Annotated in this window: 39 protein-coding genes (1 of these 39 running past the window's edge); 12 read left to right on the forward strand and 27 right to left on the reverse strand. The window is 46.8% G+C overall.

The features are described 5' to 3' along the window. Positions 1-136 precede the first annotated feature (136 nt). Both ACYQ2M_RS17540 and ACYQ2M_RS17545 read left to right on the forward strand, forming a co-directional pair. Positions 137-763 carry a lytic transglycosylase domain-containing protein gene (locus tag ACYQ2M_RS17540; protein ID WP_459917671.1) on the forward strand — a complete coding sequence of 209 codons (627 nt, stop codon included), beginning with the start codon at positions 137-139 and terminating at the stop codon, positions 761-763. Positions 764-842: 79 nt separating this feature from the next. After that, positions 843-2,174 carry a hypothetical protein gene (locus ACYQ2M_RS17545; RefSeq protein ID WP_459917672.1) on the forward strand — a complete coding sequence of 444 codons (1,332 nt, stop codon included), beginning with the start codon at positions 843-845 and terminating at the stop codon, positions 2,172-2,174. Between the two features lie 224 nt (positions 2,175-2,398). Here ACYQ2M_RS17545 and ACYQ2M_RS17550 read toward each other — a convergent pair whose 3' ends face one another. From ACYQ2M_RS17550 to ACYQ2M_RS17600, 11 genes are all read right to left on the reverse strand, one after another. Beyond that, a complete protein-coding gene (locus ACYQ2M_RS17550) occupies positions 2,399-3,667 on the reverse strand; it encodes an ABC transporter permease (protein WP_459917673.1) in 1,269 nt (422 codons plus the stop codon). Continuing rightward, entirely contained in the window at positions 3,654-4,394 is a 741-nt protein-coding gene (locus ACYQ2M_RS17555) for an ABC transporter ATP-binding protein (RefSeq protein ID WP_459917674.1), read from the reverse strand. The genes ACYQ2M_RS17550 and ACYQ2M_RS17555 overlap by 14 nt, the downstream gene beginning before the upstream one ends. A 4-nt stretch (positions 4,395-4,398) precedes the next feature. Continuing rightward, positions 4,399-6,012 (reverse strand): efflux RND transporter periplasmic adaptor subunit, encoded by a 1,614-nt coding sequence (locus ACYQ2M_RS17560; RefSeq protein WP_459917675.1) that lies wholly within the window; start codon positions 6,010-6,012, stop codon positions 4,399-4,401. Next, positions 5,999-7,777 (reverse strand): TolC family protein, encoded by a 1,779-nt coding sequence (locus ACYQ2M_RS17565; protein ID WP_459917676.1) that lies wholly within the window; start codon positions 7,775-7,777, stop codon positions 5,999-6,001. The genes ACYQ2M_RS17560 and ACYQ2M_RS17565 overlap by 14 nt, the downstream gene beginning before the upstream one ends. A gap of 403 nt (positions 7,778-8,180) precedes the next feature. Then, complete coding sequence (locus ACYQ2M_RS17570) at positions 8,181-9,200, reverse strand: DUF1848 domain-containing protein (RefSeq protein WP_459917677.1); 1,020 nt, start codon at positions 9,198-9,200, stop codon at positions 8,181-8,183. A gap of 166 nt (positions 9,201-9,366) precedes the next feature. Continuing rightward, positions 9,367-10,263 carry a phosphorothioated DNA-binding restriction endonuclease gene (locus tag ACYQ2M_RS17575; protein ID WP_459917678.1) on the reverse strand — a complete coding sequence of 299 codons (897 nt, stop codon included), beginning with the start codon at positions 10,261-10,263 and terminating at the stop codon, positions 9,367-9,369. A 42-nt stretch (positions 10,264-10,305) separates the two neighbouring features. Beyond that, the gene (locus ACYQ2M_RS17580) at positions 10,306-11,547 is read right to left on the reverse strand and encodes a type II toxin-antitoxin system HipA family toxin (protein ID WP_459917679.1); all 1,242 of its coding nucleotides are present in this window, start codon (positions 11,545-11,547) and stop codon (positions 10,306-10,308) included. Beyond that, the gene (locus ACYQ2M_RS17585) at positions 11,540-11,788 is read right to left on the reverse strand and encodes a helix-turn-helix domain-containing protein (protein WP_459917680.1); all 249 of its coding nucleotides are present in this window, start codon (positions 11,786-11,788) and stop codon (positions 11,540-11,542) included. Before ACYQ2M_RS17585 ends, ACYQ2M_RS17580 begins: the two co-directional genes overlap by 8 nt. A 433-nt stretch (positions 11,789-12,221) precedes the next feature. Continuing rightward, positions 12,222-12,503, reverse strand: a complete 282-nt coding sequence (locus ACYQ2M_RS17590) for a hypothetical protein (RefSeq protein WP_459917681.1) — start codon at positions 12,501-12,503, stop codon at positions 12,222-12,224. A 238-nt stretch (positions 12,504-12,741) separates the two neighbouring features. Then, the gene (locus ACYQ2M_RS17595) at positions 12,742-13,653 is read right to left on the reverse strand and encodes an alpha/beta fold hydrolase (RefSeq protein ID WP_459917682.1); all 912 of its coding nucleotides are present in this window, start codon (positions 13,651-13,653) and stop codon (positions 12,742-12,744) included. 325 nt (positions 13,654-13,978) lie between these two features. Beyond that, positions 13,979-14,188 (reverse strand): hypothetical protein, encoded by a 210-nt coding sequence (locus ACYQ2M_RS17600; protein WP_459917683.1) that lies wholly within the window; start codon positions 14,186-14,188, stop codon positions 13,979-13,981. Between the two features lie 181 nt (positions 14,189-14,369). On the opposite strand from ACYQ2M_RS17600, the gene ACYQ2M_RS17605 reads away from it, so the two are divergent. Both ACYQ2M_RS17605 and ACYQ2M_RS17610 read left to right on the forward strand, forming a co-directional pair. Then, positions 14,370-14,570 carry a hypothetical protein gene (locus ACYQ2M_RS17605; protein WP_459917684.1) on the forward strand — a complete coding sequence of 67 codons (201 nt, stop codon included), beginning with the start codon at positions 14,370-14,372 and terminating at the stop codon, positions 14,568-14,570. A gap of 515 nt (positions 14,571-15,085) precedes the next feature. Next, positions 15,086-17,404 carry a DUF4214 domain-containing protein gene (locus ACYQ2M_RS17610; RefSeq protein ID WP_459917685.1) on the forward strand — a complete coding sequence of 773 codons (2,319 nt, stop codon included), beginning with the start codon at positions 15,086-15,088 and terminating at the stop codon, positions 17,402-17,404. A gap of 117 nt (positions 17,405-17,521) precedes the next feature. Here ACYQ2M_RS17610 and ACYQ2M_RS17615 read toward each other — a convergent pair whose 3' ends face one another. The 8 genes from ACYQ2M_RS17615 to ACYQ2M_RS17650 all read right to left on the reverse strand — a co-directional run bounded on the left by ACYQ2M_RS17615 (position 17,522) and on the right by ACYQ2M_RS17650 (position 33,327). Further along, entirely contained in the window at positions 17,522-18,667 is a 1,146-nt protein-coding gene (locus ACYQ2M_RS17615) for a S41 family peptidase (RefSeq protein WP_459917686.1), read from the reverse strand. A gap of 105 nt (positions 18,668-18,772) precedes the next feature. Further along, entirely contained in the window at positions 18,773-19,267 is a 495-nt protein-coding gene (locus tag ACYQ2M_RS17620) for a hypothetical protein (RefSeq protein WP_459917687.1), read from the reverse strand. Between the two features lie 42 nt (positions 19,268-19,309). Next, positions 19,310-19,981 (reverse strand): YMGG-like glycine zipper-containing protein, encoded by a 672-nt coding sequence (locus ACYQ2M_RS17625; RefSeq protein WP_459917688.1) that lies wholly within the window; start codon positions 19,979-19,981, stop codon positions 19,310-19,312. Positions 19,982-20,219: 238 nt separating this feature from the next. Beyond that, entirely contained in the window at positions 20,220-21,878 is a 1,659-nt protein-coding gene (locus ACYQ2M_RS17630) for a formylglycine-generating enzyme family protein (RefSeq protein ID WP_459917689.1), read from the reverse strand. 55 nt (positions 21,879-21,933) lie between these two features. Then, a complete protein-coding gene (locus tag ACYQ2M_RS17635; protein ID WP_459917690.1) occupies positions 21,934-23,841 on the reverse strand; it encodes an ABC transporter permease in 1,908 nt (635 codons plus the stop codon). Between the two features lie 22 nt (positions 23,842-23,863). Then, positions 23,864-24,553 (reverse strand): ABC transporter ATP-binding protein, encoded by a 690-nt coding sequence (locus ACYQ2M_RS17640; protein WP_459917691.1) that lies wholly within the window; start codon positions 24,551-24,553, stop codon positions 23,864-23,866. A 351-nt stretch (positions 24,554-24,904) separates the two neighbouring features. Next, positions 24,905-27,205: a VWA domain-containing protein gene (locus ACYQ2M_RS17645; RefSeq protein ID WP_459917692.1), complete on the reverse strand. Its 2,301-nt coding sequence runs from the start codon at positions 27,203-27,205 to the stop codon at positions 24,905-24,907. A gap of 197 nt (positions 27,206-27,402) precedes the next feature. Continuing rightward, a complete protein-coding gene (locus ACYQ2M_RS17650; protein ID WP_459917693.1) occupies positions 27,403-33,327 on the reverse strand; it encodes a hypothetical protein in 5,925 nt (1,974 codons plus the stop codon). A 2,278-nt stretch (positions 33,328-35,605) separates the two neighbouring features. On the opposite strand from ACYQ2M_RS17650, the gene ACYQ2M_RS17655 reads away from it, so the two are divergent. From ACYQ2M_RS17655 to ACYQ2M_RS17670, 4 genes are all read left to right on the forward strand, one after another. Then, positions 35,606-37,426, forward strand: coding sequence for a DUF6242 domain-containing protein (locus ACYQ2M_RS17655; protein WP_459917694.1), 1,821 nt, complete (start codon positions 35,606-35,608; stop codon positions 37,424-37,426). A 53-nt stretch (positions 37,427-37,479) separates the two neighbouring features. Next, a complete protein-coding gene (locus tag ACYQ2M_RS17660; RefSeq protein ID WP_459917695.1) occupies positions 37,480-38,778 on the forward strand; it encodes a hypothetical protein in 1,299 nt (432 codons plus the stop codon). Positions 38,779-38,972: 194 nt separating this feature from the next. After that, positions 38,973-39,278 (forward strand): hypothetical protein, encoded by a 306-nt coding sequence (locus ACYQ2M_RS17665; protein ID WP_459917696.1) that lies wholly within the window; start codon positions 38,973-38,975, stop codon positions 39,276-39,278. Further along, positions 39,278-41,758 (forward strand): hypothetical protein, encoded by a 2,481-nt coding sequence (locus tag ACYQ2M_RS17670; RefSeq protein WP_459917697.1) that lies wholly within the window; start codon positions 39,278-39,280, stop codon positions 41,756-41,758. Before ACYQ2M_RS17665 ends, ACYQ2M_RS17670 begins: the two co-directional genes overlap by 1 nt. 34 nt (positions 41,759-41,792) lie before the next feature. Here the strand turns inward: ACYQ2M_RS17670 and ACYQ2M_RS17675 are convergent, their stop codons facing one another. From ACYQ2M_RS17675 to ACYQ2M_RS17710, 8 genes are all read right to left on the reverse strand, one after another. Beyond that, positions 41,793-43,886: a TonB-dependent receptor gene (locus ACYQ2M_RS17675; protein ID WP_459917698.1), complete on the reverse strand. Its 2,094-nt coding sequence runs from the start codon at positions 43,884-43,886 to the stop codon at positions 41,793-41,795. Between the two features lie 30 nt (positions 43,887-43,916). Then, complete coding sequence (locus ACYQ2M_RS17680; RefSeq protein ID WP_459917699.1) at positions 43,917-44,561, reverse strand: ATP-binding cassette domain-containing protein; 645 nt, start codon at positions 44,559-44,561, stop codon at positions 43,917-43,919. 37 nt (positions 44,562-44,598) lie between these two features. Continuing rightward, positions 44,599-45,360: an ABC transporter permease gene (locus ACYQ2M_RS17685; RefSeq protein WP_459917700.1), complete on the reverse strand. Its 762-nt coding sequence runs from the start codon at positions 45,358-45,360 to the stop codon at positions 44,599-44,601. Further along, on the reverse strand, positions 45,335-46,360 hold the full coding sequence (locus ACYQ2M_RS17690) for an ABC transporter substrate-binding protein (protein WP_459917701.1): 1,026 nt from the start codon (positions 46,358-46,360) through the stop codon (positions 45,335-45,337). The genes ACYQ2M_RS17685 and ACYQ2M_RS17690 overlap by 26 nt, the downstream gene beginning before the upstream one ends. A 24-nt stretch (positions 46,361-46,384) precedes the next feature. Then, a complete protein-coding gene (locus tag ACYQ2M_RS17695) occupies positions 46,385-48,184 on the reverse strand; it encodes an NADH-dependent [FeFe] hydrogenase, group A6 (RefSeq protein WP_459917702.1) in 1,800 nt (599 codons plus the stop codon). A gap of 12 nt (positions 48,185-48,196) precedes the next feature. After that, positions 48,197-50,182, reverse strand: a complete 1,986-nt coding sequence (locus tag ACYQ2M_RS17700; protein ID WP_459917703.1) for an FAD-dependent oxidoreductase — start codon at positions 50,180-50,182, stop codon at positions 48,197-48,199. Positions 50,183-50,315: 133 nt separating this feature from the next. Further along, on the reverse strand, positions 50,316-50,798 hold the full coding sequence (locus tag ACYQ2M_RS17705; protein ID WP_459917704.1) for a universal stress protein: 483 nt from the start codon (positions 50,796-50,798) through the stop codon (positions 50,316-50,318). Positions 50,799-51,071: 273 nt separating this feature from the next. Further along, positions 51,072-51,569 (reverse strand): DUF1638 domain-containing protein, encoded by a 498-nt coding sequence (locus ACYQ2M_RS17710; RefSeq protein ID WP_459917705.1) that lies wholly within the window; start codon positions 51,567-51,569, stop codon positions 51,072-51,074. A 510-nt stretch (positions 51,570-52,079) separates the two neighbouring features. Here ACYQ2M_RS17710 and ACYQ2M_RS17715 point away from each other — a divergent pair. The 4 genes from ACYQ2M_RS17715 to ACYQ2M_RS17730 all read left to right on the forward strand — a co-directional run. Beyond that, a complete protein-coding gene (locus ACYQ2M_RS17715; RefSeq protein WP_459917706.1) occupies positions 52,080-52,382 on the forward strand; it encodes an AF1514 family protein in 303 nt (100 codons plus the stop codon). Positions 52,383-52,630: 248 nt separating this feature from the next. Beyond that, positions 52,631-56,914, forward strand: coding sequence for a hypothetical protein (locus ACYQ2M_RS17720; RefSeq protein WP_459917707.1), 4,284 nt, complete (start codon positions 52,631-52,633; stop codon positions 56,912-56,914). Positions 56,915-57,085: 171 nt separating this feature from the next. Continuing rightward, on the forward strand, positions 57,086-57,670 hold the full coding sequence (locus ACYQ2M_RS17725) for a TetR/AcrR family transcriptional regulator (protein WP_459917708.1): 585 nt from the start codon (positions 57,086-57,088) through the stop codon (positions 57,668-57,670). Continuing rightward, positions 57,667-57,671, forward strand: partial view of an acetate--CoA ligase family protein gene (locus ACYQ2M_RS17730; protein ID WP_459917709.1) — the beginning only. The gene runs 2,182 nt beyond the window's last position; only the first 5 of its 2,187 coding nucleotides appear in the window; the start codon lies at positions 57,667-57,669; the stop codon falls past the right edge of the window. Before ACYQ2M_RS17725 ends, ACYQ2M_RS17730 begins: the two co-directional genes overlap by 4 nt.

Consider the following 57,671-nt stretch of genomic DNA (forward strand, 5'->3'; position numbering starts at 1 on the left):
TAAGACAACTTTAACACAAGGAGATTTACGCGACCATGGAAAAAGAAAAGGAAATTACAAGCCAGGATCGACATGAATTGCTGGCACTAAAAGTCAACCTTGACTACCGTCTTTAACATGTTGTATATTTTAATTTATGAGACCGATATTCACATTCATAATCCTTATACTTTTTGTTTTTCCTGGAACCACTCAGGCTGCCCAGGATCTAGATTCATTCATCAAAAAATATCAACATGTAAAGATAGCCCCTTCAATATATGAGCAACTTTCCCGTCATGAAAAACTGATAGAACACTTCAGCTCACTACACTATTTTAAACCTGGGTATCGCGTTGATTCAGATTTCATTAGGGCACTTATAGTTGCTGAGTCCTCCGCCAACACAAAAGCAAAATCAACAAAAGATGCCCGGGGCTTGACACAAATCATATATTCGACCGGACTTCAGGCTGCCAGAGAATTGGCCGAAACCAGATATCCCTTTCATTATGTCTCCCAGGAAGAATTAACAAACCTTAAACCACACGATCTATATAAACCGGCAATAAACCTGCTGTTGGCATGCTACCTGATCGCAAAATACAATTTTCAGTTCAACGGACGGCTGGATCTCGTCGTTGCCGCTTGGAATGCGGGTGAAAAAACAATTAAAAATAACTCTCCGCCACCTTATAAAGAAACTCTGAACTTAATCGGGAAAGTAAATGGTTACTTTCTTTATCTGTTAAAAAAGAAAAATAGAATTTCTTTCCAAGAATAAACTCGTCATTCATAAATTCACACCATGGTTTGTTTGATTTTGAGAGAAACCATTTTAATGTTCGGGAAGGAGGATTGAGATGCGAATTAAGTTCGTTGTGTTTTTCCTGATATCATGGATTGTTTCCTTTTTTCCGGAAATTGTTATGAGTAAATCAATCCAGGAAGGTGGGGTCACGATTGATGTCAGCAGAGTTCTCACCGGGAGCACAACCGGCACTCACTATTACGGGTATTCATCGGGATCCATCTCTTTGCCCCACAACCGGGGGGGAATGCTCACCTTCTCTTTGTGGAATGACATGCAAATCAACGGTACGGCTCATACCAATTTTTTCAATACGACCTTGGGGGGCAGGGTCATAAAAATTTCCAGCTATTCCACCAAAAATCAGTTATTGGAAGAGTACAAGGAATTCAAAGGCCAATGGGGTCCAGCTGGAATCAACCGTATAACTTTGGGTATTCCACCGGGGATATCTTCCTTCAGATTTCACAACAGGGGCAGTGCCACCGGCATCGAACTGTCTCATCTAAGGTTTACCGGAGGTTATACCTTTCTTACCAAGGGCTACAAAAATGAACCGATCCGGGCACCGGGGAACCCCATTATTCAAGTCGGACGCATACTCAAGGGAAGTAAAACCGGAGAGCTGTTTTACGGATATCAGAGCGGTACTATTTTTCTTCCCCACGGTTACGGTGGATACCTGACATTCAGAGTATACAACGACCAGCAGATGGGGTGCAGTTCTTTTTTGAATAAAATCAATATAACTGCCGGTCATCTCAAAGAGACCTTTACCCAGTATACCTCCTCACTGGATTTGGTGGAAGATTACCAGGAATTTAAAAACCAATGGGGTCCGGCTGGTGGTTCCCGTGTCATCATCCAAGTGCCTGAAGAGGTAACTCAGGTTAATTTTAACAATTCTGGATCACAATCTGGCATTGAAATAGCCCAGCTGACTTTTACCAAGGGTGTCCCCCTGGTGTTTTCATTTGAAGAGCGGGTAAACCGGCGAGGTGCCGTCTGCAAAATTTTCGGCCGTACCCTGCATGATTCCGTTTCAGGTCAGGAATTCAGCGGTTATGCATCTGGCCGGGTACTCCTGCCCAACAATAAAGGAGGCGTTCTCTTGTTTAATTTCTGGAATGATCAGAACGTTGGAACCCCCCAAACCCGCAATCAATTAAATATTACGGCTGGACCCGTGAAAATAACGGTGAAACAAACCACCACCAAGGAGCAGAGGAATGGATTTTATAAAGAATTCCTGAACCAGTGGGGACCTGCCGGGGGCAAAACAGTCAATGTGAAGATACCCGCAGGAGTCACCCGTGTTGAGTTTAATCATACCGGCTCCCAGACTGGATTTGAACTTAGCAATTTCATCTTTCGAAGCAATTAATAGTTGAAGACTCCGCATCTTTTATGACCTTATTGTTGCAACAAACGGGGGCAGGCTTTTGTTATTGCTCGTTAATTGCTAAAGTATTTGATTTCATTGCTTGTTTAACAGGGTGTTTGTTCAAAAAATAAATTCTGGGAGTGTGTTTTCGCCCGGGAAAATCAATTCACTTAGCATCAACAGGACATGGATTTAAAATGTGCGGCGATTGTTATTCCATTTATTTACTCATGGCGAAGGGCAATGATCGGATCAACCCGGGCAGCCCGGGCAGCCGGATACAGTCCAAATATGATGCCGATGCCGATACTCACAGTTAAGGGCAAAAGCAGGCCTGTGGGGGTTATGACGGTGGGCATTTTTGCAAACAGGGTGATCAGCCAGGGAATGGTTATCCCCAGCGCAATGCCGATGAAACCGCCAATGGTTGAAAGCACCACCGCCTCAATGAGAAACTGAATGATAATCTGACTGCGCCGGGCACCAATTGCCCGGCGTATACCGATCTCCCGGATACGCTCGGTTACCGATGCCAGCATGATGTTCATAATCCCGATTCCCCCCACCAGCAGGCTTATCCCGGCAATGGAGCCCAAAACAATGTTAAAGGTCCGTTTGGTGGCCTCGGCCTGTTTGAGCAGGGCCAGGGGTACATTGATCTGATAATCTTTTTTCTTGTGAAACAGGGTCATCATCCGTTCAATGGCATCCGCCGTGGGTTCCACGTTGGCGGTGTCATTCACCTGCACCACAATCTGGTGAAGTTCAACTTTTTCTCTGAGCCGTGATCCGGATGAAATCTTCATGGTTATATCACCGAAATAGCTTCTGGCCGTGGTGATGGGCACATAGGCGTCAATCTCCTTGTCCGGGATCTGCATGGCCCCGCCCTGGCTGGTTTCACTTTTAATGATACCGACCACCTCAAAGCTGTCTCCCCCGATCCGGATGGTTTGACCGATGGTATTGCTTCCAGCAAGTAGCTTTCTGGCACCGAATTCTGTGAGCACTACAACGGCTGATTGCTTATCCATGTCCGCCTGGTTCAAAATCCGGCCGCCAAGCAGTTCTCTTGGGACCACCTCAAACCATTGCTGACTGGTGCCCACCACCCGAAGTTCCAAAGAATTCTGTCCAAGCCTTGATTCCTTGCGAACCAGTTTTACCGGCACATTTTTTTTAACGGTTGAAAAGCTTTCCCCTATTCTTTGATGATCCTGATAGGTCAGGCCATAAATACTGAGAAAAGATCGTGTGGTACTGGTGGATTCTTCTTCCAAAGATTTGACCGAAGAGATGATGATGTTGTTGCTGCCCAGTTTTTTGATCTGTTCCAGGGCATCCATGCTGGCCCCTTCGCCCACTGCCAGCATGGCCACGACACTGCCCACTCCGAAAACCACGCCCAGCATGGTCAGAAAAGACCGCAATTTATGAAGCATCAGGGTCTGGATACCTGAAGCCAGTTCCCTGAAAAGTTTAATCTGTCGCATGATTTTTACCTTCAAATTGTTTCCCTTCAATCTGTTCGATAAGCCCGTCTTTCATGTAAATCCGGTTTTGTGCATATTCAGCAATGTGGGATTCGTGGGTAACCATGATAATGGTTTTGCCGGCGTTGTGAAAAGATGTCAGCAGTTCCATGATCTGCCGGCTGGTTTTGCTGTCCAGGTTACCAGTGGGCTCGTCTGCCAGAATCAGGTCCGGATTTGTGGCCAGTGCCCTGGCAATGGCAACCCGCTGCATCTGTCCGCCGGAAAGTTCTGTAGGACGATGATTCAGGCGATCCTCAAGGCTAACCATGGCCGCCAGTTCATGGGCATGGGCTGCACTTTTGGCCGCATCCCAGCCCAGGTAGTAAAGCGGCAACTCAATGTTTTGCTGAACGGTCAACTGGGGAATCAGGTTAAAACTTTGGAATATAAAACCCAGATGGTTTAACCGGATATCGCTTAAAGCATCATCCCCATGAGCGCTGATATCCTTTCCATTAAACAGGTACCTGCCATGGGTGAGTCGATCAAGGCATCCAATAATATTCATCATTGTGCTTTTGCCTGAACCGCTGAATCCCATGATGGCCCAGAAGCTTCCCCGGGAAAAGGAGATATTGACCCCCCCCAGGGCTGAAACTTTCTGACTGCCCATGGTATAAATTTTATGGGCGTTTTCAAGCTTGACGACAATGTCCTGTCCCGTATGTGGTAAAATGGTTTCCATGGGATTATTCAGCCGCCTTTTGTCTGGTCCTTCGGCTTTTCATGTTTTTTAGCGCTTCAGGTGACATGTCGGATAATTTTTTCTTTGAGCCAACTTCAGGGAGCCCACCATCCTTGTCAGATGCATCTTTTTCCGGCACCTGGTAATCCACTCCGGCGGTTTTAAGCGGTGGTGTCAGCAATACCTTGTCACCAGGGTCAAGTCCCTTGAGCACATGGATCATCCGGTTGTTGTCCATACCGGTTTCGATACGCCTGGGCTCAAACGCCGATCCATTATAAACAAATACCGTGGGATTTTTGTTCACCCGCAGCACCGCCTGGACAGGCACAAACAGGGCAGAATCATGGCTTTCTACCACAATTTTTGCCTGGCAGCTCATGCCGGTGCGGATGGCGCTGTCATTTCCGTCCAGAAATATCTGGGTGGTATAGACCTTCAGGTCCGGATTCATCCAGAAACTCTGGGCATCCGGCAGGGGGGAAATATGGGCAACCTTGCCTGTAAATTGTTTGCCGGGCAGCGCATCCACGGTGACAACCACGGGCATACCCACTTTTACCTTTTTAAGATTGGATTCATGAATAGCGATGGCGGCATTGCTTGAATTGGCTGTGGGCAGATAGATCAGTTCCTGGCGTTCCCTTATATCCTGGCCCTCCTGAAGCGGTTCGACATTGTGCCGGAAAGCGCCGCCCTGGGCACTGGTGGCATAGATGACAAGCCCGTCAGCGGGGGAGAGAATTTTTGTTTTCCCAAGCTGCTCTTCTATCTTGCTTAATTTGTCTCTTTGCCGCTGATCCTCTGCCTTTCTGGCCTTGAGTTCTGCCTCGGCCTGAACCACATCTGCCCTGGCTTTGCGGCGGGTCCGCTCTATGGCCATCTGTGCCTGACTCACATCGCTCCGGCGCTGGGCAAGGTTTCGCTTGTAGGTATAATTGACCAGAAGATCCCGGTTGTTTTTAGCCAGCTCCAGATCCAAGGCTTTTTTCTTTTCCGACAACTGATCTGCCTGAAGCTCGATCAAAGAGATGTATTTTTCATCATTCAGGGTCTGGGACCATTTCAGGGTATCCCTTGCCCGGGTCAGCTCCTCTTCTGCCAGGGTGATCTCTGCCTGGGCCTTTTGAAGTTCATTGGGATACTCGCCGTCTATATATTTTTTCAGATCCTGTTTGGCAAATTCCAGGGTCAGGGCGGCAAGGTCAATGTCGCTTTTCGTCTGATTTTCCACCACGGCAAGATTTTCAGTGGCATTGACATAGGCAGCTTCAGCATTCTGTACCTTGATCTCCTGGTCGATTTTTGCATCCACAAGGGAGCTGGCATCCAGTTCCACCAGAAGATCTCCCTTTTTAACCTGGGTTCCTTCTGCAATCAGATAAAGGATCGAGGTCTTTCCTTCCACCTCATTTTTAATAATGATCTGTTCCCTGGCATTGATGGTTCCTGACTCAACAATATCCACTGTAAGGGGACCGGGTGTGACAATAAAGGTGGCAGATTTGGTTATATCAATCTGTGAATCAGTGGATCTGCTCCCCCAAAAAAACAGGGCCATGCCAAGGCCGACAACAACAGTAACAGATGTCCAGATACCTATTTTATTCTTCAACATTGGTGTTTGCCTCCGGTGAATACTCCTGCCACAACCCCGCATCGGTCACAACGAGAAGTCCCATGTCACGCTGGATTTCCAGCTCTGCTATTCTATAATTTACCCGGGCCGATGTCAGACGGTTCTGGGCTTCGAGCAGGTCATCGCGTGCTTCTAAAAGATCCCGGGTCTGGGCTCTTCCTGCATCCATAAACAAGGTAATGCTTTTAACACGTTTTAACGCAAGCAGCACAGACTTGGCCTGGATGACCAGTGTCTCCCGGGCTTCCAGCAGCTCTCTGAGCCGACTGCGAATTTCTAATTTGATGGTGTCTTCAAGCCTTTGCGCATTGCGTACCGTCTGTTCAAGCAGGATAAAACTGTTGCGGTAAGTCACAGCCTCGGCGGTCCTGTCAAATCCAAGATCCAGGGTCAGCAGCGCTGAAAACACGCCTTTGTCAGTTCGCAGCCGGGCGTTTTCAAGATCAGCTGTGGTGATGGTCCGCCGTTCTCCAATGGCTGCAGATCCCAGGAAAGTAAGTTCTGCCCCCAGCGCATCTGCCGCCACCACCACCGCCCGTTGTGCATCAAATACCTTGCCCGTAATAACCTGCAGGTCACGCCGTTTTTTTAAGGCCATCTCAACAGCCTTTCGTTCAGGCAGCTCCAGGGGGCCTGCCCCCCTCTCCGGCTCCACTGCAATACGGTTGAGTTCCTCCGGGTCAAGATCGATGTCCGTATCCGGCGGCAGGCCCAACAGAACTTTAAATGTATCCATCTGCTTTTTGTATTGCTCCTGGGCCGACACCCATCCCTGGCGGGCAACCAGTTCGGTCTGAACTGACTGGTCCACCTCAATCTCTTTTAACCGGCCCGCTTCAGCCAGACGTCTGCTTCTTCGGGACGAAATCATTCTGCTTTGGTAATCTTCCCAGGCATTTTTTACCACATCTTTTTGTTTTAAAATGTTCAGGTAGTCCCTGGCAATGGACACGGCAAATTTCTTCTTGAACCGTTCAAACTCAAGGATGGCATACACCAGGTTTTGTTCGGCCTGTTGCATGGGCTCCGTTACAATGTGTCTGCCTGATCCTCTGAGCAGGGGAATAGAGATGCTGGCATCCGCCTTAATCCCAAAAGAGGAGTTTGTACCTGAGGCAAGCAGGGTTGCCAGATCCACAGCCAGGGCTGAGGAGAGATTGATTCCGTTTTCAAATTGTCGGGTTCCGGTGATCGTTCCACTGCTCTGGACCCCCTCCCGGGCAGGTGCCTGGGAATTGTCCGAACTTACCATGCTCTGTATCTGACCGATAAGGCTGGTGCGAAAGGCATCCTGCTCAAGGTATAAAGCCAGGGCAGACTGAAATACGGCCTCTTTTTGGGTCATAAAATCAAAATTGTTCCGGGCACCGATTTGAAGGGCTTTTACAATAGAAATGGGAATCGGGGTATTCAAGTCATAGGAAACCTGTTCCTGGGAAGCAGACGAAGCCGGATAACCCGCTTCAGGCCAATGTGCCACAGGCAGCAGTTTATCCGAACCCAAAGAGGCGGGGCCGGCAACCGGTAAAGAGGACTGTTCAAGTATCTGACGACGCAGGATATTACTGGGCTTTTCAAGGCTGAAATCCGTTTTTTTGCCCAGAACCTGCACCTGTTTTACATTGATAATGCGTTGGGCCTCTTGGTCCACATGGGTTCTGAAAGTCCCTGGGGTCTGACAGCCAGTTAAAATTACGGCTGCACTCCATATCAATCCTGCAACTATGCAAATATTTTTTTTCATAACATCCCGTGTAGAGGTTGTTGGACGAGACCGCTGCGCGGTGGAAAAACCCAAAATAGTGTATATTCCTTATAAACTAAAATCACTGGCCTTTCATAACCAAAAATAATGGCAAAAGCTACAGTTTATTGTGTTTTTTAAAAAACGGGATACTCTCCAACCAAACCACGACATTAACCAAAATTCCAATGGGGCTTGGTTACAAGATCGGCTACGCCTCACATTTGGAGAGTTAATGCACTTTAAAAAATAGATCTGTCTCTTTTTTTCTTTAAAACACGATGATTTACAATAGGCATGGGATGATTGCATGGAATTTAAAAAAACGGTTACTGTAAATAATAAATTATGAAAAAAAATCAAACCAGCGAGAAGCAGACAATGCCTACAATATCTAGGAAGTTCAGGGAACCAGCGATGAATTTTCAACTCGGATTCTCAATCGATTGGCTTCAACCAATGCAGGAGAACTGTTGGCATAACAGTAAACACATCCATGGGCGCATGTGTTGTAACTCCCAATATCTTTACTGTAAATGCAACCGCATTCCCTTCTCTGCCCTTTATCCTTAAGATTTTTTGTTTTAAACGTTTTTTCATCAACGAACAAATCACCTTGTCGTTCATATCCGAGGAAATCTTCAAACATCACCCTCCTGCCCGGTGCATCAGTGATACGCAGTATCAGTTCATTATCAATACACCGGTTATGCTCAATTCCAAACCTGTCAAGATCAATACCCTCACCGCAGGTGGCAAGTTTCAACCCCCAGGGCTTATTTATCTCACTGATCTTCCGGGCCATATCCGTCATGGAAGCTGCATCAAAATCACGGTACCTGATTCCTTTTTTATTCAGAGTATTCGTTACTTTTTTATAATTTTTGATATCTGCAAAACTGAACACCAGTTTTTCTGTAAATGGATTAAGGAGCTTCCCAAGCCCATCTATTTTTGAAATAAGTAGATCCAGCTCTGTCTGGTCTGTTAGAAGCAGGGGATCGAATCGCCAGATGACGCACTCCTTTCCAAGGATGTCAGAAAGGGCCATAAAGGTTTCAATGCGCTGCTTCAGCTCTGGAACGCCGGGTTCAAACCCTTCTGCTTCATAGTCGTTAAGGGTAAATTGAAAATAACACGCAATACCACGTTCTTTCAGGTGTTTTAAAAAAGGGATTATGGGTTTCGGGTTCTTGGTCCAGAAAACAATGGCGCAGACATTGGCAAAGGAAACATACTGAGATTTTAGCCGATTAAAGGGGTTGATCCACTGCACATAGCCCTTTTCAAGTTTATCAAAAAACCATTCGCTGTAGTAGGCAGGGATATCCGTTGCCCTGCTGGCGGATATAATCCAGGGGGCAATCGCCGTTTTCGATCCTTGGGGGGTGTCAATCCGTGTTGTGGGCCATTTAATGCTCATCAATACTCATTGCTTTTTTTCTTTGGGCCTCGGTTAATACTGCCTGAGGAAATTGCCATCTAAGCAATATTGCATCGGTTTATTTTACGTTCATGGTAAGGATAATATTTTCCCTTGCTTCAAATTTTTCCAACCATTTTTATCCTGGACAGCAGTACCGCAATTATTAAATTGCATTATGTCGGCCATAACCTTGGAAAACTTCACGAATGTGCCAAGCAACATGTTGAGGGCCTGGATAATAGGAAGGTCGTTGGGGTTTCAATAATTCCTTACCATGATAGGCCATAAGCCACTCATCAAACCCTTTTGTACCATTGGCTCTATCAGAAACATTGATTCTCATTTCATCTGTTAGTGTAAAAGCACCGCGGTCGAAAAGTTTGTGATGTAATGCACATAATGCCATACCATTTTCTTCACTGTCAGGCCCACCTGCTTGATGCCATCTAATATGTGCTGCTTCAAGTGCTACTAAAGAATTGCCAACCCGCACATTAAACCCACAAACTGCACATTTATACTCATAGGCGTTTAAAACTTTATCCCTGAAATATGGGTCACGTTTTCTTTTGATATTTTTTTCAAATTCAAGGTCGAGGCCAACTGCTTGTAAAATGTCTTCGTGTATTGAAGTCGGAAAATTTTTTTCTAGAATTGATTCAGCTATCTCAGGGACTACACTCTGGTTCGACATAAGGAAATCATATATTTCTTTTGTAAAGCCACCATGAACATTATATTTAATAAGTTCGCTTTTCTTAGCATCCGTATTACCTTCTTGAAAAGTCATTTTTTTTATGTTCGTCAATTCCCAAAACCCATCATTCTGTAGTCTCCAAAAAGGGTATTCCGGGCGGTAACTTTTCCGAGTCGGCCCAAATTCGCTCAGCATCTGCGTTAATTTTTGATCAACATCAGAGAAACTGATAAATCTCTTATTGTTTTGAATGCATTGGGACAAAGCGTATAAAATTAATAGCGGTTTATGAGGTGCTCTTTGGCCCCCTTTTTTCCACATTGTAATTTTATCGAAGATAGATTTTATTGTAATGATATCCATTATTTTCGGAACCCACCAGTTTTTCCGGGATTTCGTTTAAAATTAAGAATCCCGCAGTTCATGCATGATTGTTTTTGCATGATTGTTTATGACACTGTTAATTTTATCTACGATGGAAACGGTGTTATAAAGACTTTTAAATTCTGCAGTGGTCTCTTTTGAAGCCACAAGAATTTTTTCGGCCATTTGCATTGCCACCTTAATGACAAGATCAGGTTTAAATCCTGATTCATGGGCAAAAGTTTTGAAATGTTCCTGTTTCAGGTGAAGAAAATTTCTTTTCTTTCCGGCTATCTTTCCTGGCATTCTTTTCCCAAAATCATGATAGATGTGTGTTGACAATAAATCATAAAAGGGGGCCAGTCTGGTTCCCTTTAGATCATGGATAAGAGAGATATTTTTTGCATGCCCGTCTGCATTTCCGATTAAACCGTTAAAAAAAAATAATTTAAGCATTTTTTTTGAATCAGTAATGGGGTCTGAACATTCCTTTCTTATCAACTCAAAGCAATCCTGTAATGTCAGCGCATATTTTTGTTGGGAATTCACACCCAATGCCTGACAGAAGTCTTCCTGGACCAGACGGACAAGACTGTCGGCCATGATCATTCTGTCATAGCGACGGATCAAATACAAAGATAATGTGCCTATGCGATGAATTTTAACTTCAGGAACCTCCAGTCCCATTTTTCTGGCCAGCATCATGCAGTAAGCCTCATTGGTGATAGTTCCTTGAAGACCTTCAATGGGGGTTTTAATTATATGTGTAGAGGGTGCGCCATTTAAAGGTAATAAGATTTGTTGACCTTTAAGATAAACCGGCAATTTTTCCTGTGCTCCAGCCAGGGACATTCTTCTCTCTTCGATAACCAAAAAAGGATTGGCTTTTAATTCATTTAATTTCTTAAGTAAATGTGCTTCTGTCAGTGTTTCATATATATAATTTCCATTTTCAGGGGGTGCCATACCTTCCGGATGTAATGAGACTGCCCCGGCACAATCTCCTCCAATTGCTTTTAACATCCCAAAATAATCATTTTCTGCGATGCCAAGCTTTCTGGATAATGTGGACAAAATTGTTCCTTCAGGTAGAAGATTTGTGAAGTATGTGTATGGCGCGTCCTTTAAAAATGGATCTTCTCTTAATGGTAGAGAAACAGAAAGACGCTGGGCATAGGGAGCATTGAGCCATGCCTTGCAATAGCGAAAGCAAAATCGCCCCTTATCATCCAACCACAACTCACCGGCTTTGGATTGATTTACGAAGACTTGTAAATTATTCATTATCTAAATTTTCCTCAATATGCCGAATCAATTGGTATTTGCTTTTAGGGATAATCATAATTTTATATCCCACCCCTTCTAATACCTGAAGTGCTTTTTCCATCTGAACTGTGGATTTTCCATTCTCAAGGTCAGATAAAAAACGAATACCCACATTCAGGTATCCTGCAGCTTCCGCCTGGGTAAATTTTTGTCTTTTTCTTGCTTTTCTTACAAGCATTCCGATTGTTTTTGTGTCCATGGGATAGCCTTTTATGGAATTTTTGTGTTGACCCTGAAAATTTACAAATATTACTTGGATGGATATGCAAAGCATCGGGCATGCAGATATTTATAATTTGGATGTTCCCGTTCGGGAATATATTAGATATTTTGGACTATATCAAGATAATTATTCCCGATGGGGAATATTTACGGACAGGACCGGCATCAAGTAACCTGTTAATGACCCTTGTCTGCCTCTCATTAAATCGAGTCTGGGCAAAGGCCTTCCAGAATTTCGCTTTGATCATCATTTTTTTCAGTAAATCAGTAAAATAATTGAATGGGTATCTGAGTCGTTTAATTGATTAATCGCCTCAAATATTGAGTTGATTGTGGGTGATAATCGACTCAAAGTCAAAAGAAAAGGATTGGTGAAATCTTAACCTTATTCTCATAGACCCCGCCTCAATTCAAAGAAATTCATCTTCATTGATATCATCTTCACCGAAATTCTTTTCACCGGTCGAATATGGATCATGATCTATCTGAAAATCATCAATATTCTCACTTTTTTTATCTTTTTCAATTTCATCTAAAATGAAGTAAGTGAAAATATCTGAATCTTGATGAAGATCCCCATCATTTTTGTTTTTTTGGCGATAATTTCGCTTGCCGCCCATCATGCCTTCGTAGGTAGCCAGAAAGGCTTTTAAGAGATAGGGCTTCATCTCCACGGGTCGCTTCTGCTTCATTTACTTTTCATCCACAAAGGCGGCCGGACAGTTTTTTCTATATGATTCAGCTCCATCTTTGAACAATTCATACGAATCAGACCCAACCTCAACTGAGTATTCTTGCCTAAATGCATTTTTTCCGCCATATCAATCAGGTGCAAAAATGGTTGAACGTCACAGAGCTCGTAATACCGCCCATGTACATTTTTATATCCTGACGGCTGGAGTAGCGCTGCCAGTCCTAGCAGCGCACGTCTTATTCTTTTTTTGTCATGTTTTCAACGGCCTTGCCCATATGACACACCATTGCATCTAAAATCTCAGTCCAATATGCCTGCAAATTGGGCATGGCATGGCCCATTCCCTTGATTATTTTCAATTCAGCATCTGGGATTGCATCAACCGTGGCTTTTCCGCCTGGCAATGGAACCACCGGGTCATCATCTCCATGGATGACAAGAGTCGGGATGGATAATTTTTCCAGGTCTGCCCCTCTGTCTTTTTGGGTTAAAATAGCAAGGGTCTGCCTTGCCGTACCCTCCGGACAGAAAGAACGATCATGGGATTGGCCTGCCAAGGTTCGATGAAAATCTTCGTCAAAGGGAACCCCTGATCCGGAAATCAATTTAAAATAGCTTACCATCTGTTCAATGTAGGCATCACGATTTGACGGTACGGGTGACAGCATGAATTCCGAGACTTTTTGTGTCGGTTGATATTCTTTCCTGTTACCGGGATTGCTGTATATGGAGGTGAGGCTCAAAATGCGATCTGGATAGTTTATTGCAAATGTCTGTGCAATAAATCCGCCCATGGACATCCCACAGATATGGGCTTTTTGAATATCCAGAAAATCAAGAAGTCCTGCCGCATCATCTGCCATATCTTCAATACTGTAGGGGACAGAAGCTTTTTTTTTCATAAGACAAGCCCCGATGTTCTCCATGGTCTTTTTCAAAGTAAATTCCTTGAATTTTGTTGATAAACCGGCGTCCCTGTTGTCATATCTGATGACATGATATCCTTGATTTGAAAGTTTTATGCAAAATTCTTTTTGCCAATGAATCAATTGACCAGACAAGCCCATGATTAACAATACCGATGGGAAAGATTTGTCTCCAAACGTCTCATATTCTACCTGGATACCATTCGTGGTTGCTTTTGGCATTATATAACTCCTTTTAGTGTTTCATCATCCATAACCTACAAAGGACTTTATACAGTCCTGGGCCTCCTTGAAAATGGTGGCTGATCTGATCTTTCTATTAAAAACAGTTTGAAAAGGCAACAAGATTTGATAAGACGCTCCGTCTTTCCGTACAGAATGTAAATAGATTCTTATGATCCAAGGCTTGAACCATCAGAGATCAATGAATTTTTGTGCAAAAAAACGTAAACATTCATCTTAATTACAACTGCCATCAAAAAGAAAAGGCCTTTTGATTGTATCAATCAAAAGGCCTTTAAAGTTATGATTTAAACACAGGAAGCAATTATTTTGAGGACATATCAATTTCGCACTTTTCATTTAAATGAAGTTTAAAAACATAAATGGATAAACCAATAACGGGAACAGCTAAGACAAACCCTATAATTGGTACCAAGGTGATTCCAATTATAATAAGCACCACACCAGCCAGCATAAGCAATGATGAAAACATTAACTTGGATATCTTCTGGGGGACACACTCATTTAGTTTCATAATGTTCTCCTTTTTTTTTATAATAAAACCCCGATCAATTGGAAATTTTTGCATGCTTTGTCGTGGGCAGACCGAGGTCAGAACAAGATCCGCCCGTGGCGGTTATAAGAATTAAAAGAGATGATTTTTTTCATTGAAAAGCATTTATTTATAATTTTTAAGCTAAGGATAGCATTATAAAATGCAAGGGCAAACAGCAAATTTCCCCATTTTTTTTAAATATGGCAAGGGCTTGCGCACTGGAATAACGGATTTATTCAATATGATTTCAAATTATTATGAACAATCACAAAAAAGACCCCAAACCCGAGATGAGCCTTATCCTTTTAAAATGTTTTTTGATGTATCTTTGATCTCATTCTTTACCCCGGATCAAAATTAAAAAACAAGCCTTGATATAGATGACCAAATTTCTTTTTAAGCATTTTTTTTTTAGGCGCCCAATGTGTAAATTAATTTGTATTGATAGTCATCAAAAAAAACATTTGCAAATTACTACTCATAATGCTATGGCAAATTACATATATAATATTTTTCGTAACTTCATATATTTTTCGATAAATTCTCAACAATCCGGACTAACTAAAGTTTCATTTCAATGATATGTAAAGGAATCACTGAATATTCTTGCTTTTATATGGATAACTTACATTGGGCTTGGTCGTAACGTGGGCCACCCATAATAATTGATGGGCCAATGGGATCAGGCTATGTGGTATTAGCAACTGATTTTTTAACAGCCAATATGTTTTTAGTCTACTGACTGTATAAACATAAGTGTCAAAGCAAGTCTGACCCCATTCCAGAGTGGTCCATATTGTGAATAAATCCCTTACATTAATGGTAAAATGAAATATTTTGCCAAAACAAAATTATTATTTTTTAGGGGGGGGGAAGATGAAAAAAATTTATTTTGCTTTATCAATAAGTTTTATGCTTTTAGTTCTATCCAATCCAAATGCACAAGCTTCATCTAAAATTATTATTGATGACTATACAGCCACATCATCAGTAACTCAAGAGTGGTATTATTCAAGGATTGGCACTGATCGTGGAACAATGGGCGATGGCGATTTTTTAGTTGAATTGGGGGGTGGTAATGCTACGATAACAGTCAATTCAGGTTGGGCGGGTATTTGGACAAGTCTTGTGCACAAGATGACAGAACCTGAAACATTAGACCTGAATTACCCCTTGGGACAATACATTAAAAAAGAATTTCAACCACAAATTAACGAAATTGAAATTCAAATCACAGATGCTTACGGCAAAATAAAACTTGAATGCAAAGATGAAAACAATTTGACTCTTTTTTCTGAGACATTTGATCTGGATTGGGGAAAAAGAACACTTAGGGTTACCATACCTGCGACAACCTCTATAAAATCAATTAATTTAATTGTTGATGGCAAGGGATATGCTATTGTCAATAAGCTTTGTTTTTTATATGAATTGCCAGAAGGTCTTAATACTGCCACCGCTACATTCCTATACACATATGGTCATTTAACACAATGCTATGATAACAAAACAGGCTTGTTAAGAGACAGAGCCAGATGGCCGATAAATGATTATGCTGCAATTCAAGCCACGGGTGCATTTGCTCTGGTCACAGCTGTTGCTTATGACTTAGGGTTTATTGAGGAAAACTCTGCGAGATCTATTATTGAAAGCATTAAAGACAATATACTTACACTGCCCACCCATAACGGTCTGCTGCCTCATTTTTTGATCAATGGAGATATCGCTGAAACAACTGAATATTCAACCATTGATAGCGTTATAAGCTTAATTTCAACGATAATGGCATGCCAGTCCCTGAATATTTCAACTGCATCTCTGGAAGAGATGATTAATGCGTTTGATTGGAATGAATTGACAGAAAGAGATACTCGCTCTATTTCCCATGGCTATGCAAAAAATGAATTAATAAAAATAGCGCCTTGGGATCTTATTGAAAATAGATGGGATGTTTTTGGATCTGAAACATTTATCATGGCCCTGGCATATGCTGCCTCCACTGGCAATGTCTGCAAGGTAGAAAAAGAAAGTTGTATACCTACATGGGATGGCTCTGGTTTCAACGATGAAATGGCCAATCTTTTTTTTAAAATGGATAAAACAGATGCTTGGGGTAATAATTGGAATATCTATCGTAAACAGGCAGCTGAAAGGCAGATAAATTATTTTCTGGGACACTATTATGATTCCTATGGCTTTTTTGGAGTAAGCGCATCTGAAGTTCCAGAGCCTTGGCTTTTACCGGAGCCAGAGCCGAGCGCATCTGAAGCTCCAGAGCCTTGGTTTTTAACGAAGCCAGAGCCGAATACTATATCTGGAGATACATCATACTATGCAGCGTGGGGACTTGGCGGGCATAACAAAGCAAATTTTGATGGAGTGGCTGTCATGGGGTATCCTGTGATCGCACCACATTATGCAGCAATGATTTCATCGGACTATCCCAAAGAGTTTGCAACGCTTTTTGACTATTTACTTTTTCAGGATATGTTCAGCCCCTTGGGAAATGTAGAATCTTTTGGAATGAGCGATGACGATGAAATTCATTGGAATTCGTTAAAAGGATCATGGAATTTATGCTTGCAGGCATTGGGCACAGGAAAACTTCTTTCCGGTACAAGTTATTTACCATGGCGCATGCTGGAAGCAAATAAATTTTTGAAATCCGGTCTGACGGTATTATTCCCAACAGACAAAATAGTCCAAACCCAAATTTCACAACTATATGTCGCTATTTTTGGCAGAGCATCTGAAGGAGAAGGAAATATTTATTGGCAAGGAAATCAACCGGACATGATTTCCACCGCCAATGTGATGCTCAGCACAGACAGTGCAAAAAATTATTTTGGCTCTAGTCTGGATTCGAATTTAGAATTTATTAAACATATTTATGAAAACACACTGGGCAAAACTATAGTTGATGATCCAGATGGTATCGCATACTGGGTTGCAGAACTTATCAGCGGTAAATCAAGGGGGGAGGTTATTTTTTCATTGATTAATGCGGCCCAGGAACTTGTCAATATGGGTAATGCCCAGGATCAATTTAACAACAAAGTAAAAGTATCAAATTACGTTGCTGATAAAATTTTTAATTTTACCGGTGACTTCGATTTTTTTATTAACATTATTAAAAATGTAACCCATGACGATACAACCGTTGATGATGCAAAAGCTGTTGTAGATGCATTGTAAACTTGTTCTGCAATTCAGCAATTATTGTTGGTAAAAACATCCAGAGTACATGGTAAATGGTTCAAAAAAGAGAAAACCTTGAGGATTGTCTCCCTGGACCCGGGACAGGGTTAATAATTATTTTTGCGTTAAATTTAAAATTTCCATTGTTTTGATCCAGTAACCCTTATCCGATGTACCGGTAACGGCTGCGTCCACCCAATGATCTGGACGTAGCCCCTGCTTATGGAAATAAACACCATGGGGGGACAGCAATGCGCTGTTAGTAACAATGATTGCAGATCCGTCGGTTAATTCAATAATTTTCTGGGATACACCCTTTCCGAAAGTAGTCTGACCCAGGGAAACAGCTCTGCCATTTTCGGTCAGTGCCACAATAAAAACCTCGGCAGCACTGGCTGTCAGAGAATCCTGCCATAAAAGCAGGCGGGAGGTGAGGCCCAGTGTGGTATCGGTGGCCTCGTAGGATTTTATTCCTTCCCGGGTCTTCATATCAATGATCTTCAGCCCGGATTTTAAAAAAAGGGAAACAGCATCAATGGCGGAGAAAAGATCTCCGCCGGTGTTTCCCCGAAGATCAATAATTATGGAAGCAGCCCCACTCATTTGCTCCACAACTTTTTTAAGTTCCGTTGCCGTATGACTGGTGAATCGAATAATCTTGATGACCGGAATTTCTCCGGTCAAAATCAACTGAACGGACTCAAAGGAGATCTTTTGGCGAATCAGGGAGTGCTGTATTGGAGTACCGGAAAAAGGTTGAACCGTCAGCGTAACGGAGCTGTTGGTTTCTCCACGGACCATTCCGGCAACAGTAAAAACGGATAAGTTTTCTACAGTTTTCCCATCAACAAAGGTAAGAGTATCTCCATACACCACCCCACTTTTATGGGCCACCCCCCCGGGGTAGGGCACACATACCAACCGGCCGGATCGATCCTTAAAAATATCCATGCCCACCCCTGCATACTGGCTGTTCTGGCCCTGATTATAAACGGAATATTCCCGGGGTGTCAAGTAATGGGAAAACGGGTCAAGCTGTTCAAGATATCCGGCAATGGCCTTTTGAACCATTGTACGTGCGGGTTCTGTCATGAGGGCATTCTCCTGCAGCCTGACAATGGCTTCATAGAACAGCAGCATGTCATTATTGCTCACCCAGGACGTGGAACCGGACTGGCTCCATGATACACCGGAAAGAGAAACAAACAAAAACAGGGGACCGTAAAACATCCATACCATTCGATGCAACATCCCATGCATCTCAAATTTTTCCTTTTACAAGAAGGTGCAAAAAGATATTGCATACTATACTTATTTTTATTAAAAATAACACACAATAACTTGTTTTTATAGACAAAGCAGCACTCACAGTTGACTCAGCGCCTCGGCCTCTTCCAGCAGGCGGTCAATCTCATTTTCCAGGCGGATCACCTCGTTTTCCTTGGACTTGGTGTCCACCGGGTTGGTTCTGGCAGCTTCAAGATCCTTTCTGGATTTCTTCAGTTGGGTATTAATCTTCCAGAGGGCATGTTTCTGAGCATCGGTCTCAGACGTTGCTCCGGCCAGAAGTTTTTCAATTTGCAGGATATCCGAATCCAGGGCGGTAATTTTTTTTGCCAGGGCATTCCGTTCAAATTGTTTGAGAAGAATCTGTTCTTCCAGATTTGCAGTTCTTTTTTCTTCACTCATCTTCTGGATTTCCAGTTCATCTTTCCGGGCTTTTCGATGGGCAATACGCTCTTCATAGGCCTTGGGATTATAACTTAACAATCCCCCTTCCCTGGGATCATGCGTAGAGGCCATGCAACCGGTCAGGATAAATACACAGATTAATATCAGATAGACAAAGCGATACTGCATTATAACGCGTCTCCTAATATGATGGGGTAATAGCAGCCAAACTTATACTGACATACGGCTGGACATGGACGCCAACTGTTCTGTATGCGTTTCAAGTTCTGCAATGTTGGCTTTAAGCAAGGCAATTTTGTTATCCAATGTTTTCTCATAGGTCTTTTGAGTTTGATCTCTCCGGGCCTGGGCCAGTACCTGTTCCTGATTGGTCAGCTCAAACCTGGCTCGATCCAATTTTTTCCGCGCATCGGTTAATTGGCTGTCAACGGTTTTCTTTTTGGCCAACAGCGTTTTCTTACCAGTTTTTTTCGCCTTATAAGCCGTAGCCAATTGACTGGTTTCTGCCTCCAACGTCTCTATTTTAACCGACAATTCTTCATTGTAGGCAATGGTTTCCTGATTTGTCTCTTCGAGGCTGGCAATGCAGGCATCCAGCCACTCCTCTTCTTTTGCGTATTTCTGCTTTTCCGTTGCAACATGACGTCCATAAACATTGCCTGCAATACCTCCCACCGCAACCCCAATGGCGGCACCAGTGAAAGCGCCTTTCTTACCGCCCATTGCTGCACCCAGCAACCCTCCTAAAAGCGCACCGGCCCCGGCACCGATGGCGGTCCCTTCAGTTTCGGTACGTTTTGCGTCATTCTCAATATTAGCGCACCCCATTATCCCGGGTAATATCATCGATAAAACAACAGCCACGGCAATCTTTCTTCTCATCACACACCTCCTTATAATTTTAGGGCCTGCTCACAGCATGGGCCAGCCGTCACATTGGGTGAAAAAACGGGGCCTACCCCCTCTCCAAAGAGCCACATGCTGTAAACAAGTCCTCATTTTAATATTGCCAATTTCCAAAATTTGGAAGAGATCATAATACCGGCTACAATAAACCAGCCAAAGCCCATGGCCCCCAATTATCAAGAGAGAACGGTATTATGATCAAGCCAAACTGACGTTATATCTTTGAAATATTGGTAAAATCTCCTCGCCATTTTTCCTTGTTGGCACGCTTGTCCCTGTAAAATAAAGAATAGTGTTCCCGAACCGTATTGAGAACCCTCACCTGTTCCACCGCCTTATGCTCAAGAAGAAAGGCAACATACCGTTCAAACCCTTTCTCAACAGCTTCGGTGGAGATGCTGCTCAGCTGACGAAAGCTGTCCGAGTAAGTGGTAAGGGCATTGTCAATATTCTGGACCAGCTCTTCTCGACGTTGGGTGTAACTTTCCACCATTTTGGAACGTCCGGTTTTCCGGGCAATATCCAACAATCTGTCCAAGGTAGGCAGCTTGCGGATCTCCCTGAAAATAAAAAAGCCCCGTTCTGCAGCAATTTTTGCCCAGGCATATGCAGCATCCTCATCTGCCTGTTTCCGTATGAATTCGATGTCACCCAGTGCCGCTTCAAGCAATCCCAATTCCTGGCGAAGCCCTTCAGATATATTTTTGCTTTGTTGAATCTCTTTCTTTATCCGGTTAAAATGGATAAAGGCATCTTCTTTTTTGACACCGGTCTGAGCACTGGTTGGGCTAATGGATACCGCCGCGGGCAGGCCTGCTCCTTTTCCCTTTCGATACGCTTCCCAGGCATCATCCAAACGGCTGGTGGTATTCCGATCTGCATAAATAATACTGGCAAGTACCAGTCGCAGTCCCATGGTGGGTTTTTGATTGGGTTTAAACCCTTTTACAGCAGTGCCCATGTAAAAAGGCTCCTCGGTGCGGAGAGCAGATCGCAGCCTTTTCCCCGCGGTAAGGTAATGCCCCCCCCGTGCCACAAATCCCCCACTGCGCCCCTGATAATACTCTATCTGGTAAAGACTGCCGGTTATTTCCGTTACATTGCCCAGCATATCATGGATCTTAAGACTGTTGGGCAATAAAAGCCCCACGGGTTTTACCTTATTATGGGAGGATGAAGGGCCGGAAAACCACTCGCATTTTGAAAGGTTCTCCTCATAGGGAAGCCTTCGATCAAAGTCATCGGGGGAAACGGTTGCTCCTCCCCGAACGGCAAACTCCCACTCAATCTCATTGGGAAGCCTGACATAGCCCACTGCGGTTTCATTCCGCGGCAGGGAGTTGATGGCATTGGCAAACAACCATTGATTGTAACGATCAATAAATTGTAATGCCTGAAAATAGGAAATGTCCGCCATGGGATACTGCTTGCCCGTCAAAGCCCCTGGGTTTACATCGGAGGTACCCATGACCGCTGCATACTGGCCCTGTGTCACTTCATATTTTCCCATGTAATATAGCCAGTCGCTGCCGCCATCTTTTTCTCCCACAAAGGACCCGCCAAGAGCAACTGTTGTGGGATACTCCTTGAACCCGGAATCGGGGTCACCCATTTTGAATTTTCGAAGGGCGAAAGGATCACTGCCCTCACCGATAAACACAGGTCGAAACACCATGCGGGCATTGTTGGGCATGGGCAGAACAAAATCACCCTGGGCAGGTGCTGGATTGAATACATCTACCTTGGATACATCGGCACCAGTGGCAGATGTCACCGGTAGGAGAACAAGGCCCAGCAGCATTGCTCCCCCAAAAAACAGGAGGCCTGCACCACAGACATGCCAGAAACAAAAAAAGATTGTTTTATTGATCATTTCCCATTCCTTTAACCGTAAATATTGGGGTTGATCTTGTAAAGATTTGGCAGTATTACTCATCCCGCAAGGCCTCGGCAGGTTCAATGCGGGTCACCCGCCATGCGGCAGTCCCCCCGGCCATAACCGCCACAGCCATGGTTCCAGCAAGGCATGCCCAGATGTGCCACCCGGCCAGTCGGCATAAACTTTCTTGGGTCCCGAAATGGTCCTGAAACAAAAAATTAATCACCCATGCCACGGATTGGAAAAAACACAGAGCAACGCCAAATCCACAGACGGCAATGAGAATTCCCTGATAAATGGGAAAACGAAACAGCGCTGCACCGGAAAGCCCGATGAGTCTAAGAATACTCAAATCCCTGCGTTTACGTTCCACAGATGCGTAAAGGCTTGCCATGAGCGAGGCAACTCCCCCCACCACTCCCACTGTTGCGATGAGCCAGAAAATCAGGCTCAGGTAGGTGTCAAGTTCCGTCACGTCCCGGATACGATCAGCCTGGGTGTGCACAGGAATCCCCTGTGATTCAAAGTAATTTTTAAGGGAATCCACATCGTCAATGGTATTGGCATAAAGTCGAAATCCCGCATATCCCCGCCGTGAAAGAACAAACTCATCCCGCTGGTCATCATAGGTAAGATTACGATGCCGGAACAGGTTCAGTATCCCGGCCAACCGGGCCGGAACAAAGGCAATGTTGGCCCCTGCAGTGGGTCCATCAATGGGATACATTTCCGATTGCACGGGAAATGTCAGACCTTCCGCCTCCCGGTTTACCGTCATCTGCAAGGGGGTGGTGTGCAGATGCAGAGGTTCTGAAACCATGATCCTTCGCCATAGGGTGCTGCCGTCATCTGCATCATGGGAGAGAAAAAGCACTGGCCACGGGGGAATGGGAAAAAGTCCCAGATCAGAACCTTTTTCAGCAGACACAGAGAGGCTGAACAATGTCACATCCACAGGGGGGCTGCCAGGCGACTTGATTATCCGGGCACGAAGCCCATTCACCCAGGGAATCAATACAGCGTCTTTGCCACGAAGGCGGTAAGCCACAGCCTGAACACTGTCTTGTCTGGCTGGATTTTTCCCGGTGGACAGTAGATAGATGGGTTTTCCAGGGGCAATGTGAACACCGGCCCGGTCCTGAAGGGTCCTGGGAGTCAAAGACTCAATCCGGGAGAACCCGGTATTGGTTATCAGCTTGAGCTCATCTATTTTATTCAAGGGCTTTGCCAGGATCAGCACCAGCCCGTCATACAGGGGGTACGCCCGGGGGGTTGTTCCCTGCCATCCATATTCTGGAACCGCCTGTCCGTCCTTGTAGTGTTCCACCGCCTCCAGCAAATCCAATGGAACATAAAGCGATTTTAACGTACCAGCCCGATCAGAAAGAATATCTGAAACCACAAGATCTATCTCACCCTTTTCATACCGATTTGCCTTTAATCGCTTAGTGGCAACGGTGAGTATCCGGCCTTTTTCCACTCCAAGGGTTGCTGCCGCGGCCTGGGTCAGAACGCAAGATCCTGGACCTGGAATAGCAGCCCCATTTTCCAGGAGAAGCCGGTCTCCCTGTCCCGTGGGAATAATATCCATGGCGTGGGTCTCATGAGCTTCATCTCCCATGTTGCCCTTAATCTTGACATCCACCGTGGCCGAAATCTGACGCGTTGCCGGAATCACAAACGAGACATCACTGCGCTGCTTCATGGTATCAAACCAATCCCGTTGGAAAGATCTACTGATCATGGGCCGGATTTCCCTGTTCCGGGGATCTTCAACAAGACGAAACCTGAGAAGCTCAATGGTTCCGAATTTCAGTCCAAACAAAATTAACAAAGGCGCAAGAACCGCTGAAACCGCCATGATCAGACACAGGGTGAGAATCCACTCATGCACCAGGTCAGCACGGGACAGATTAAAAACAATTCCCCTGGCTGGGGCTCCACCGAGGCTCCTCATATAATGCTATGCTCCTGCACGGTCATATTAACTCCTTGTCGCCATTTTGACCTGGTTCATATACCATGGATACGGTGTGATGCTTATTTTTTTTCTCCACAGAAAAGGTAATTGTTCTGTCAACAGCATTGGTTAACAGCGACTTGTTGTGGGTGACCATCACCAGGGTGACACCCATTTGAGAGGTTAATTCCTTAAATTCATCCATAATCTCAATGGCGGTTAATTTATCCACAGCCGCAGTGGGCTCGTCTGCCAGAACAAAAAGGGGTCTGAAGGCAAGGGCTCTTGCAATAGCCACCCGTTGTCGCTGGCCTCCGGAAAGATGCTGTGGTTTTTTTGAAAGCTGATCTTCAATTCCCAGTCTGGTCACAAGATTTTGGATGGTATCATCTTGTGCGACGCCATTTAGCCGACAGGGCAGCAGAATATTTTCCTGGACGCTAAGAAACGGTAACAGTCCTCCCGTCTGCAGCACATAGCCGATGTAACGTTTTCGAATGGCAGCTGCATTTCTATCCGAAAGTGCCGTTATATCCAATGCAATATCACGGGGAGAGGGTCTGAAGCTAAAGGTGGTGGCTTCAGTGGGCTTCAATACCAGGGCAAGCATATCCAGAAGTGTTGATTTTCCGCACCCACTGGGGCCCACCACCGCAACAAACTCTCCCCGCGCAATGGTCAGAAAAGGAATCTGGATTTCAAAATTCACACCCCCTTTTTCCCTTACTTTTCGCACCCCACGCATCAACAAAACCTCTTCGATTGGCCTTGGCTTGTCAAAAACACGCATCGAATTTATCGTCTCCATGTAAAACGTAACTATTACTATCACTGCCGGACATAAATTTAATTACGCTTCTTAGGGGGTCAGATCTTATTGATTTACCATTTATTAAATCCGGAGTGCTGGATTCGATGGATACCGCCCCGGGAAAATGGTACATTGAAAAAGGCTGACTCCCTTATCGTGGTTTTTCAAAAAAATACAGCGCAAACCGTCATAAAAAAACAACAGATGGCTTATGTCGAGCTGTACTTTCTTTGTTTTCCAAAAACAGCTTTACGGAAGTAGCTCCAGGCTGATGGGATACACAGCTTCATCCGGATCATCCCCTTCATTGAGTTTTATCCAGCCATCGGGGGCATCGTGGATGGCCACGTATGCCTGAATTCTGGCATTGAGTTCATTAAGAAATTCATCTTGTTCATCAATGGACCAGCTGGCCCAAAGCTCGTTGTTCATGTCCATGAGCCGACTTTTATAGGGGAGTCCCACCAGAAACTCCGGGATAAGACCTGTCTTGGCCATGGTTTTGGCATTTTTTATGAGATTAGGATCTCTGGCTGCTGTGGCTGCTGTGGCCTGGAGAGCATCAAAAAAAGCCTCTCCACCAATCTGTCCACGCATACCTGCTGACATTACATCTGTGAGAACGGTTTTGAGGGAATCCAGTTGGCGTTTATTGATCAGAAGCCTCACCTCCATGGACTGAATGGCTGGTTCCATCATATCCTTATCAACGGCCCAGGCCACAATATCCCTGGGAGCACTGGCACCGGTCTGGCTACCGATCCATTCCACCAGAGCCGCCTGGATCATGGAATCAATCATTGCACCGGAAGGGGTGTCAATGGCGGCTTCTGTAAGAAAGCCCAACTCCCCCTTGGCAACAGTTGTGGAGACAGGTACGGATTCTTCCAGAGCGCCCAATTCTCCCTGGGTGTTGTTGGAAACAGCAGGGATGGTATCATTAAGGGGCATGTCTGTTGAAAGGGACATGGAATCGCCTGCCGGGTCACCTGCTTGAGCAATCGTTGCCATCTGAGAATCATCGGTTGATGTTCCGGCCAATATTCCGGGGGTGGGATCCATACTACCCAGACGATTGGTGCCCTCCATGCTATTTACATCACCCATGGCATCCATGAACTCTCCCACCACACTGCCCTGCTTGGCGGTATACAGGGCTCTGCTGAACTTTGATACCAATTCCGAAGTGATTCGAGAAAAATCATCCATATCACTTGCATTAACACTGTAATAGGATGCCTCAGAAACGCCTTTGTTCTGACTCAATCCCATAAACTGTCGTTGGGCAGATTCATGAAATCGCTTGGCCCTGGGCTCCTTAATATGAAGAGAAAACAGATAAACGGATTTGTCGTCGGCAATACTTCTCAAAGTATTCTCATCCATTCCAGAAAGATTCCATTTGTGTCCCAGTTCGTGTCCCGGGGCATCTCCCACCAGAACAATGAAGCGTAAGGCTTCAGGGGTCCACCTGGTAAGGTCAATGGCATCACTTATACCTGAAAACATATCTTCTTCATAATCCACGGAATCAATGGTGGTGACATCCACTCCGGCAAGCGTGGCATTAAATGCATCAATGGACTGTAGTGAAGGGGTATAATTATTTGTGGTGTAACCAATGCCCGGAATTTCATCCACAGGATCACGATATCCCCAGATGCCGAAACGGATGGCGCCTGCCAGTTCTTTATCCTGTGTGATTTCATTGGAAACATTTCGGACCACGTCAAGGGTTTTTTCAATATACGGGCGCATACTCACTGTGGTATCCATGACCCAGACAATATCTATGGCCAATTTTTTCAATATTTCCTCAGCTGCCATGGTGGAACCGCCCGTGGCCTCATTGAGATACCCTGGATTCGTTCGGATATCTGTCTTTTCCCTGGCGTTGGGACCTGATCCGGCAACCGCCGCCAGCCTGATGGCTCGTCCTTCACGCCCCCCGATCTCCATGGTCTGAAAATCCAGGATGGGCAACAGATAAAATGATTGAGATATATCCACGGCTTTTTTGGGTTCCACTGAAATTACCGGGAAATCAGAGGCCACATTTCCGGTATCAATGGCGGTGTAAAGCGCTGATGCCTTTGTGATTCGTTCTTCCTCTGAAGCCGCCAGCAGATCAATTAAATCCTTTCGCTTTTCAAACATCAAAACCGGTTTTCGTCCCTCGGGATGGGTATAGGCCAGACACATGGTCTGTTTCCACTCAAATACATCATCTGCTTTCATCCAGCCAACCACCGTTCCACGATTGTCGGTTCCCACTTCGTACCAGGCATCCCCCAGTTCTATATCTTCCGGAATGGGTTGTGTATACACATAAAATGGCTGAAATGCAGGCACATTTTCTCTGACGATAACGCTGTCCTGACGTTTTTCAGTATAAACATTGGAAAATGACCTGGCCAACACCCTCAGGGGCAGAATCTGTTTTCCATCCAATTTTACCGGTGTCCTGTTTTCCAGAGACAAGCCGCCGGAAACGGTACTGAAAATCAGACCTAACGTGATAAAAAAAATTAACAAACATCGACTTCCCATGTTTTCCCTCCCTGAAAGAATATATTAATTCACAATTATCCTTAAATATAATATCTTAAAAAAGCGTATAAAAGGCAAAAAAATAAATCCAGGCGAAATTAATGCCTTGTGTTTTAAAAAAATTCCATCTTTCTTTTTATCTCTCAATCAAATATTCTATTAAATATAGAGCAATCTACTTAAATAATAGCACAAAACTATTGCTCAATCATCAAGACAGCCCCCCTGCCCGAGGACTTAGACATGACATATGAGCCATCGTCGCTGGCACCTTTGACGATCAGAGAGACAGGGTCGCTCAGTTTGAGATTGGATAAATCAAGACTAATGACAATCTGCGATCCCCTGCTAATCTGTCCTGATTTGCCCACCAGCACGTTCCCCTGATAGAGCAAAAAGCCATGATGGGATTCCGCATCTTTTATGCCTGGTACATTCAGGATCAGGCTGGCTTTCCTTGGATTTGGACTGTTCAATCGGCTGTCCGAAAAAATCAGTTTTAACTGGCTGCGGGACTGGTTTCTGTCCACCACATGGATGTTCTTATTTCCCTGTACATCGTGCTCGAAAGTAGGCTCTCCAATGATGTTTCGATCAGAGGAAACCTGAATGGAAAATGTTTGCCCAGAGTCTTTCTTTGTCACCGGGGCATGGTCCGGGGATAAGGGAGTAGACTGCTTGGTGTATCTGTCGGGAATGATACGAATGTCTTCCGCATCAAACCAGCCATGCCCCAGCAGTTCCAGTCGAAAGCTTTTGGCACGTACTGTAGGCGCCAGAATTTTCCGATAAAAAGGAATCGATTTACCGACATTTCCAAAAGACAATTGAGTCCGATTAATATTGGTATTTCTCAGTTCATCCACAACGATCCATTGCCCGTTTTCCTTTTGCAGCTTAATGACAATCCTGAAACCATCCGTGGTTACGTCCGTACTCGCCCGACCGATATATATTTCAGCAATATCCACCGAAGTTTCAAAATCACGCTGGATCCAGGCTTGCTGGTTTTGGGCCCCAGCCCAGCGGCCACCTTGGAAGACGTCTCCCCTGGTGTTGCGACCGTAAACGGAACTGCTCGATACCTTCCCGGGGGGTGAAGTTTCATGGCGGCCCGGTACAGTTTGTTTACTCAGCGTCCCCCCGGCAATGTCTTCGGTTTTTGCCATAAGGGTAATGCCATGAATCTCAGCAACACCATATTGGTCCTTACCATGTTTGGGCGCGTCCAACAGGTCCAACTGCACCTGGGTTACTTCCATATCGCCCAGAGCAAACCGGGAGATGAACCAGCGCCCTGAAGGCCCCGGCACACCCTGTTTGACAGCCACATTGGATGCAGGCTCTATGACGCCCCCGTTCCATTCGGCCACATGCTTGCCTACGACCACGTTGAAGGTGCACGTTGCGCCTCCCCGGCCGCTGACCGTTAGCCTGAGCACGGCTTTCCCTCGAAGGGCATTGCCCCACCATGAAAGATTGGCAGACATCAGAATAGATGCAGCCTTGATGCCTGGAAGCGCCCAGGCAGCGCTGTTTGGATAACAAACGCCGTCATTATTTGGGGATTTGCACCAGGTCAGCCAGACGATCGGTGCAGACTTACCGTTGTAGCCTGAAACCGGAATCCCATCTACTGCGTAAACCGATTCATTTCGTGCGTGATATGGCTTAATTACTGATAGGTCGAGTTGGTAGTATTCTAGCGATCTTTTACGGTCATCCGGCTTTCTTACGTCCTCGCCATCCTTTCGGGCGCTCTCCTCCTTTTGCTTCTGCGCTGTCCTTTGTATCTCTTCAGACTTCTTACGCTTTTGCTCCTTTTTCTGTACTGCTTCTCTGTCTCTTAGCAGGCTATCGGCTTCCAATACTGGGGTATACTTGGGATGAAATTGCTTGACCGATGCAAGGACCTTCTTGGCTTCCGAAAAATTGGAGGATTCAACCAGCTTCTTTATCTTTTCTAACTGACGATCGGTGGCTTCTTTCTGGGTCTTCACCCTTTTTACCAGAGCCACGGCTTGCTGATCTGAAGGGTTTGCCCTGGCATGGCCTTCTGCAACATTTATGGCCTCCGACAGCCTGCCTTGAGCAACAAGGTCTTTTACCTCAGTAATCTTCCGGGCACTCCCTGCTTTTTTCTCCTGGTCTGCCGTTTTTTTCTTTTCCGCCAGCTTAATTTCTTCCTGTTTCTTGTGTGTTGCTTCCCTTTCTTTGAGCAGTCCCTCAATTTCCACAACCGTCGGGTAGTTGGGATAAAATTCCTTGACCGTAATGAAAGCCTTTTTGGCCTCCTTAAAATTGGAGCTTTCTATCAGTTTCTTTATCCTCTTCAGCTGACGGTCGGTGGCTTCCTTCTGGCTTTTCCACCTTTGGGCAAGCGGCTCAGCCTCAGGGTTTTTCGGATCCAACCCTTTTGCCTCTTCTATAAGGGCTATCCCTTCGTCAAGGAACCCTTCTTTTACCTTTTTTTTTGCTTTTAAAATTTTATCTTGAACCTCTTTTGCTTTGGATGCTCTTTCTAATTCATCCTGGGAAACTGAAATAGTTACAGTGCCAGAGGCGCTGCCTATCTCAGCATTATCCGAATTGCGAACCTTTACCGACACCTCATAAGAACCTGTCTGGCTGCAGTTGATTTTGATCTCGTCACCGGCCCCGGGCATTCCGCATAGACCTGTTGGTTCAACTGACCAGTCATACGTTGCTCCATTCAGCGCAGGAGTGACGGTGGCTTTCATGAAAATATCATGAAAAACAGCAAATTGCTGGTCCGACACCTCTACCAGGCCCGGACAATCTCCGCCAAGCTGTGTATCGCATTTCCATATCCTGGGTTTGGGTCCCAAATATCTGGGCTCGCCGATGGAGACAGCGTAGGATTTTGCAGTAATCGTGAGACTTGCTTCTCCAAGATCATCCCCATTCTCTTTTGATTTTGCATGGACAGTCACCATGACAGGCTTGGTATCTTGGGGGGTGAATGAATATGCTCTGTCATCTGGGCTATTTACTTCAGGGCCAGCACTTAGCGTTTGACCACCTTTGATCTCCCACCAAAAAGCAATAAGGTCATCTTTAACTTTTGGCTCTTCCTGAACTTTTATCGTCACTTTTTCACCCACATATGGTGCATTCTTGCTACTGCTAAGACTCAGCTTTGGAGACACTACTTCTAATTCAAGCTGTTGTGATTCACCCGCAGTTATGCGCCGTCCATTATCTTTGTGAAAGACTTGAATCCATACGTTGTACGTACCAAGGGCAGAGAAAATCGCTTTGGTGTTGAGTGAATTGTCAAATGGATCAAAAGCTACTTCGGGATGGGGTTGCCAGAGATACTCTTGCTTGCTCTTGTCTCCGCCCTCAACTTTCGCACTAAACAAAACAGGCGTTCCCAGAATAACAGTGGAACTAACTGGTGAATCTTGCTTAACTATAACCTTTAAAGCCTCCACTTTTATCGTAATGCTTGCTGTAGCAGTATCACCTTTGGCATCGGTGATGGTCACTGAAAGTTGATGATCTCCCGCTTTTCTGGAAGCAAACAGTACTTTTGCCCCCTTGCCTCCATGATCACCCGTCCATGTATAAGTATACGGTGATTTGCCACCACTTGTCTGAGCAGTCACCTCAACTGTTTCACCCAGAAATGAAGGGCGTTTCGGAAGTGTCATAAGCGTTACTTTCAACATATCAGAACCATCAAGTTTTGGACCGGTATAAAGCGTACTGGTAAATTTACCATTTACAATCAGCTGCAATCCTGCCAATATTGAATCTGCCTCGCTTTTAGCCGCTTTTGTTTGAAATTCTTGAAATGCACGTTGACTATTGTTAAAGCATCCACTACCTCCCACAAGATATTCAACTCGAATTGTTTCCTTTCCTTTCAGAACCCAACCCTCTCCATAGGCACTCGTACCACTACTGACATATCCACCATCATAGTACCCCCTACTATAGTGCAGCTTTGTCGTAAGAAGATAACCTTTAAAATCACCTATACGGTAGGGCTTAATCTCAGCTACCCGGGACCATTTTTTATGGTATTTGACTCTATCCTTGAGTTCTTTTAATATCTCCTCTTCACTACTCGGCGAAAAAGAGGGGTTAATTTTTCCGGAAACTGTCCCATTTATACATGCTTTACCGGGACACCACTTCTTGTCTAAGGGGCCCCCTTCCGCTTTAGTACGTTTGAAATAGAACCCTCGTTCACCAAAATCTTTTTTATAATTTCCACCTTTCCATATATTTGGGGCTGAACCTGCAAAACTTAATTCTTCATCAGAAGTGGGTTTGGTGGAATCATCTGGGTAGCTGCTTGGAGTTGCCTTTTTCTTCGCTTCTTGCTTTTTGATGGGAACAAGATCGCCCTTTTCACCATTTAAAATTGTATCCTTACCATCATTGGGGCCTGTAATATCACCATCGCTATCCCCGGATATTTGCTCGGCCTTTTTCACAATCACAGTATGGCTACCTGTGGCAAGGATTTTACGTTCTGACCCGACCAGACCTGAAATTCTTACCTCTATATTATATATGCCCGGCTTTGAGGATTTCACAGTCTGTGTATCTGTGGTGCTGTAAAGTGGCTTCCCATTCACGCGCCACTTCCATTTAAGCTGCTTTATCGAACCTGTCTTTTCTTTTAGCATTCCCTTAAAAGTCCCTGACTCTCCGATTTTAAGCGTCACCGGTCCATTGATGGACACCTTCACATCCACATGTGCACCTTTACAGGTCAGGTATTCATCACGGCTTGTCACCATGATTTTTTTATATTGATTTTCAAGCGTTGCCATGTGACTTTCAATGGCATCCTGGGCATCAGAATATACCTCATAGCCCCCGGAACCAGGCAGGGAGGCAGACGACCAAGCATAGCACGCCTCAAAATTCCTGGACAGTTTATCCCAAGTAGAAGACGGCAGCCTGGAATCGGAAATGGATTGTTTTACCCGCTCAAACTCAGCATCCCGGCTGGCCATGGCAGCCGATTTTTTACCCTGCCACCGGGCCATCAGAAGCTTAAGATCTTGACTGTGAACAAGAGACATCTGAATCCTGGCAAGTTTTACGAACAGTTCCTGCCCACAGTCCTTTTTCATATCAAAGGATTCGCTCAAACCGGCTGCCTTATGGATAGATGCGGCATCTTTTCTTGCCTGGCCGATCCCCTTGACCAGATACGCATTTTCCAGATCCTTCATCCTGGGGCCATCCACCTCCAGAAATCCTGTCAAATGGAAACTTGTGGGCGGATTTAATCCCACCTCTTCCATTTTTGATGCAATATTCTTAATACGGTTTTGAATTTCTAAAAATCCATCGTAATATCGCTTTTGCAACGTCACCTGCTGCAAAGAGAGGCTATCACGAACCCAGGGGAAGGTGAGAGCCTTGGTGACAAAGGAGCCAAAAGACTTGAAAATCTCCTGGGTATTTTCAATAAGCGGGAGCCGCATTTGCTCCCCCAGTTCTTTCAGTTTTCGATAAATCTCCAATGCTTCGCCTGTAAAATGTCTTGCCTGGTATTCCTTTTCCACGATCTGTCTGATCTGATCCAGTGCCTGTCCGGCCGCCTGGTCCTGAATCCGCTTTAACTGGAGAAATATACCCAGTGCCACATCCCGGGCAGGCTTTCCGCCAGTCTCCAGGATCCTAGCTGCCAGTTGGCTGCGCGCAATGTTATATGGTTCCCTTAAAGTGGCATCCAGATCAAAATCCGGATAAATATTTTTAAAAGCCAGACGTAGTACGGGCACATTGCTCTGGTTGGTGACAAAATACCGTTCCCCCCATTCATGGACCGTCACTTGGATGCTGGTTCCTGAAAATCCGATTTTGTAATTGAGATCCGAGGTATTAAGAAGCTGATCAGGCAGGATCTCCCTTAACCCGGCCTGTTTTGTCCACAGCCCTTTGATCTTGCCCTGTTCAGACTCGAATTCACCGGAAGCCAACCAGGCCTCAATCAGTGCCTTTTCCCTGCTGATATCCCAGGCAGATCCACCAAGGGACACCGTCACCATTCCCAGGCCTGCAATAAGCGCCGGAACCTGGCCGCCAGGTACAAGTCCGGCAGCACCAATGACAAGATAGGCACCAGCCATGGCCACTTTTTTTTTGTCGCCTTCCAGGTACCCCTGATGGCCGTCCACCACGCCCTGAAAAAAATCGCCCACAATGGGCAGGTTCCGTGCGAAAGCCGCCGTCAGTTGCTGTTTTTCCGCTTCAGGTGACAGGTTTTTATCAATGATACCTTTCATCTCATATAGCGCCATCGCCGTACCCATGAACGTTTCCATGCGTAGATTTCCATCCACATCTCCAAAGAGCATCCGGTTGGTTTCTTTATCAATGGAAGACAGGGGAATGGCATTTTTTATGTAACGCCCCGCGATATTCGTCATTGTGGCCTGGGGCAGCCTCTTTTTTATCTTTGCAAACTCGTCAAACGCGCTTTTGCCCACGATGTCAGCCAGGGAATCAACAGCGGTGGTCTTTTTCACATAGTTCATGAGGTCAGCGACCTTATCACCTGCTTTTGATAAATTCGGATATTGGCTTTTCAAGCTGCTTACAAATGACGATGCTGAGTCCTGCATAGACAATAGGCATGCCGCACTCATTTTTTTTAAGGAGAGAGAGACCTGACCGGCACGGCCGGTAAGATTATCCAAACCGATGGGTTTATATTTACTGATAAAATATTCGAACTCAGTATCTGACAGAACTTTTTTCATGATAGATGCTACCATGCCCTGGGCTTGGGTGGCAGGCGCCAGCTTCCAGGAAGATTCCATATTGTCCATAAGCTCAGCCAGAGCATCAAAATAATTTTTATCAGTGAGTGCCTCAATTTGGCGTCTGACAACATTGGGGTCTTTGAGTTCCTTTAATCCATCCAGAAGGCCCAGAACCTGTTGATTTTTAGCAGACAGCCTGGGGCGGTACCCGCTGATCTTCTCAATTTCATCAAACACAGCATTCATTTTGGACATATCTTTCTGAACTCCCCGCCCTGCTTCCTGAATGGCAGCTTCAGGGCTGATCAGAGCCCCACGACTGCCTTCGGCCATATTACGGAATTCATAAATTTTATTCTTGGACACATCAGCAGATTGCTCGATCAGCTCTTTACCGGGTGCTTTGCCGCTCAGTACATCCAGGTCTTTGTATGCATCCGGGTGCCAGGCAGCGGTACCGGTTATAAACGCCTTTTTCGGGTCCATACGATAAGCACCGACATCCCGTGCAATCTCTACATATGCCTCTTCCAATGCCTGCTGCAGATCATCCAGATATCCTTTCGGTGTTTTGCCCTGACCCCGCAGTTCTTCCATAAACTTTTTTATTTCCTGGGGTGTTTTGGTCTGTACGCCAGCGTCAAGATCCATGGGAGCTGAGGCCGATTGCAAAGATTTGGTGTTCTGAATGGGTTCCACTCCGTCAACTGCTTTACCAGAGTAATTTTTTTCTCTTAGTTTTTGCTTGGCCCTTTCGATTATCCGTCTGTTCAGGGAATCGCTGCCCTTTTTCCAAACATCATGATAAAGCCTGCCGATACCAGGGTATTTATTTTTAAGCAGATATTTGGCCTGGTAATGCTGGGATATTCTAAAGGCCTGTTCCTGAATCATTTTCATATTCAAAGGCTTACGATTGAACGTCGCCTTGAATTGTTTGACAAGGTCTTCTCCTTCCTGGATCTGCATTTTAAACGGTGCCGCGGCCTGACTGTAAGGAGTGTTTATCGAAATCGTAAAAAAGATCAAAAACAATGCAAGGGCACGGGTTTTAAACATAAAAACCTCCTGAGGAATGGATTACCCAACATTAATACTATCAGAATTTTATTACAACATTTTACTCAACTTTCAGTGTTGACTGATTCTTAAGGGGCAGCTTCCTTTATTGTATTTTTTACCATCTAAAACAAACCTGACCCCATTCACCATCGCTGAAGACCGACAGTGAAAAAATTATATATCTGATGACTGTACCGGCCTTGTGTATTCAACATCCTGGCCTGGTAGGCCTGTCAGTTCACTGATAAATGAATTTGAGTTGACATCATATATGGAGTTTATTATATCTTTAATTCATCAGCTAAATTACTTACCATATTGCTTTTTTACAATTCAAATGAATAATTTATGATAAGGAACAAATTCAGACGACATCACCCCGTTGATTTGATCTCTACCTGCAGGATAGACACCTGTTTGGCCGCGACAAAACTGACATCTGGTTGATTGTTATATTTGCGTATGGACATGTTTAGGGAACCCCACTACTGGAAGAATAATAACAGGAATCGTGCAGATGAAATTTAACCAAATAGATGCATATTTCACCGTATTTCTACGGAGGAAATTATACCAAAGTATGACAATGGTGGTAATCTTTCTTTTGGTCGGTTCCTTAAATGTCTGGTGCGAAAGTCCTCCCAATGTCATTCAACTTTTGGTGGTGCAGGAGGGACAAATCATCGCCCTCACCGAAGACAAGGCAGGTCTATTTTTTTCCAGTGACGGTGGAAGAAAATGGTACCAGGCAAAAGGCCTTGATGATCTGTCTCTTTACCACGTATCAACGGATTATTCGGGAACTCTTTTTCTTTCTACTGCATCCGGGGTTTTCATTTCCACCAACGGTGGTGCCGACTGGTTCCAGGATAAAAAAACAAATAACGCCTTTATTGTGTTTACACCGGACGCTTCTTCCTGCCTCATAAAAAAATGGGGAGAAGGTCTTTTTTACGCTCCAGTCAGCTATTTCAAAAACAGGGAAGAAGTCCCTGCCGGGAAAGCCGATGTCCCTCTTCAACCCGTCCTGGGATTGCCGGAACCAACAATTCAGAGCGTAATTTTTACCAGGGACAATGGGGCGTTTGCCGGACTATTCGGTAAGGGTGTCTTTCATTCTCTGGATGGGGGATTAACCTGGTCTTCAGCCAATCAGGGCCTTGAAAATACAGACATACTGACACTTTCTTTCCATCCAGGTACGGGTCTTTTTGCTGGCACCTATGGAGGGGGGGTGTTCAAATGGTCAAAGGCTGCATCAAACTGGTCTCGGGTTGCTCTAAAAATGCAAAACTGCACCATTACCTGCCTTGCATTGGGTTCAAATGGAAAAATTGTTGCGGGAACCCGGGAGGGGGGAATCCATCTGTCAAAAGATGGGGGCACCACCTGGACCACCCCTTTCAACACCCCACTTTCCGGCGCCAATATCCAGGCAATTGCCTTGTCTGGTAACAGCCTTTGGGCCAGTGCATATGGAAAGGGACTTTTTGTCTCAAGGGACGATGGCACCACCTGGGCCCCCAGACCTTTTGCCTATGTTTCAAAAATCTCACAACTGACAACCACCCCAAAGGGCCATTGGTACGCTGCTGTTACAGGATTGGGACTTTTGCAAAGCCGCGACCATGGAACCAACTGGAAAACAGTGCCACTGCCGTTTCCCCAGGAAGAACACATATATCTAGCCTCAAGGAAAAATGATATATGGCTTGCCTCTCCCAAGAGCGGACCCTTTGTTTCCAGGGATGGGGAAGGCAGGTGGCAAAAAAAGATCCAGGGCCTCCCAGAGGAAGGAATAGATGCGTTAAGGGTATCACCGGATGAATCGGTTTTTGTCACATCAATGGATGGAAAGGGGCTATTCCGGTTGGATTTTATGGATACATGGGAAAAAATATCCGTTGATGATGGCTATGAATATTCTGCCTGGGATCTGTTGCTCCTGCCCAATGGGGAAGCCGTGGTATGGGGATACAACGATGTCCTGTTTTCCAGGCATGGACTTAAACAATGGCACCGGGAACGAATTCCCCAGGCTTTCAAAGCACTGTGGATTGATCAGCAGACCACTGTGTGGACCCGCCGCATGATCAGCACCTTTGCCTTTTCCAACGATGGGCTGAACTTTCTGGATAAAGAAAAAGATCCTCCCCGGGATCAGTACACCTTTTTTGCCCAGCTGAATCCCCACCAATTTGCAGCCACGGCATCCAGCGGAGGAATTCATATTCTGCAAAGGGAAGGAAAGACGCTTACTCCCATTGTCCGATGCCTTGAAAACAAAAAGGTTCTTTCCATGGCTGTGGATGCATCTTTTCTTCTTATTGGTACAGATACTGGGCTGTTTGTTTCCCAGGATCAGGGAAGTTCCTGGCAGCAAATAGAACTGTTTCCCTAAACAAAAGCAGTTAATTGACACGTGACGTTAACCCCACAAAGGCCAGGCAAATTATGCGATTTTTGATAACCCCTTTTCTGGTATACATCGGCATATCTGTTTCTCTGCTTTTCTGGTGGCGACCTGCACCGGAATTACTTTCCGTGAAAACGGTGGACTGGGCCATGGAATATGAAAAGGAACACACACCTGCACCTGATAAACATCTATGGGGTGCCATGGAAATGGCCCGGGAATTCATCCGATCAAGCGCCCCCCATCACCCCCTTACGGAATTCATCGAAATAAAGACCCGGGATCAATTAATTCGAGGAAACAGTCATATCTGGCAAAAATGGTATGAAGATAATTTTACAAAAAAACTTACGCCAGCAGACAATCACAGCTATTTCTCCCCAGATAATCCCCCTCTGGATCTCCTGAAAAAACTTAATGGGTATATTGAAATACGAATAAAAAATACCATCCGTTTTCTGTCTTACAATCGTCTGGATACCCGGGATATGGAAAAAAGGGATATCCCCACATCTTTGAAATACCCCCTTCGTTCAGCTGCCATAACTCTTTTCCTTTCAACCATGACCATCTGGGGAATCAAGCGAACCCGAAAAAAAAAGTACGACCGGGTATCAGGGTGTACCGCAGGTACGGGATGTCGGTTTTTTCTGGGAGTATTAACCACGGGATTGGCCCTGCTGGCACTTCCTTTTTTTTACTATGATGGAGAGGGTGGATTTTGGGCATTGTTTATCGGGATTCTCGTGTTCGTTGTGGGAATGGTGGGACTGGCTTTTTTCGGGGTACAGATCGCTGCGGTTCGCCGGATGATGAACGGGGAAGATTGTCTGGCCCACTGGACCTACACCCCACTGGAATGGGGCACATTTGTAAAATTGGAAATGGAGGCTCAAAGTGAGGCAAAATGGGGACTTCTGGGATTCATCAGCATCATTATTGTGGTTGTGGGGGCGGGTTTCTGGCTGGTTATGCAAGACACCGCATCCCTATGGGTATTCCTATTTCTCCTGGGACTGATTGTGTTGCTTTGGGCAGTGGTGCTGCTGACCCAAAAATTGGCAGGTAAAAGGCTTAAACAAACTCCCGGAGAGGTGTTTTTGGGGGCATCCAGCGTATACGTGAACGGCATGGTTCACTCCTGGAATCTTATTGGATCCCGTTTTGAATCCATAAAAAAAATTAACGACCCATTTCCCATGCTGGAAATTGTTTATTCATACCTCATGGTGGCGGGCAATACATTGTACTTTTTCCGGCAGTATGCCACTGTTCGTGTACCCATTCCCGAAAAAAAAGAAACCGAGGCAACGGCTATTATCCAACGTTACAACTGACAACAGGGGTATCTAAAAGATATTTTTTACAATCGAAACGTATGATGGGAAAAATTCGGACGACATCACCCCGTTGATATGTAACTGGAATCATATTATGAAGTATCATGTAAATGTTATCTTATGGCCCATTGTACTGGCATGCCTGGTATGGGGCACACCCGTTCAGGCCAGCATGTCCCCGGGCCATCTTTATGCTGCCGTGGAAACAATCTTTTTCACGGCCTGCCACCATACTCCAGCAAAGCAGCCAGTCAGGTGGAACAGGGGGTTGCTTCCATACCCGGGTTTCTGCCCCAGACGTCCAGTTCAAAAAAGACCCTTCCCTTTTTGTCCACATCATGGAACAGGCCCGGGCAAAATATCGTAAGGAACAAGGAGAAGAAATGCCACTGGCCATGGAAAAAATATATGGAAATGCTGTTCGCCAGCAAATAGACCTTTTTAAGAAAGCCAACCAAGAGCCTCCACTGAACCTGTACAAAAGGGAGAAAAAATAATGAGAGGATCTCATCCCAACCAACTGAAATCAAGCCTATGTGCGTTCCTGACCATCCTGTCCATTCTGTTATCAATCCTTCCCCCCCCCCTGTGTCAGGCAGCACCAGCCGACTGGAAGACCGAAAAGTGGCAGGGATTTTCTGTTTCTATCCCCCCGGACTGGAATGTCGGCGACACCACCTACACCCAGGCATCGTGGAATTTCGGGGACACTGAAAACGGGAAATATGCTTTTTTCGGCATCTTTAAAAGCCGTGTCCACCCCCGGCAGATGCCCATGGAAAAGGGTGCAAGTCTCGTCCCCCAGGGAACGGTGAGGATTGACGGACAACCGGCAACGGATTATGATATCACCTTCTCCACCGGAGATCGACGTCATCATCTCATCTGCCTTGATGAACCTGATTTTGAGGGGAACTATTTGTTTCTCATGGCAGGGGTGGTGGGCATGGATTTTCAGTCACACTGGCCCACACTCACCAATGTCATGGAAAGCGTAAAATACAATCCCTCCGCACCCCCGGACCCCCCGCTTGACCCATCCCTTGCCACAAAAACAAGCACACTGTCCCCGTCGTCAATTTCGCCCCCGGAGGATATCTCTTCCTCCAAAACTTCCGACACACCATCAATAGATCCTGTAACCATTCCAGAAGGATGGAAACAGGCCAAATGGCGAAGCTTCAGCCTTGCAGTCCCCCGGGAGTGGGAAGCGCTGGGGGAGGATGACCGTGATGAAATGGCCTGGGGCGTTGTGGATAAAGATAAAAAAACAGGGGTGACCTTTGGCATCGTGTCCCAACGTAAATCCATTGCCCAGGAAAAATTGGAAAAATGGATGATCCTGGAAAAGGAAGAGCAAACCTTCTTTTTGGGAAAACCAGCTAAAAAAATTGAAATTTCAGGATCCCCCGGCAAAGATCAGCCCAGCATGCATATCCTTGCCATAACCTTTGATGCCCCTGCCGCGGATGGGAAACACATTATTTTTGCAGGTAGCGTCGCAGGAGAACCTTGGGAAACCAGCGAACCCATCATCCAAAAAATCTTTGCCTCCATCTCCGGCAATCCTGAACAAGGGGTTCTGGAGATCGCCTCAAAAGAGGTGGAACCCTTCAAAATGTGGGATGTCGTCACCCTTTCCCCTGCTAAGGGATGGATCACCTTTGGCGATAAGGACGGCAGGCTGTGGATGCCAGTCTTTAAAGAGGAACCCCAGGCCGTGTTCATGGTGATGCGCGGAGAAAAGGTGGACCAGACCCTTTCCAAAATGCAAATTAAAACAAAAAAACAGGATCTGCTGGCTGGACAGGAGGCCTCCTCATTCACCGGTACGGTGACCTACTATAAAGAAGCCCCTGTGAAGGTGTGGGTACTGGATCAGTGTCTTCCCAGTGGAGAGCGCCTTGGCGTTCTCATGGGTGGCACTGACCCAGACGTTTATCAGAAACAACTGGACACCATGATGGCAGGACTTTCATTTCACTTGCCTCCAAAGTGCGGTCCCTGCCAGGAGATGGTTACCCACAATCTCAAAGGTATTTCTTTCAAGGCTCCCCGTTATCTGACGACCCGGACATGGGAAAAACTGGGCACCATTGATTGCAAGGGGACAGACATAAAAACAGGTGCTGAGTTCAGTGTATGGCTGAGAATGAATCGTGTGAGCTATGCCAAAGAGTCAGGCGTTTATAAAGATGTGTTTCGGGTGGTAAAAAGGTTCATGGTTGGCAAGGCAGCAGCCACTGAATTTAATACCAGCATCGGAAAAAATGAAGATCAACATCTGTCACGGGTGGTTGAACTGGATCAGAAACTTGCCAATGGTAAATTTCTCTACCTGGAATGTTATTGTAAGGGTGCCCGCCATTGGGAGACCCTGCAACCCCTCATGAGCTCCATCCTCTCTTCGTTGCAGGTGGACCCATCGTTGCTGGCGGACAATGCAGGGCAATATAGAACCCAGGTATCGACCACAGAACCCCTTACCACTTCGGATAAAAACATATCCACTGCTCCAGCACCTGCCACCGTGGTTAAAACGCCTCCAGTTGACCCAAATCCGATTACTGGGAATCCCCCCCCAGTCCTGGGACAACTGATCCGAAAAAAAGGGTTTGGCGACATGGTGGGACAGGGAGAAAAACCTGGTTTCAATGGCTCACCGGATGTGATTCTTCGTCTGACCATCACTTCGCCGGAACAAACCATCTCCGCCATGGCACTGCTCCTTCCAGAAAAAGAGCCTCTGTGGGACACGCTTCCGGGCAATCAGGCCTGGCTGCTGGGAGTAGGGCAAAAAAACAAGCTGCTCAACAAGGCCAACGGCGATATCAGTATTAAGCCAGGCAACGCAGAGCAGAGGTTTGATCTCTACCTCCAGGATAAACACCTGTTTGACCGGGGTAAAACCGGTCTCATGTTGCGTGTTACATTTGAAGATGGAACAATCTGGGAAACGCCGCTGCTGGAAAAATAGATAAACTGGAGCTTGGCATAAATGACTGACCGTATCAAAATACCATCCGCCAGGAAGCCAAAAAACAAATCCCCGGCTCCAGAAGTTCAATATCCCGGGAAGTGGACAGATAGTTACGATAGGACCGGTCAAACAGATTATCCACCCCCACCATGAGTTCATGGCGAATTTTTCCCCCCGTGAACCGATACCCCGCCCGGAGGTTCATGGTTTCCCAGCTACCACTTTCCATGCCGCCTGCAGGGACATCCTTCTGATCCGCCGCCCACATCATCTCAAGGCTGCCCCAGAAGCCGGTGCCATCATCGTATCGGGTTCCCACAAGCCCTTTCAAAGGCGGAATAAAGGCAAGATATTCGTGGGTGGTGGTGTTTTTGCCATGGGTAAAGGCAAGGGTTGCATGGGCGGACCAGGCTGGTAAAAAACGCCATTCAACATCCCCTTCGGCCCCGAGAATTTCTGCTTCATCCACATTTTCCATGGTGCGAATAGTATCATTTGACACAATTTCAGTGATAAGATCTGAGAGATAATTGGCATAGGTGGCAATGCTGAACCGCAGGGTGTTACCTGTGTAGTGCAGGCCATATTCAAAGAAAAGCGATCGTTCCGGGTCCAGATCTGGATTGCCGAATAATTCCACCCCTCCGCCCAGGCTGATGTATTTAAACCGGTCCATGAGGTCCGGTGCCCGGTAACTGGAGGCAGAAATAAAGGTCATGGACCATGCCGGCACCATATTCCAGGTGATGCCGGCATGGGCGTTCCAGCTCACGTCCTCATACTGATCTCCCTGGCGCACAAGATTGACGGCCATGGCCGGGGACGGCGGATCAATCCAGTTGTACAGATCATTGCTTTTTGCCCGGATATAATCCACCCGGCCCCCGAGGTTCAGGGCACACGCGTCTGTGATCTGAATGTCATCTTCGGCAAACACTCCACCGGAAAACTGTTCCAGATTCCCCAGGGAGCTGTCCACACCGGTGAGTTTGTTCTTAAGGGTTTTATAGCGTTGGGAATCGCCGATGTCCCAGTTCCAGATGTCGGTGCCTGCCACCAGAGTATGGTCCCCCATCTCCATGCGGTTCTGCCACTTCATCCCCCAGGTGCGGTGATCTGCCCCGGGGCGATTCTCCGTCAAGGCATAGGTGGCCGGAAAATTATCAATCACCACCTTTCGTTCAATCTCCTGATAAAAAAAGCTTGCCTTGGATTCCTTCAGACAGCTCTGGTCCGGCGTACAGGTATGAGTCAGGTTCCACAGAGAGAGACTGGCCTTGTCATAGGTGACATCCGGACCCGACGGCAGGGAAAGTCCCCTGCCGGGAATGCCCACATTTCCGGCGTTTGTGTGATGGACAGAAAATGTGGTGGTATTTAAATCATTCCATTTCATGCCCATGGCGGCCCCTGCATGGTAATCCCGGAACTGGCTGTTGGAAATCTCTTCCCCTGCTCCGGATTCGTACCTGTCATGATCCCGGTAACTTCCCGATGCGTACATCCAGTAATCCGGGCAGTTAAACGAAACATTGCCGTAACTGTCCACCCCACGGGGATTGTCCGCGTATGTCAGGGCGGTCTCCCCATGCCATTGGGGATCCTTTGTAAACAGTCCTTTTTTGGTGATGACGTTGACCACGCCCCCCATGGACCCGGAACCGTAAAGGGCACTCACCGGGCCTTTCAGGACTTCGATGCGATCAATTTCCCACGGACTCACCAATCCGAACTGGGCGTTGATGTCCGTTGCCGTGTTCACCCGGCAGCCGTCAATGAGAAACACCACGCTGTTACGGCCAAGACCCCGTATGTTAATGGCCGATCCCCAGGGAGAATCAGATGATTTTTCCACCCCGGGGATGCGCTGGGTGGCATTTGTAATACTTACCGGCTGTTGTTCATTTAACGTTTGAACATCCACAATTCCCACCCCCCCGGGGGTCTGGGAAATACGGCTGCCGATTCCCCGAGCGGTTATCACCATGGGGTCCAGAACGGTTTTTTTTTCACTATTCAGGTTGGTTATACCAGGACCATTTTCATCTGAGAAACCATCTGTGGATAGGCCAGTTATCATGGCAACGAGCAACAGTGCAAAGCAGTAGTTTAAACAGATTTTCATTTTTCATTCCTATTCAGGGGTTCACATTTTTTATGTTTCCGGGGCATGCAGCAGTTCAAGGGATTCAAAACGATTGGACAATAATTTCTCCTTAAATAAAAATACCCGTTGGGCAATTCGTGGCATTTCATCCAGATGGTGGGTCACCAGCAACAGAGTAATATCGGGATAATGGTTTCTGATATGATCCATGATTTTTGTCCTGGATGCCATATCCATGGATCTGAAGGGTTCATCCATGAGGATGAGATCCGGCCCGGTGAGAAAGGCCCTTATCATGGCCACCTTGTGCTTCATGCCCCCGGAAAGGGTATGGGGATAAAAATCGGCGGCCTCGTTCAGCCCGGTAATGGACATCCATTGTTCATACGTTTGTAAAAGATGTTTATCCACTTTAATACCGTTGAGTTTAAGGGGATAAAAAATATTTTCTGCCACGGTTTTGTACCAGAACAGCCCGGGCTCCTGAAAAATGGTGGCCCTGGAGCGTGCTGTCACATGCACCGTGCCGGAAAAGGCAGTGTCCAGCCCGGACAGGATATGAATCAAGGTCGATTTTCCAGCCCCGGACGGGGCAGACAGGCAGGCCCTTTCACCGGGATTCAGGGAAAAACTTAAATCATCGATGATGGTGCAGCCATTGATGATTTTGCCAAGATTAGAAATTGAAAGCATCGGATCCTTCTTAATCGTATTACTTGATTATCGCGTATCAACAGGGATAAAGGTATTTCTGAAAAAAAATCACAAACAAGGTGTTCACAATCACCTGAAAGCCCACCATAAAAAGCAGCACCACCAAAAGATAAAAAAACACCGCCTCCATGTTAAAATAGATCCTGGCGGTATTTAATAGATATCCGATGCCGTTGTCCGATGCGATGAACTCCCCCAGCAGCACAATTTTAAGGGCCATGATCAACCCCAGGGTGGTGTTGGTTTTAAGGGCAGGCACCAGCGCTGGCAGGTAAAGATCCCTGAGCAGATGGAACCTCCCCCCGTTAAAGGATCGAATCACCCCTTCCAGTACCGGGTTTTTTTTCATAAGGGTGTTGGCAGTGTTGATGGCAATAAAGGGCGTTGAAAGGGTTATAATCAGGCAGACAGGTGCCACACTTCCCACCCCGAACATCAAAAGAAACACCACTCCCAGGATCAGGCCGGGAATGACCTGGAACAGCACCAGCATCGTCTCCACCGTGGCGGTGATCCCAAGGCTGCTGGAGACAATGCCAATGGCAATGCCAAGTGCAAAGGAAACCGCAAATCCCGTTAAAATACGGCCCAGGGAAATGCCTAGGTTTTCCATGAAGACACCATCACACAAACGGTCCAGGTGCTGCACCACCGCCACCGGCGAGGGGACAATATAAGGCTCAAAAAAAAGAGAAAGCAGAAACCAAATCCCCATGAACAGAAAAAAAGCCACCAGGTTGTTTTTTAAAGGCTTAAAAAAAGGCATCAAAAGTTTCATTCAGGGGGTCGCCTATGGTTTGATAATAGTGGAGAAGAACCTGCCTTAACGGCACACCATGCCACAGATGAAAATCCGTACGTTCAAGGGATTTGCGCAAGAGTTCCCCGGGAAAATCCATGTATGCACCGGCCCTTTTCACTGCCGGGTCCGGGGCCGTTGCAAGGCATTGGATGGACCGCGACAGGGCCAGGTTGAACTCCTGGATGACTGTCCCATGGGTACGGGCAAATTCCCGGTGCACAAAGCAACCCACCTGGGGATAACCTTGGGGGGTGCCCGTATGGCGTTCCCACACAGATTTGTAACTGAGGGCATAAAAGCCCGGTGAAGTGAGGGAGGTTTTTTGTTTTTTGCGGGGAAAAAACGTTTCATCTGAATCATGAACCAGAGCCTGGCCCGAAGTGTCACCAGATGATTTCCATAACGCCTTATGGGGTGTCAACACCCGGGAGACAAATGGTTCCGGCAGTGCGGCGACGCAGATGCGATGCTGCTGCAACAGGGCTACGGCCCCGGGAAACGCGGTGTATCTGATATGAATATCGTGATTCCACTCCAGTTGCTCCGCCGCCATGAAAAAGCGTGTGAGCTCCTCCAGCGGAGACCCGGGAAAGGGCAGATAAATCGTCATTCCCCTGAGATCTTTGAAATGGGTGACCTTTATGTTCGTCACCAGCCAGGCCAGGCCGGACACATGGGAATTGATGATCTGCACGGGTACCCCCTGGCGGTAAAATCCTACCCCCACGGAAAGCCCCGTGCACAGGATCTGAACCTTTCCCTTTAAAAACAGGGCATGGGCCTTTGAGTGATTGGTGAAAATCTTCACCTTTACGCCAGGCAGGGATTCCGCCGCCAGAATAAGGGGGATGGACGTGGGACCTGCCGGTGCATAGATCATCACCGGCAGGGACTCCCCGGCATCGATTCTGGCGCTGAGACACCATAAAATGCCCATCACAACAATGATCTTTTTCCAGAAAAGACGACGATACAAATCAGACTCCATTCAGAAACTTATTCAGGTTCGCTCTTCTATTTCTTCCCAGATCTCCTTCATGGTATGGGTCACAAGTCGCTTGCAATCGTTGTAGGTGGTATGCAGCAGACGGTGGGATTTGTGTCCCAGGGGTTCTTCCAGATAGTCGCTGTAGAGCTTCTGGATCATCGGATTGTTGTGGGATTGACGCACCGGGGCATCTTTATCAATGGTGTATAGCCCCTGTTGACGTTCCATGCGGGAGGCCTGGTAGGCATGTTTGCTTCTGGGCTGACCACCGCCGCCCATGCAGCCGCCGGGACAGGCCATCACCTCCACAAAATGGTAGTCAGCTTCACCGGATTTAATGCGCTCCATGAGTTGACCTGCGGCCTTCAGGGTATGGGCCACAGCCAGTTTTACCACACCCACGCCACGTCCCAGATCCACCCGGGCTTCCCGGATATTTTCAAGGCCCCGCATGGCCGTAAATTCCACAGTGACAAGCTCTTCCCCTGTCACCACCTTGTGAACGGTGCGGACAGCCGCCTCCATGACCCCGCCGGTGGTGCCGAAAATCACCGCGGCACCGGAGTACGCTCCCATCCACTGGTTGTCAAAATCTGAGTTTTCAAGGGCTGCCAGCTGTATACCTTCGCGTTTCATCAGCCTTGCAAACTCCCGGGTGGTCAGGACCACATCCACCTCTGGCTGGCCATCACGCATGAATTCCGGACGTCTGGCTTCTCCTTTTTTGGCCGTACAGGGCATAATGGAGATCACCCGCATGCGTCGGGGGTCCAGCTCCATCTTTTCTGCCAGATAGGTTTTGGCCATGGCTCCAAAGCACTGCTGGGGGGATTTGGTGGTGGAGATATGGGCCTTCATCTCCGGATAATTTTTCTCCACATAATTGATCCATGCCGGGCAGCAGGAGGTGAACATGGGAAGGGGGGCTTTTTGTTTCACCCTCTTTAATAGTTCACTGCCCTCCTCCATGATGACAAGATCGGCGGTGAAGTTGGTGTCAAGCACCACATCCGCCCCGAGTTTTTTCAATGCCGTGATGATCTTCCCCTCCACATTGGTACCGGCGGGCAGGTTGAACTCTTCCCCCAGGGCCGTGCGCACGGCCGGAGCAAACTGAAACACGGTGACCATGTCCGGATCATACAGATAATCCATGGCCTCTTCGATGTCGTCCTTTTCCGCCAGCGCCCCCACCGGACAGACCAGAATACACTGGCCGCAGCTGACACAGTCGGAACTGCCCAGGGGCAGATGATCCCTGACACTGATCTGGGTGGAAAGCCCCTTTTCCGTGATGACCAGGGCATCAACCCCCTGGATTTCCCGACAGACAGTGACGCACCGGAAGCAGCGGATACATTTACTCATATCCCGTACCACCGAGGGGGATGAGTCGTCCCGGGATCGCTGGAGATAGAAATGGGGATAATGATACCGGGTCTGCTGAAGCCCCACAAACTGGGCCACATCCTGGAGTTCGCAGTTGCCGTGGCGGATGCAGCTGGCGCAGTCCTGGTTGTGATCTGCCAGCAACAGCTCCACCTGCAGTCGCTGCATCTCCCGCACTTTGGGGGTCCGGGTCAGAATAACCATGCCCTCCTCCATGGGGGTGGTGCAGGAAGTGACAATGTGGTGGGCAGGATCATTTTTGCGTTTCATGTCCACAAGACAGACCCGGCAGGTGCCCGGGGCGTGATTGATATCAGCCATTTCGCAGAGGGTGGGGATAAAATGCCCCGTGCGTTTGGCCACCGCCAGGATACTTTCATTTTCCTGGAATTCAACCTTTTTACCATTGATAGAACCGATCATATTGGTAACTCCTTATTGCTCAGTGATTACGGAATAGACCCGGTAGCAGCGCATGCACCGCTGGGCTTCATGGTAGGCTTCCTCAACGGAAATGGGTTTTTCCACCTCTTCAAATATCTGCTTTCTCACATCTGGGTCCAGTTCCCGCACCTTCACCCGGTACTCGTGCTTCACCGGAATGGTGACCCCAGAGGCGATCATGGGCTGGACATCGGCCACCAGCTGGCTCATTCTGTCGTTGGGAAAAAAGCGGACCCGTCCATAGGTGAGATAATCGTCAATGCACCGTGCCCCCTGCTCTCCCTGGGCCATGGCCTGCACCAGGGTGGCAGGGCCTGTGACACAGTCGCCGCCTGCGAAAACCCCTTTTCGGGTGGACATGAGGGAATCTTTTTTTACCTTGATGGTGCCCCAGCTGTTAAAAGCCACACCATCGTCGTCCGGGGTGATAAACCCCAGCTCCACCTGCTGCCCGATGGCCGGGATCACATGATCGGTCTCCAGGACAAATTCCGAATCGTCAATAGGGGTCACGCTTCTTCGCCCGCTTTCGTCCGGGTCTCCAAGACCCATCTTCACAAGTTCCACCGCCTTGATGACACCGTCTTCGGAGATGATGCGTGTGGGATGGGTGAGGAAATGAAAGATGACCCCCTCTTTTTCCGCGGCCTCCACCTCTTCATGGTCTGCGGGCATTTCGGTTTTACTTCTGCGGTAGACAAGGTGCACCTCTTTTACCCCCATGCGAAGGGCCGAACGGACGCAGTCCATGGCCACGTTGCCCCCGCCAACCACCACCATTTTTTCTCCCAGCTTCATGGGAATACCCTTGTCAATGTAGTCGTGGTTGATGCGCAGCAGAAAATCCACACCAAAATCGTATCCCTTGAGATGGGGATCTTCACCGGCTGCCCGGATCATCTTTCCCTTGTGGGTGCCGATGGCCAGAAAGATGGCCTTATACCCGTTGTTGAACAGCCCCTTTACCGTGAAATCACGGCCCATGCGTCGATTGTAGAAAATCTGCCCCCCCATGGTTTCAATGATGCTGATCTCCTTATTAAGAACCGCATTGGGCAGGCGATATTCAGGAATACCCGTGGCGGCCATACCGCCGGGGACGGATTTTGCCTCGTAGACATCCACGGGATATCCTTTGAGCAACAGATGATAAGCAGCTGATATACCGGCAGGCCCGGTGCCGATGACAGCCACCTTTAAATCAGGATCTTTCTTTTCGGGAATCATATAGGAAGAGAACCATTCGTGGGTAACATCCTGCTCATGGTCGGCCACAAAACGTTTGAGCACCTTGATGCCCACGGCCTCGTCCACCTGGGTACGACGGCAGGCCATTTCGCAGAAACGAACACACACCCGGCCGCAGGTGGCCGCCATGGGGTATTTTTGTAAGATCACCCCCAAAGAGTGGGTGAACTTGCCGTCTTTGATGTAATCAATATATCTTGGAACGTCAACCTTGGATGGGCAGGCCTCAATGCAGGGAGCCGAAACATAGGTGGTGCAGTGCTGCCGGGGCACAGGCGTATCGCCGATAATTTCCTTTTCAAGGGTCTCCCTGAAATACTTGATCATTTCAAGGAGGGCCACAGTGGCGGTCTGACCCAGGCCGCAAAGGGAGGTGGTGTGGACATGTTCGGCAATGGCGGCAATTTCGTCCAGCAAATCAGGACTTCCCTCCCCCCGGGTCAGGCTCTCCAGCTTGGACTTGATAATCTGGGTGCCCACCCGGCAGGGGGTACATTTTCCGCAGGATTCCCGGGCCACCCGTTCCATATATTGCAGGGCCGCATCCAGCAGATTGACATTCTTTTCAAAAATAAAAAAACCGTGACCGCCAAAAAATGCCTTGATGGGATTTCCCGGATTGAACTCGTCAAAATCGCTGAATTCAGGATATTCTTCAATCTCAAACACCTTTTTTCTGCGATTATCAATGACGGCATTATCCCAGGCTCCAAAAATAACTTTTGCCATGTAAAGTCCTCTCTAATATTTTTTTATGAAAATGTCGACAACAGAACCCCCAATAGTCACCCAGTACCTGTCAGCTTTTTTTACACAATGGAAAACCGTTTGAATTTAGATCCAGCATAGGACCTCCGTGGTATCAGCCTTCCTGCCTTTTATGCTCATTGTTTCTGATACTGAAAACCGGTATGGGAGAATGACGGAATACCTTTTCCGCCTGGGAACCAAACAGGGTTCTTGCAAGATTACTTCGACCTTTATTGCCCATGACAATGAGGTCTACCTGCTCTTTCACCGCCGTGTGAATGATCTCTTCAAAAGGGACACCCATGACGACATGAATGGTCATGGGGGGCTTGAAATCAGGACAATTTTCGTTAATGAGGGTATGAATGGCGGTTTTGCGTTCTTCTGTGGTGTTCTTTACATATCCCTCCACATCAATGGTGCCGGAATAATAGGGGGGTACCACGGTGGCAAAACTAATATCCCTGCGGTTTATCACGTTGATAAGGTGTATCTGTGCGCCGGTATTTCCTGCAATGGTGACAGCACTCTCCAGGGTGTTTTTGGAATAATCTGACAAATCAATACAAACCAGTATTTTGTTTATTTTTTTCATGTTATTTGCCTCCTGTTTAATGTTTTTGTTTTTACAAACAGTGATTTCTAAAAAAGCAAATAGCATGCCATTTTTTTAATTGAAAACTGCTGATGGCCTTATGAAGGGATTAGAAAAAATAAATTTTCGAGGCGGGCATTGCGGAGATTATCGAGGATGGACAATACTGTGGTCAAGGGTAAATTACTCAAGTACTTCACGAATTTTCCTGGAAAACATTTCCAGGGTAACTGGCTTGACCAAAAAACCATTGATGCCCAGTTCCCGGGCTTTTTAACTGGAAAGATATTCACTGAATCCCGTGCAGATCAGAATGGTAATCCCAGGACGTATCCGGCGCAAGGCCATGAAGAGTTTATCTCCAGCCTTGTTGGGCATGGTCATGTCAGTGATTACCAGATCAAAGTCATCGGGAGCGTTCTGGAAACGTTCAAGGGCCAGTAGGCTTTCGGTGCAGGGGGGTTCCAGCCCCAACAGGTGGGTGTGTTCAATGGAAAAAATTTCTCTGATTATTTCAGAAGTTCCCCCAAAGGCAAGTCCGGTGATGAAATCCCACCTGCTTGCCCTGTCATCCATGATGAAAAAGGCCCCCTTTTCCAGGTGATAATCAAATTGTTCTTTTCCCAGTAAATGTTCCACACAATTCTGTCCCCGGGTTCTTTGGGCATTGCCTTGTTCTATAAAGACATCCATGCAGGGATGACAGGTGCCGTAAATAACTGCTTTGGGCCCATTGCCATAATGCTGAAGGGCTTTTTTCCAGCTTTTCAAAATCAATATGCAAGGACGAATATAAAAGTTACGTTATCCGGGCCATGGTTTGAGGTGACCCTGACATGGCAAAATGGGAGAAATCGGGTGCCATTTTTACAATCTAAAGGAACATTTAGTCCACAATTTACCATTAGATTAACTTATAAAAAATCACCATAACATGCAAGGCGCAATATTAATAATAACAAATTGTAACTACAATTTGATTCCGAAAGCTAAATAACTGAAAATTTTTTTTGCATAAACTTCACTGGGTGTATATCATACATTCGCTTACTCGATGTTCAAGTTTTTGTTGGACGATTTTGCGAGAAAAGTGTCAGGCTTGTGTTATTGGCGTTATCCACCAAAATCTGTATGGAAGCAAAACATCATGGATAATTCCAATAACACAAGCCTGACACCTCCTCCATTATTTATCAACATAATAAAATTGGATATTGGCTATTACACCATCGGTAAATCTTGAAAATGATTTCAATATTATTTCATGCCAGGAGGCAGAACATGCAGATACCTTCACAAGCTACCATGCGCGAAAATGAAAAAGTTCAATATCAGATTGATACACCGGATCTGGATTTTGAAACAGCAAAAAATCAGGTTAAAACCTGGGTGACGCAAACATATGGAAGTGCCATGATTCTGTCATGGAAGGATGGCATAACCGGCAAATTTTATCCCACATTTGAATGCGGAGACGGCAAAATTGATGTGCCGCCCTGGATATATTATGCCCGGACAAGGGGAGCCAATCTCACGGTGGAAGTCAATGGGGGGGATTATATTTTTATGATACTGATTCTGTAAACCCAGAGTCCGTTTCCATAAAATCGGGCTTGGTCAAAGCATGGGTTACATGCGGGTGGGCTCAGGCTTGCGTTATTGACGTTTTTGTTGAAATATGACTTGAAATACAGGCAATTGTCAAAATCACAATAACACAAGCGTGAGCCCGACGTACCGCCCATAATGACGATTGGCCCAAGTGATGACCAAACCCGTAAAATCGGACAGCCAGCAAAAAAGGGATCATATGATTAAAAGCAGGGGGAAAAATGTTTTTTTATCAAAAAAGCGCATGGATAAGGGGAAGAAGCATTGCACAAACAATTGTAGCCATAGCTGTAATGGTGAGTTTTCACCAAATGCCCTGTCAGGCGGCGATATCCCCGGGGGATCTGCCCTCCGTGTTACAACCATGGGTGGACTGGGTTCTGTACGACAGGCAAAAGCAGGTAAACTGCGTTCCCCATTACAATGATGCCAACCGCCTTGAATGCAGCTGGCCCGGCCCCCTGCTTCTTTTTCTAGACGACAGCGGGGGGACCTTTACCCAGACATGGGACCTGCGCCACGATACTTGGGTGAGCCTTCCGGGCCGCCCCGGCCAATGGCCCTTCAATGTCCGGGTAAACAATACCCCTTCTTTGTTGATGAGCCATGCAAACACTCCGACCCTTCATCTTTCCCCCGGACAGTATCGCATCACCGGTGAGTTTAAATGGCAGACATTTCCTGATAATTTCCAAGTTCCTGAAAGAACAGGTCTTTTTTCACTGAATGTCAATGGCAAGCCCATCCCCTTTCCCCAAATTGATGCCAAGGGACGGCTGTGGCTGAAACCGCCCCAGAAGGCACAAAAACAGGCAGATGTCCTGAAGGTGGAACGCTTCCGAAAAATTGAAGATGATATCCCCCTCCGGGTTACGGTGTACACCACTCTGGAAGTTGCCGGAAAAGCCCGGGAAATCACCCTGGGACCTTTGTATGATCCCGATGTATTTGTTCCTATGTCCCTGGAAACCGATCTGCCTGCCCGGCTTTCCCAAGAGGGAACCCTGGATGTTCAGGTAAGGCCTGGCAGATACACATTCAACCTGCACTTGCGGTGTTTGACCCCCGCAAATGCCCTGACATCCATAAAAACTGAAAACCCATATGCCCCCGACCATGAAATCTGGTCCGTGGAGCGCCGCCCCGAATTGCGAATTGTGGAGATTTCCGGGGTGCCTGCCGTGGATCCTCGCCTGACCTCCCTTCCCCGGGCCTGGCAGAATTTACCGGCATACCGCATGCTGCCCGGACACACCATTACATTTAAAGAGATAAAACGGGGGGACCCGATACCGGCCCCCAATCGTCTAACCCTGGATCGTACCCTGTGGCTTCAATTTGACGGATCAGGCTATACGGTCCAGGATAAAATAACAGGACAGCAAAACAGTGACTGGCGTTTGGAGATGGATGCAGATATGGTGCCCGGAAAGGTAACAGTGGATGGCCTTGAACAGTTGATCACAAAACAACAAGACACAGATAAACCCGGGGTTGAACTCAGAAAAGGACGATTGAACCTGACTGCTGAAAACCTTTTTGATCAAGGTATTTACCAGCTGCCCGCCACGGGGTGGGATCATGATTTCAATCAGGTAACAGGTCGTTTGCATCTGCCCCCGGGATGGAAACTCATCCATGCCCGGGGCATGGATAAAATCCCAGGTACCTGGCTGAAAAAATGGACACTGCTTGATTTTTTCATGGTTCTTATTTTCACCATTGCCACGGCAAAGCTTTTTTCCATCCCCCTTTCCATTGTGGGTTTCTTAACCCTGGTACTGATTTTCCACGAACCCTTTGCCCCCCGGTATGTCTGGCCGGTGCTGCTGGTGGGCATTGCCCTTTTAAGGCATCTGCCCCCGGGAAAATTAAGAAAAAGCATTAAACTGCTTCATGCCACGGTGGTATTGTCCCTTTTGTTTGTAGCTATTCCCTATGCGGTTCATACCCTTAGGGTTGGGATCTATCCCCAGCTGGAAAAACCTTGGATTTCCATGAACACAGACAGAGAGTATCAAACTGCAACAAGATCCAAAGGGGCCAATGACATGGTTCAAGAATCCATGTCCATTAAAAACGCTGAACCCTATCGCCTGGGAAGCCTTGACAAGGCCAGAAAAATGGCGGTCCCATTGTTGCCCCAGAGAGCCCCATCGGGCATATCTGCCCCTCGTCCCATGAAACTAATGGTGGACCCCGATGCCATGACCCAGACCGGACCGGGACTTCCCCGCTGGCAGCCCTTTACAACTATTTCCTTCAGTTGGTCCGGCCCGGTGCAAGCCGGGGAAACGATCTCCTTTTTCCTGATCGGGCCTGGAACGAATAGATTGCTGGCCTTTTTACGGGTGGGACTCATGGTCCTTCTGGCAGCAGGATTATCAGGGGTTTCCTGGAAAAGCAAAACCGGTTTTTCCTGGTTTGGTGCCAGAAACTCTATTCGTGGCAACTTTACGGCAGGGTTTATTCTGGTGGCTCTCATGGTAAGTTGTCTGCCCTGTCATGCCATGGAAATTCCTTCCCCGGAAATGCTGCAGACACTTCAGGATCGGCTCCTGGAAAGAGATGACTGCTTCCCTGCCTGTGCGGATATCCCCGAAGCCTTTGTGGAAATAAGCGCCCATGAATTGATCCTGACAATGAAATTAAACGCCAGCCTTGATACCATGGTGCCCCTGCCCGGTCACACCCAGCACTGGTTGCCCGGCAGGGTGCTGGTTGATGGCGATGACAGCCGGGCCATAATCCGGGAAAACGAAATACTGTGGATGATGGTACCAGCGGGCACCCATGACATTGTGCTCCAGGGCACCCTGTCAAAGGCAAACACCATTCAACTGCCCTTCGAACTAAAACCCCGTTTAACCAGGATAAAGGCCAGGGACTGGGCGGTACAGGGCCTAAATGCAAATGGAACCCTGGACGGCACACTTCATTTTACACGAATATCCACAAAGGAGTCCCCCCGGGAAGAAATACTGGAAACCGGGATACTGCCAGCCTTTGCCCGGGTGGAACGTCATTTGATTCTTGGGAAAGAATGGCAGGTGGAAACAAAAGTTTACCGCATAACGCCCCAGAACAGTTCCATGGCTTTGCAGTTACCCCTTATTACCGGTGAATCCGTGAGCACCCGGGGGGTAACCGTGAAAAATGGCCGAGTTCAGGTGAATATGAATGCCGGTCAGACACGGTTCCAGTGGCGATCTTTTTTGAAACCCATGGACACCCTGAAACTTTTCCATGAAAAGACCAGGGACTGGACCGAGGTGTGGACCCTGGATGTGGCCCCCCGATTCCATGTGGAAGCAAAGGGAATTCCTGTAATTCTCCACCAGGTGGATCAACACTGGATGCCCACCTGGCATCCCTGGCCCGGGGAGACAGTAACCCTTGAAATTACTCGACCGACAGCCATAAAGGGAAATACCCTTACCCTGGAAAAGAGCCATCTGGTGCTTCGCCCGGGCAAAAGAACCACCCAGGCGGAACTTTCCCTTGAAATGAAAAGCACCCAGGGCGGACAACACCTTGTATACCTGCCGGAAAACGCCCGGCTGGAAGAAATCACCATTGACGGAAAGGTGCAGCTGATTCGCCAGGAAGGCCGTTCCGTGCCCCTGCCCCTTTCTCCGGGCACCCGAAACGTGGTGCTCAAATGGCAGGAATCCCGCGGAATGACAATGTTTTATCCCACTTCGGATATAAATCTTGGTCAGAACAGCGTCAATACTTCCATGGATGTATATCTGCCGGGTAACAGATGGCCGCTGTTTCTGGGGGGAGCACCCCTCATGGGCCCGGCCGTGCTGTTCTGGTCGGTTCTGCTGGTGGTGGTGATTTTAAGTATCGCTATCGCCATGACAGGCCTTACACCGTTACGGTTTCATCATCTTTTTCTACTGGGGCTTGGCATGTCCATGAGCAGTTTTGGGGCCTGTTTTTTTGTGGGGTTGTGGCTGGTGGCAATGAACTGGCGTAAAAAAGTCATTACAGAAATGAGGTTGTCTGATTTGCCGGACGTCGGGCAGGTGGAAATAGAACCACCTAAAGCTGACACGGAAGAAAAAACAGCCGCAATGGAAACAGCAAAGACAGAAAAATCCCTGACCCGGAAAAATTTTAACTTTATACAGGTGGCCCTGGGCACCCTGAGCGTTGTTGCTGCTGGTGCGCTACTGTCCGCCGTTGCCATGGGACTGCTGGGCCATCCCGATATGAATATCACCGGCAACGGTTCAAATGCACAACTACTCAGGTGGTACCAGGATATAAGTGCTCCAGTCCTTCCCATGGCCTGGGTGATCTCCATTCCAATGCTGTGCTATCGCCTGGCCATGCTTGCCTGGGCATTATGGATCTCCTTTGGCCTCATTCACATGATAAAATGGGCATGGCAAGCCTTCTCAACCCCAGTGATCTGGTACAATCTGCCCCGAAAACCCTTTCGACTGCGAAAATCCAGACCCGCCAAAGAATCAAGCCAGCCTGAAATCAAGTAAAAACGAGTCAACCATTTTTCTAAATTGTGATTTAAAAAAATGGTTGACTTCAACCCTGAAACGTGAGTAAGGATCACTCACCAGACTAAATGTTGCAAAAAATTCTGAATAACATTCACCATCTTGTGACCAAGCCCATCATAATTTTTGAATGATCAACAGGGACAAACAATGATTCAACACCAACCACCCGGAAAAATTAAAATATTAAAAGCCCTGTCCCGACTCCTGGAACAGCATAACTTCAACGCCATCACCACCGCCCTCATCGCCAAAGAAGCAGGGGTTACAGAGGGCTTAATTTATAAATACTTCAGGGATAAAAAAGGTCTTTTATTTGAGTTGCTGGGAGAAAACATCACTCTGTTCAATCATGCTCTAACAGCAAAGCTGGACAAAAAAGATACCGCCGTTCAAAAACTGAAAACCTTTATCACCACCACCACAAAAGCATATCTGAAAAACAGGGTTTTTGGAAGAATACTGCTTCTGGAAGTCAGAAATACCCCGGAATATTTTCAATCCAGTGCCCATGCCACCATGACGGCCCTTGAGAAATCCATACATGACATAATTCTTGATGGAATGGCAGGCGGCGAAATCAGAAAAGACATTGATTCCAAAGTATTGTTAAAAACAATGGTGGGTGCCATTGAACATGCCAGCCTGGATGCCATAATATTCAATCGGGAAATCAACTCAGTCGCCGTCACAAGTCAAATCAATGAGATTGTTTTCAAAGGAGTTGAACCATGAA

This window comes from Desulfocicer niacini, assembly GCF_054657595.1.

Coding starts and splice junctions, on each gene's coding strand:
- ACYQ2M_RS17715 (WP_459917706.1), top strand. CDS start 52,080: ATGCAGATACCTTCACAAGCTACCATGCGCGAAAATGAAAAAGTTCAA.
- ACYQ2M_RS17555 (WP_459917674.1), bottom strand. CDS start 4,394: ATGGAAACCATTTTACCACATACGGGACAGGACATTGTCGTCAAGCTT.
- ACYQ2M_RS17675 (WP_459917698.1), bottom strand. CDS start 43,886: ATGAAAATCTGTTTAAACTACTGCTTTGCACTGTTGCTCGTTGCCATG.
- ACYQ2M_RS17610 (WP_459917685.1), top strand. CDS start 15,086: ATGAAAAAAATTTATTTTGCTTTATCAATAAGTTTTATGCTTTTAGTT.
- ACYQ2M_RS17685 (WP_459917700.1), bottom strand. CDS start 45,360: ATGAAACTTTTGATGCCTTTTTTTAAGCCTTTAAAAAACAACCTGGTG.
- ACYQ2M_RS17590 (WP_459917681.1), bottom strand. CDS start 12,503: ATGAAGCAGAAGCGACCCGTGGAGATGAAGCCCTATCTCTTAAAAGCC.
- ACYQ2M_RS17575 (WP_459917678.1), bottom strand. CDS start 10,263: ATGGATATCATTACAATAAAATCTATCTTCGATAAAATTACAATGTGG.
- ACYQ2M_RS17545 (WP_459917672.1), top strand. CDS start 843: ATGCGAATTAAGTTCGTTGTGTTTTTCCTGATATCATGGATTGTTTCC.
- ACYQ2M_RS17565 (WP_459917676.1), bottom strand. CDS start 7,777: ATGAAAAAAAATATTTGCATAGTTGCAGGATTGATATGGAGTGCAGCC.
- ACYQ2M_RS17665 (WP_459917696.1), top strand. CDS start 38,973: ATGCTGCCGTGGAAACAATCTTTTTCACGGCCTGCCACCATACTCCAG.
- ACYQ2M_RS17595 (WP_459917682.1), bottom strand. CDS start 13,653: ATGCCAAAAGCAACCACGAATGGTATCCAGGTAGAATATGAGACGTTT.
- ACYQ2M_RS17600 (WP_459917683.1), bottom strand. CDS start 14,188: ATGAAACTAAATGAGTGTGTCCCCCAGAAGATATCCAAGTTAATGTTT.
- ACYQ2M_RS17560 (WP_459917675.1), bottom strand. CDS start 6,012: ATGTTGAAGAATAAAATAGGTATCTGGACATCTGTTACTGTTGTTGTC.
- ACYQ2M_RS17650 (WP_459917693.1), bottom strand. CDS start 33,327: ATGGCTGGTGCCTATCTTGTCATTGGTGCTGCCGGACTTGTACCTGGC.
- ACYQ2M_RS17655 (WP_459917694.1), top strand. CDS start 35,606: ATGACAATGGTGGTAATCTTTCTTTTGGTCGGTTCCTTAAATGTCTGG.
- ACYQ2M_RS17550 (WP_459917673.1), bottom strand. CDS start 3,667: ATGCGACAGATTAAACTTTTCAGGGAACTGGCTTCAGGTATCCAGACC.
- ACYQ2M_RS17625 (WP_459917688.1), bottom strand. CDS start 19,981: ATGAGAAGAAAGATTGCCGTGGCTGTTGTTTTATCGATGATATTACCC.
- ACYQ2M_RS17570 (WP_459917677.1), bottom strand. CDS start 9,200: ATGAGCATTAAATGGCCCACAACACGGATTGACACCCCCCAAGGATCG.
- ACYQ2M_RS17620 (WP_459917687.1), bottom strand. CDS start 19,267: ATGCAGTATCGCTTTGTCTATCTGATATTAATCTGTGTATTTATCCTG.
- ACYQ2M_RS17585 (WP_459917680.1), bottom strand. CDS start 11,788: ATGGACACAAAAACAATCGGAATGCTTGTAAGAAAAGCAAGAAAAAGA.
- ACYQ2M_RS17670 (WP_459917697.1), top strand. CDS start 39,278: ATGAGAGGATCTCATCCCAACCAACTGAAATCAAGCCTATGTGCGTTC.
- ACYQ2M_RS17660 (WP_459917695.1), top strand. CDS start 37,480: ATGCGATTTTTGATAACCCCTTTTCTGGTATACATCGGCATATCTGTT.
- ACYQ2M_RS17680 (WP_459917699.1), bottom strand. CDS start 44,561: ATGCTTTCAATTTCTAATCTTGGCAAAATCATCAATGGCTGCACCATC.
- ACYQ2M_RS17630 (WP_459917689.1), bottom strand. CDS start 21,878: ATGATCAATAAAACAATCTTTTTTTGTTTCTGGCATGTCTGTGGTGCA.
- ACYQ2M_RS17580 (WP_459917679.1), bottom strand. CDS start 11,547: ATGAATAATTTACAAGTCTTCGTAAATCAATCCAAAGCCGGTGAGTTG.
- ACYQ2M_RS17645 (WP_459917692.1), bottom strand. CDS start 27,205: ATGGGAAGTCGATGTTTGTTAATTTTTTTTATCACGTTAGGTCTGATT.
- ACYQ2M_RS17705 (WP_459917704.1), bottom strand. CDS start 50,798: ATGAAAAAAATAAACAAAATACTGGTTTGTATTGATTTGTCAGATTAT.
- ACYQ2M_RS17695 (WP_459917702.1), bottom strand. CDS start 48,184: ATGATCGGTTCTATCAATGGTAAAAAGGTTGAATTCCAGGAAAATGAA.
- ACYQ2M_RS17540 (WP_459917671.1), top strand. CDS start 137: ATGAGACCGATATTCACATTCATAATCCTTATACTTTTTGTTTTTCCT.
- ACYQ2M_RS17615 (WP_459917686.1), bottom strand. CDS start 18,667: ATGCATGGGATGTTGCATCGAATGGTATGGATGTTTTACGGTCCCCTG.
- ACYQ2M_RS17635 (WP_459917690.1), bottom strand. CDS start 23,841: ATGAGGAGCCTCGGTGGAGCCCCAGCCAGGGGAATTGTTTTTAATCTG.
- ACYQ2M_RS17700 (WP_459917703.1), bottom strand. CDS start 50,182: ATGGCAAAAGTTATTTTTGGAGCCTGGGATAATGCCGTCATTGATAAT.
- ACYQ2M_RS17725 (WP_459917708.1), top strand. CDS start 57,086: ATGATTCAACACCAACCACCCGGAAAAATTAAAATATTAAAAGCCCTG.
- ACYQ2M_RS17605 (WP_459917684.1), top strand. CDS start 14,370: ATGCAAGGGCAAACAGCAAATTTCCCCATTTTTTTTAAATATGGCAAG.
- ACYQ2M_RS17720 (WP_459917707.1), top strand. CDS start 52,631: ATGTTTTTTTATCAAAAAAGCGCATGGATAAGGGGAAGAAGCATTGCA.